Genomic DNA, 57,006 nt, shown 5'->3' with positions numbered 1-57,006 from the left:
ACGTCGATCGAACCGTCTTCGTTGGTCACCACGTCATCGGCGTCGGCTTCCATGGCGGCTTCCATCAGTGCGTCTTCGTCAACGCCGGCAGCGAAGGAGATCTGCCCCTTGCGCTCGAACAGATAGGCCACCGAACCGTCAGTCCCCAGGTTGCCACCGCATTTGCTGAATGCGTGACGAACAGCGGCTGCGGTGCGATTACGGTTGTCGGTCATGCATTCGACCATCACCGCCACGCCGCCCGGACCGTAACCTTCGTAGGTCAGTTCGACCACGTCGTCCGTGTCGGCAGCGCCGGTTCCGCGGGCGACGGCACGATCGATGATGTCGCGGCTCATGTTCGCACCCAGGGCCTTGTCCAGGGCCAGGCGCAGACGCGGATTGGAGCCTGGATCACCACCACCCTGACGGGCAGCTACGGTCAGCTCACGAATCCACTTGGTAAAGATCTTGCCCCTCTTGGCATCCTGACGTTCTTTGCGGTGCTTGATGTTCGCCCACTTGGAATGACCTGCCATAACTCGCTCCGAATTCTCTTTGAAACATTGCCCGCCGCGCTGCATTGCGCCGGCCGGCAAACAAAAATCTTGAACTGCTCTGCCTATAAAGGAAAGGGCGCATCCACAGATGCGCCCTTCAGGTCAGCCTTACTCGGCCTTAGGCGTTTCGCGCAGACGAATGTGCAGCTCGCGCAATGCCTTGGCATCCACCTGGCCCGGCGCCTGAGTCATGACATCCGCCGCGCTCTGGGTTTTCGGGAAGGCGATCACTTCACGGATCGACTGGGCGCCGGTCATCAGCATGACCAGACGGTCCAGACCGAAGGCCAGGCCACCGTGCGGTGGCGCGCCGTATTTCAGGGCGTCGAGCAGGAAGCCGAATTTCTCCTCCTGTTCCGCTTCGTTGATGCCCAACAGACGGAACACCGACTGCTGCATCTCTTTACGGTGGATACGGATCGAACCGCCACCCAGTTCGGTACCGTTCAAGACCATGTCGTAGGCACGGGACAGAGCGCCAGCCGGGTTGGCCTCCAGCTCTTGCGGGGTGCACTTCGGCGCGGTGAACGGGTGGTGCAAGGCGGTGAAGCTGCCGTCGTCGTTTTCTTCAAACATCGGGAAGTCGACGACCCACATTGGTGCCCACTTGCAGGTCAGCAGGTCCAGGTCGTGGCCAAGCTTGATCCGCAGCGCGCCCAAGGCTTCGCTGACGATCTTCGCCTTGTCGGCGCCGAAGAACACGATATCGCCGTCGACCGCGCCGACGCGATCGAGGATCACGTTGAGGTTGTCTTCAGGGATGTTCTTCACGATTGGCGACTGCAGGCCTTCAACGCCCTTGGCACGCTCGTTGACCTTGATGTACGCCAGGCCCTTGGCACCGTAGATGCCGACAAACTTGGTGTAGTCGTCGATCTGCTTGCGCGGCATGCTCGCCCCGCCAGGTACGCGCAAGGCGGCGATACGGCATTTCGGGTCGTTGGCCGGGCCGCTGAACACCTTGAAGTCGACTTCCTTGAGCTGATCGGCCACGTCCACCAGTTCCAGCGGGTTACGCAGGTCTGGCTTGTCGGAACCGTAGCGGCGCATGGCTTCTTCGAAGGTCATGTGCGGGAACTCGCCGAATTCCAGGCCCAGCACTTCCTTGAACAGGTTGCGGATCATTTGCTCGGTCAGGCCCATGATCTCTTTTTCATCGAGGAAGCTGGTCTCGATGTCGATCTGGGTGAATTCCGGCTGACGGTCGGCACGCAGGTCTTCGTCACGGAAGCACTTGGCGATCTGGTAGTAACGGTCGAAGCCGGCCACCATCAGCAGTTGCTTGAACAGCTGCGGCGATTGAGGCAAGGCGAAGAACGAACCGGCATGAGTACGGCTCGGCACCAGGTAGTCGCGTGCGCCTTCCGGGGTGGCACGGGTCAGGATCGGCGTCTCGACGTCGAGGAAGCCGTTCTCGTCCAGGAAGCGGCGGATGCTTGTGGTCATGCGCGAGCGCAGACGCAGCTTCTCGGCCATTTCCGGGCGACGCAGGTCGAGGAAGCGATAGCGCAGGCGGGTTTCTTCGCCGACGTCGGAGAACTCGTTCAGCGGGAACGGCGGGGTTTCCGACTCGTTCAGCACTTCCAGCTCGTAGCCCAGGACTTCGATCATGCCCGACGCCATGTTGGCGTTGGTCGCGCCGGCCGGACGCAGGCGAACCTTGCCGGTGATCTTCACGACGTACTCGCTGCGCACGCGATCGGCAGCGGCGAAGGTTTCAGCACGGTCAGGATCGAACACGACCTGGGCCAGACCATCACGATCACGGATATCGAGGAAAATCACCCCACCGTGGTCACGGCGACGGTGGACCCATCCGCAAAGGGTAATTTCCTGGCCGTCCAGGCTTTCGTTCAGTTGGCCGCAATAATGGCTGCGCATCATGGTCGTGGTTTCACTTCTCGTAATTCGAAATTCGGTGGAGATCCTACAGCAGCCCCGCCTTTTAAAAAGTCGTCGGGTGATGCAAGAGCACGCGTGTCGTTCAACTCAGGTTCCAGACCTTAGTCAGCTTTGTCGCCGCCGGCCAGGTTCTTCTTGGAACCGGTCTTGAAATCGGTTTCGTACCAACCCGTGCCGCTGAGGCGGAAGCCCGGCATGGACAGCAACTTTTTAAGCTCTGGCGCCTGACAGGCAGGGCAGTCGACCAGCGGTGCATCGCTGATCTTTTGAATGGCTTCCAACTGATGACCACAGGAAGCACATTGATAATCGTACATCGGCATGGAGGTTGTCTCGGCGATCAGATTGCTACCGCGAACGCAGGGTTTTGCGGCAAAGAGCGGGATTATATCCATTAAATGCGGCCTGTGCAGCCGTAAGACTGCACAGACCGACACTCTGCTGTTTTCGCCGCCCAGACTAGGCCGTGGCGATGCAACCCCCTTCCTTGAGACTGTGCACGACACAGACAACCCGCACCAATCCACTGAAGTTCCTCACCCCGCCGTGACGCAAGTGAACTTCGCGATCCACATGAGACAACAGGTTGTTGACCGAGCAACCATTGACCCGGGCCATCTCCCCCAAAATATCCCAATAAACCTGCTCGAGCCGCAAACAGGTGGCGAAGCCATTCAATCGCACGGAGCGGGACAAGGGCTGCGCCAGCCCCATATCGAACTCGCGAACAAACGGATCAACCTTTACATCCTTGTGCGAACCGTATCGCCCCTCTTCCTGCCTTTCATAAACCATAACGCTGACACTCCTTTGCCATCCTGGTTTCTTTAAGCGCAACTGTGTGTCGACTTATAAAAACGCAGTGCAAAGGTCTTTTCCAGCCGACTTTATGACCCTCGACGTAGGATAAGCCAACAACGTTTGGCAGACCCTGGAGAGCATCCTACTCCGGACATTTTCCCACGCAGCGAAGCGATACCCCCTTCAGAAGCACCTAATGGAATGGCGTAGGAAAGAAGAGCGCGTACAACACTTCAAGGCGCCTGACAAAACCCGCCGTTGTGCCGCAGCCCCGGAACTTCGGGCAACCCGTGGCAAATCCCCCCCAAAAAGTGCCGCCGGACGCGCTGATTTGAGTAGCCTGCGGCTTTGCTGTTAAATAGACAGCGTGTCGCCAGCGCCCATTTTTACCGGGCTCGGCGCATAGGCTGATACCGGGTACGTGTCCAACGCCTCTTTATTATCTTGAAGCGAACCGTGCGCCATCAGCTCTTCCTTGTGAGCTGTCTTAACGTGAGTTAATCAAAATGTTGAAAATCGTCCATCTGTTGATAGGCGCAGCGGCCTTGCTGCTGTCCTTCATCCCTAGCCTGCAATCCGAAGCCTTACCTTACCTGCAACAACCCGACGCGCTGTACCTGGCCTTTTTCGGCCTGCTCAACCTCACACTTGCGCCTGTCATCCCTTACTGGAACAAAGGCCCGCGTCACCAACTGCAAAACCTGGTCAGCGCCCTGCTGGTTCTGAGCGTGGTCCTGCAGACCCTGACGCTGATCGCACCGATGCCCGTCATCGCCGGTCAACCCGCTGTATTGTTCAGCCTGGTCGCAGCCCTGATCGCCGTTACCCTGCACCTGGGCATCAGCTTCTACAAGTCGTCACCAGCCGCCACCTCGCCAAGCTACGACATGAGCAACCGCGATACCGGCACCGTCAAGTGGTTCAACACATCCAAAGGCTTCGGCTTTATCTCCCGCGACTCCGGTGACGATATCTTCGTCCACTTCCGGGCCATTCGCGGCGAAGGCCACCGTGTCCTGGTCGAAGGCCAGCGCGTGGAGTTCTCCGTCATGAATCGTGACAAGGGCCTGCAAGCCGAAGATGTGATCGCCGCACTGCCGCGCCGCTGATTCAAGGCTAAAAAAAACCGCGCACAGCTGAGCTGTACGCGGTTTTTTCATGCCTGCGACGCTCTTAATAGTGCGGCGGCGGCGCCTCTTCTTCGAATGACTCGAACTGCCCGACCATTTCCTCCTGCCGTTTGAGCAGCGCAGCCATTTGCAGCTGCAGGCGCTCGACCACCCGCTGCTGCGCCACCAGCACATCGTTCAACGCCTGGATGGTGTCATCCTGAAACGCCAGACGGCTTTCAAGCTCGGTAACGCGCTCTTCCAGGCTCATGCTTCAGCCCTCCAGAAACGTAAATTCATCGGTCAAAATCAAGCGCAAACGTTCGCGAATCGCGGCGATCTGCTCCGAACTGTAGGGTTTCGCCGGATGCTTACCCCAAACCGGCGCTGGCCAGGCGGCATCTTCGCGCTTGCGCACAATCACATGCATGTGCAACTGACTCACGACATTGCCCAGCGCCGCCACATTCAACTTGTCCGCATCGAACGCGTCCTTGAGCACTTGCGACAGCACTGTCGTTTCCTGCCAAAGCTGTTGCTGCTCTGCGACATCCAACTGAAATATCTCGCTGATAGCCTCGCGACGAGGTACCAGGATGAACCAGGGATAGTTCGAATCGTTGGACAGCAGCAACCGGCAGAGCGGAAAGTCCCCGATCGGTAACGTGTCTTGTTGAAGTCGTGGATCTAAAGTGAACACTGCGCGTACTCCCGCCGGGCCATCATTTTCAGCTTAGCGCCCATCCAGAGGGACAGCGCACCAAGCGACCGGACGGCAGCATACCTGCGAACGGCGCAGGCTTCACGGCGAACCTTGCATCGAAGCCACGAGCGCCAGTGGAAAGCTGACAGCCGCCCCCGAATGGGACAATTTTCGCTGCCGCGCACCTTTACAGAACCGAACGACAGGCAACAAACGCCGAAATGACTGATCAACAAGGAAAAGTTCGCTACAGGCAAGCGGCCAACAGAGATGAATTCAGTACAGGGCTAAAATTTTTTGCACCAAAACCGCACAGTGGGTCTACGCTGAACGCTTCGACATCCGCCATTTACTCAGTGGTGGGGTGAACCGGTAACATTTTTGGTTGCCAGACTGTCGACCAGAAGGCCGAAACATGATGTCAGGCAAGGCGTCAAGCCCAAACTAAAAGCGCTTGAACCCCCCGGTTTTATGAGGTTTTTACAGCACCTGGCAGTCAATTATAAAATAATCGTGAAAAAACACGATTTTGTGCACGCTTGTTGCATTCATACCCAACATCGCCCGAGTCGCACCCGCTGGAAGCGGAGGCCCTCAGGCAAAAAAAACAGTGGCAAGGTAGCCCGATGGAGATTCAAACGTTTCACCAGGACTCTTTTTACCGACGACAAGGCGCAAAAAACAGCATTAAAGTTGTCCGCCCGGTTGCGTCGGAGCTGGAAATTTGCGACATCTACCACGCTGTTTGCGACAGGGTCGTAAAGAAGGCGAAAGGTTAGATGCGCAAGTATCGCCAACATTGTCGGCGTGATATAAGTTTGCGCCGACACAAAAAGAAAGAGCCGCCCAGATAATAAAACAGGTGGGACGGCAGTACTCTTCTAAAACCAAAGGAGCAAATCACGATGCGCGTGATGAAGTGGAGCATGATCGCACTGGCAGTTGCAGCAGCAGCCAGTACCCAATTGGCTACGGCCGCCCCTTTCGTAAGTGACCAGGCTGAAGCCAAAGGTTTTGTTGAAGACAGCACGCTGAACTTGCTGGTTCGCAACTACTACTTCAACCGTGATAACAAAGACGGTGGCCGTGACCAGAAAGACTGGACCCAGGGCATCTGGGCTAACTACAGCTCCGGTTACACCCAAGGCCTGATCGGTGTCGGCGTTGATGCGTACGGTTACCTGGCAATCAAGCTGGACGGTGGTGACGGCACTAGCGGTAGCGGCAACATGAGCCGTAGCGACACCGTTAACGCCAACGGTTCTCGCGATGTCAACGACAGCCAGGGTAAAGCCGGTGGCGCCGTTAAATTCCGCGTTTCCAAAACCGAGCTGAAAGTCGGCGACATGCAGCCAAGCACTTCCCCAGTGTTCGCTGTGGGCGGCTCCCGTATCCTGCCGCAAACTGCCAGCGGTATCCAACTGCAGAGCAGCGAGATCAAAGACCTTGACCTCGAGGCCGGTCACTTCTACTCGGGTAGCAGCCAGGACAAAAACGCCCGTGACGGCGACCTGTTTGCAAACTACGCCGGCGTTTCCGCCAACAAGATCGACTACTTCGGCGGCAAGTACGGTTTCACCGAAAACCTGAGCGCATCGCTGTACGGCGCCAAGCTGGAAGACATCTGGAACCAGTACTACGCCAACCTGAACTACACCATCCCGTTCACCGACTCCGAGTCGCTGAACCTGGACGGTAACATCTACAACACCAAAGACACTGGCGATGCCAAAGTCGGCGATATCAGCAACACCACGTTCTCCCTGGCGGCTGCTTTCTCGTTCCTGAAAGCACACACCATTACCCTGGGCTTCCAGAAGGTCAACGGTGACACTCCGTTCGACTACATCGGTATTGGCAAGAACAACCGCGGCGGTGACTCGATCTTCCTCGCCAACTCCATCCAGTACTCTGACTTCAACGCTCCGAACGAGAAGTCTGCCCAGGTTCGTTACGACCTGAAAATGGCCGAGTACGGCGTTCCAGGTCTGAGCTTCATGACCCGTTACGTTAAAGGTTGGGACATCGACGGCACCAACACTCCAGCCAACAGCGCTTACGCTGGTCTGTACGGTGCAGATGGCAAGCACAACGAAACCAACTTCGAAGCCAAGTACGTTGTTCAGACTGGCCCGGCAAAAGACCTGTCCTTCCGTATTCGTCAGGCATGGCACTTCGCTAACGCCGACCAAGGCGAAGGCGACGTGAAAGAGTTCCGTTTCATCGTCGACTACCCGCTGTCGGTTTTGTAATCGCATCCAGTTAGTTTGCGGTAACAAAACAAAAGGCCCATCTTCGGATGGGCCTTTTTGTTGGCTGTCGCTTGACTGCTTTAACGACCTGCCCCTTACAGAACATGCCTGACCAAAGAGTCAGACATTGTTCAAATGACCTGTCACTGCACCGCAGACTCCTGAACCACACGAATAACCCGCTGTGGAAATGGAATATCAATGCCGGCCTCTCTCAGGCGATCACGGGATAGTTCGTTGAACATGAACAACACATCCCAGTAATCGGCAGTCTTTACCCAGACACGAAGCGAAAGCGTGATCGAACTGTCACCCAGGGTAGAAACAACTGCCTGTGGTTCCGGATCTGTCAATACTCGCGGGTCCCTGGCCAATTCCAGTAAAACTTCACGGGCTTTCTGAAGGTCCGCTTCGTAATCAACGCCTACATCAAACACGACTTTACGAGTCGGCTGACGGTTTGTGTTAGTGATGATGCCATTCGACAGATTGCCGTTCGGCACGATGATGGTCTTGTTGTCACCAGTACGCAGTACGGTATGGAAAATCTGGATGCTGTCGACAGTACCGGCGATACCCTGAGCCTCGATCCAGTCGCCGATGCGAAACGGACGGAACAGCAAAATCAGCACGCCACCGGCGAAGTTCGCCAGGCTGCCCTGCAAGGCCAGGCCAATGGCCAGGCCTGCCGCACCAATCGCCGCCACAAACGAAGTGGTTTCCACACCGATCATCGAGGCCACGCTAACGACCAGCAGGATCTTGAGGATGATGTTCGCCAGACTGCTGATAAAGCCTTGCAGCGCCAGGTCGGCATTACGTAATGCAATCAGGCCGCCGAGCTTTTTCGTGACCTTGTTGATCAGCCACCAGCCGATGGCCAGGGTGATGACCGCCAGCAGTACACGGCTGCCGTATTCCATGATCATCGGGATCCAGCTTTGGGATACCTTGACCAGATTGTCTACCTCGGCATTTAAGTCCATCTACATTCTCCTGTTTTCCGGCTACCCGGCATGCGTAAAAAAGCGGCAGAAAGATCCAACCGCGACGGGCTCAATCGTTTCTGCCGTTGCTGGGGCCTCCGACGTCGCAAACGCCAGGAGGTTCCCGCTTTCAAGATCAGTCGCGGAAGTTGTTGAACTGCAGCGGCATGCCGAATTCCTTGGCCCGCAGCACTGCAATGGCTTCTTGCAGGTCATCACGCTTTTTGCCGGTGATGCGAACCTGCTCGCCCTGAATGGCCGCCTGGACCTTGAGCTTGGCGTCTTTGACATGAGCGACGATTTTCTTCGCCAGCTCCTTGTCGATGCCTTCCTTGAGGACGGCGTCCTGCTTCATCAGCTTGCCCGACGCGAACGCGTCCTTGACTTCAAGGCACTGCACGTCGATTTTGCGCTTGACCAGCGCCAGCTTGAGGATCTCAATCATCGCTTCAAGCTGGAAATCCGCTTCGGCGGTCAGGTTGACGGTCAGGTCTTTTTCCTTGAACTCGAAGCTGCCTTTGCCTTTCAGGTCATAACGACGATCGAGTTCCTTGACGGCGTTCTCGACCGCGTTGGTGACTTCGTGTTTGTCCAGTTCGGATACCACGTCGAACGACGGCATGTAATCTCTCCAAATATAAAGGCGCACCGATGGAGCACGCCTGGCTTGCGGTTAAAATCCGCGCTGATTATAACGGGTCTTTCCCATCATTCACTGTGAGCTGCCGATGCACGCCTTAAACAGAGCAAAAAGCTGATGTCCACCACCTGGCATGTATTGGGCGCTGGCAGCCTCGGCACATTATGGACGACACGTCTGGCACGGGCTGGCGTGCCGGTCAGGCTGATCCTGCGGGACATCGCGAGACTGCAGGCCTATGAGACTGCCGGTGGATTGACACTGGTGGAACACGGTGAGGCGCAACACTATGCCGTGCCCGCCGAGACAGCCGACAACCCGCAACCGATCCACCGCCTGCTGGTGGCGTGCAAAGCCTACGATACCGAAAGTGCGGTGGCTCGATTGGCGCCACGCCTGGCCCCAGGCGCCGAACTGATCCTGCTGCAAAATGGCCTGGGCAGTCAGGACGCGGTAGCCGCACAGGTTCCTCAGGCACGCTGCATCTATGCCTCGAGCACAGAAGGCGCCTTCCGCGATGGCGATTGGCGCGTGGTGTTTGCCGGGCATGGCTTCACCTGGCTGGGGGATGCGAGCCATCCGGTGGCGCCGATCTGGCTTGATGACCTGAGCGCGGCCGGCATTCCCCACGAGTGGAGCACGGAGATTCTGACCAGGCTGTGGCGCAAACTCGCCCTCAACTGTGCGATCAATCCGCTGACGGTGCTGCACGATTGCCGCAACGGCGGTTTGCAGCAACATCAATGTGAGGTCGCCACCCTGTGCGGCGAACTGGCGGAGTTGCTTGAGCGTTGTGGTCAGCCGGCAGCCGCCGAAAACCTGCAGCAGGAAGTCGAACGAGTGATTCACGCCACCGCCGCCAACTACTCCTCGATGCATCAGGACGTCACGAGCCAGCGCCGCACGGAAATCAGCTACCTGCTCGGTTACGCCTGCAAAGTGGCCGGGCGTCATCAACTGAACCTGCCTCACCTCAATCAACTTGAGGCAAGGTTGATCGCTCGCCTGCAAAGCCTTGGATTGCCCAGCGACTGAGCAGCGGCTACGCTGGCCACTTGTTCCTTGTCTGCGATGAATCCGATGCCATTGCGCCAGCGCCTTGAAAACCTGCCCGTCGGCCAGAAACTGCTGGCCGCCCTGCTGGTACTGATGGTCACCGTCCTGCTGGTTGCCAACCTGACCTTTATCAGTGCCGCCTACTACATCTCCCAGGAAAGCATGGCGCCCCAGGCTCTGCAGACCATCGGCCGCCTGATATCCAACCCGAGCCTGGCCTCCGAAGCGCTGGCGTCACCGCAAAGCGCCGAGCGCCTGCTCAATGAACTCAACAGCTATTCGCCGTTGCGCGCGGCGGCCCTGTATGACGGAAAGGGTGAGCGATTGGCGCAATTGCAGCATGGCGACAACCTGGAACTGCCGAAGCGTTTCCGGCATATCGAAGACTGGCAGGCCACCGAGTTTCGTACCAACCAGGTCATCCCCCTGGCCCGCACCGGTGCGGCACCAGGGCACCTGTTGTTGGTGGCCACGAGCGAACTGCCAGTGGCGTTCTACACCGGGACCCTGACGGCCAGCCTGGGGATTCTGATCTTCAGCGTGCTGCTGTGGCTGATCATTGCCCGCCAGATCAAGCGCTTGATTACCCGGCCGATCCACCAACTCGAGGAATTGTCCCGGCAGGTAACCCGTGAAGAAAACTATGCACTGCGTGCTTCGCGCGGAAACCACGATGAAATCGGCAGCCTCGCCGAGGCGTTCAATACCATGCTTTCGCGGATCGAGGCCAGGGAGCAGCAACTCAAGCGGGCCAGGGACGACTCCCAGGCAGCCTACGACCAGGCCCAGGGTCTGGCAGAGGAAACCCGCCATACCAACCGCAAACTGGAGCTCGAAGTCCAGGTGCGCAGCAAGATCGAGAAAAAGCTCACCGGTTTCCAGAACTACCTCAACAGCATCATCGACTCCATGCCGTCGGCGCTGATCGCACTCGACGAACAGCTCTACGTGACGCAATGGAACCAGGAGGCCAGTGCCCTGTCCGGCACGCGTCTCGATGAAGCCCTGAACCAGCCTATCTTCCTCGCCTTCGAACCGCTCAAGCCGTTCTTGCCGCAACTCAAGGAAACGGTCGAGCAGCATACGGTGGCCAAGATCGAACGTGTCACCTGGCTCAAGGACGATGAGCCCCGCCACTACGCCCTGACTTTCTACCCGCTGATGGGCGGTGCCGGGCGTGGCGTGGTAATCCGGATCGATGACATCACCCAGCGCCTGTCCCTGGAAGAGATGATGGTGCAGTCGGAGAAAATGCTTTCGGTGGGTGGTCTGGCCGCCGGCATGGCCCATGAGATCAACAACCCGCTGGGCGCGATCCTGCACAACGTGCAAAACATTCGCCGACGCCTGTCACCCGATTTGCCGAAGAACCTCGAAGTGGCTGAACAGGCCGGCATCGAACTGACGACGGTCAACCAGTACCTGCAAGTTCGCGAGGTGCCACAGTTGCTCGACGGCATCCAGCAGGCAGGTGCCCGGGCGGCGAAAATCGTCACCCACATGCTCAGCTTCAGTCGTCGCAGCACCCGCCAGATGGCCCCCTGCGACCTGCCCGCCCTGATCGACCAGGCGGTGGAGATCGCCGGTAACGATTTTGACCTGGCGATCGGCTTCGACTTCAAGGGCCAGGCCATCATTCGTCAGTTCGATCCCGCGTTGGGACCGGTCCCCGGCACCGCCAACGAACTGGAGCAAGTGCTGCTCAACCTGTTGAAAAACGCTGCGCAAGCCATCCACCAGCGCGAAGATGACAGCGAGCCTGGACGGATCATTCTGCGCACCAGGCTCAATCCGCCATGGGCGGAAATTCAGGTCGAGGACAACGGCATCGGCATGAGCGAAAGCGTGCGCAAACGGACCTTCGAACCATTCTTCACCACCAAGGAAATCGGCCAGGGCACCGGGCTTGGCCTGTCGGTGTCGTACTTCATCGTCACCAATAACCACAAAGGGCAGATGGAAGTGCAATCGACGCTTGGCCAAGGCACCTGCTTCACCTTGCGCCTGCCCCTGGCGAGCACGCCGCCTGTCTCGCAACAACTCAATCTGCTATCGAGGTAACCATGGGCTTTCGTTTGTCGAAGATTTACACCCGCACTGGCGACAAAGGCGAGACCGGGCTGGGCGATGGTCGTCGCGTGCCCAAGGATCACCCGCGGATCGAGGCCATTGGCGAAGTCGATACGCTGAACAGTCAGGTGGGCGTGTTGCTGGCCGGGTTGGCAGCGCAAACGGGTCAGTTTCCGGACCTGAACGAAGTGATCGAGGTATTGGCCCCCTGCCAGCATCGGTTATTTGATCTGGGTGGCGAACTGGCGATGCCGGTGTATCAGGCGTTGAATGCAGCGGAAATCGAACGACTGGAAGCGGCGATTGATCTGTGGAATGAAGAGCTGGGGCCGCTGGAAAACTTCATCTTGCCCGGCGGCTCGACGCTGATTGCCCAGGCCCATGTCTGCCGCAGCCTGGCGCGCAGCGCAGAACGGCGATGTCAGCAGCTCAACGCGATTGAACCGTTGGCCGGAGTTGGCCTGGCGTACATCAATCGGTTGTCGGATTTGTTGTTTGTGGTGGCGCGGCTGATTGCCAAGCGTCAGGGAGTGGCGGAGATACTTTGGCAGCCTGCGGCGAAGCCTGAGGTTTAATCGGCGCCTGTCAGGCCCTCATCGCGAGCGAGCTCGCTCCCACAGTGGACTTGTGGCGTTCACAAAACCTGTGGGAGCGAGCTTGCTCGCGATGGCGTCGGAAGCTACAGCACAGAATCAAGCCTCAGGCCAAAACGCCCGAATCCCCGCCACCCCCTGCGCACCCGCAGCCCAGGCTTTCTCGACCTCCGACGGACCTACACCACCAAGCAGGAACACCGGCTTGCTGAAGCCCTCGATCAGGCTCGATGCCTGCTCCCAACCCAACGGCTCGGCACCAGGGTGAGTCAGGGTCGGTTGAACCGGCGACAGGGTCACGAAATCCACTCCCATCTGTTCGGCCAGCGCCAACTCTTCAGCGTTATGGCAAGACGCCGCCAGCCAGCGCGATGCCGGTAGCGGTCGGCCAGCCGCTGCGTATTTGCGCAGTTGCGCCGCGGTAATGTGCCAACCGGCGGACGGGAAGTCGCCCAGCCATTCGAACGGCCCCTTGATCATCAATTGCGCCTTGCCGGCACACAACCCCACAGCATCCACTGCCAGGTCGCGGTATTTCGGGTCGTAGCCGTTCGGTGCACGCAACTGGATCAGCTTGACGCCGCCGGCAATGGCCTTCTGAATACCACGCAGCAACGCGGGGGTTTCCAGGTCTTCCGGGGTGATCAAGTACTGCTCGGGTAACCGTGCGGCCGCGACGATCGGCCGGTTGGCTTCAGGGAACTCATAATCCGACAGGTCGCGGGGTGTCACCCAGGCCAGCGGCTGTCCCTCGGCACCGTGGGGCTCGCCGCTAAACGCCGAGACTTCCCAGACATCCAGCAACACCTGCTTGTCCGGGTAATCGTGCCGGACCTTGATCAGCGGGCGCGCCGCGCCGACCACGATGCCCAGTTCCTCATGGAGTTCGCGGGCCAGTGCGGTTTCGACCGACTCGTCGGCCTCGACCTTGCCCCCGGGAAACTCCCACAGGCCACCCTGGTGCTGGGTATCGGCACGGCGGGCGATAAGGATCTTGCCGTTGTTATCACGGATAACGGCGGCGGCTACATGAACTCGTTTCACCGCTCGATTTCCTCCAGTCCGGCCTTCTGCCAGGCCTGGAACGCTGGCCATTGGTAGAGGGTTTCAACATAGGCTTCATCAGCCACGGACAGTTTCACCCGATAGGTGCGCAGGCGCACGGCGATGGGTGCAAAGAACGCGTCGGCCAACGTGATGCGGCCAAACAAGTACGGACCGCTCTCGGTCGCAGCGACACGACACTCGGCCCACAACGCTGACATGCGCTCGATGTCCGCCTGGACATCGGCCGGGACCGGCGACAGCGCTGCGTCATGGCCCAGGTCGAACGGCATGTTGCCGCGCATGGCGAAAAAGCCACTGTGCATCTGCGCGCACGCCGAACGCGCCTGGGCACGGGCGGCAGTGTCTTTGGGCCACAGGTTCGCGTCGGGGAACTGTTCTGCCAGGTATTCAGCAATCGCCAGGGAGTCGGCGATGGTTCCGTGTTCGGTTTTCAGCAGCGGGACCTTGCCGGTCGGAGAATGCTTGAGCAGACGCTCGCGGGTGTCCGGCTGGTTCAGTTTGATCAGTTCTTCGGTGTAGGAGGCGCCAGCCAGATCGAGGGCCAGAGCCCCGCGCAGGGACCAGGAGGAATGCAGTTTGTCGCCGATGATCAGGTGCAGGCTCATGTTCGGGACCTTTGGGATGAGGGAGACAGGCCAGTCTAGCTAGCGACTGACAGATCGCCATCGCGAGCAGGCTCGCTCCCACAGTGGTTCGAGGTGTACACAAATCCAATGTGGGAGCGAGCCTGCTCGCGATAGGGGCGACTCGATCTTACGTACGGTACTCGGCGTTGATCTTCACGTACTCGTGGGACAGGTCGGTAGTCCAGATGGTTTCGCTGCAATCGCCACGACCCAACTCGATACGGATGGTGATTTCTTCCTGCTGCATCACCGCCGCGCCCTGGGCTTCGGTGTAGGTCGCCGCGCGCGCGCCACGGCTGGCGATGCACACGTCGCCGAGGAACACGTCGATCTTGCTCACGTCCAGGTTCGGTACCCCGGCACGGCCGACGGCGGCAAGGATGCGGCCCCAGTTCGGGTCGGAAGCGAAGAGCGCGGTCTTGATCAGCGGCGAGTGAGCCACGGTGTAACCGACGTCCAGGCATTCCTGGTGGTTGCCGCCACCATTGACTTCAACAGTGACGAATTTGGTCGCGCCTTCACCGTCGCGAACGATGGCCTGGGCTACGTCCATGCACACTTCGAACACCGCTTGCTTGAGCTTGGCAAACAGTTCGCCTTCGGCGAGGGTGATTTCCGGCAGCGCAGCCTGACCGGTGGCGATCAGCATGCAGCAGTCGTTGGTCGAGGTATCACCGTCGATGGTGATGCGGTTGAACGACTTGTTGGCGCCATCGAGCATCAGGTTTTGCAGCACGTCGCGGGAGACTTTGGCGTCGGTGGCGATGTAGCCGAGCATGGTCGCCATGTTCGGGCGAATCATGCCGGCGCCTTTGCTGATGCCGGTAACGGTGATGGTCACACCGTCGTGCTGGAACTGACGACTGGCGCCCTTTGGCAGGGTGTCAGTGGTCATGATGCCCGTGGCGGCAGCTTCCCAGTTGTGGATCGACAGGTCATCGAGGGCCGCTTGCAGCGCGCCTTCGATTTTCTCGACCGGCAGCGGCTCGCCGATCACACCGGTGGAATACGGCAGCACCTGGCTGGCATCGACACCGGTCAACTCGGCCAGTTTCGCGCAAGTGCGCTCGGCGGCGGCCAGGCCCGGTTCGCCCGTGCCAGCGTTGGCATTGCCGGTGTTGGTCAACAGGTAACGCACAGCGCCTTGTACGCGTTGCTTGGCCAGGATCACCGGTGCGGCGCAAAAGGCGTTCAGGGTGAACACGCCGGCAACCGTGGAGCCCTCAACACAGCGCATGACCACAACATCCTTGCGCCCCGGGCGCTTGATGCCAGCCGAGGCGATACCGAGTTCAAAACCGGCAACCGGGTGCAACGTTGGCAAAGGACCAAGACCAACAGCCATGAATGCGCTCCTTTATAAATGATGTCAGCACCGTTTCAGCAGAACGGTGGTTCGAATGGTAAAACGCCGCGACGGCAGAAGCCGGTCGCGGCGCGGGTATTTCAGCGATTGAAACGGGTTTTACTGAATCTGCCCGTGGCAATGCTTGAACTTCTTGCCCGAACCGCAGTAGCACAACTCGTTGCGACCCAGCTTCTGCTCGTTGCGAACCGGTGCAGCAGCGAGAGCAACGTCAATCTCTTCGCCCAACGCTTCCGGTTGCTCCAGGCCTGGAGCCTCTTCATGCAGGAACTGCATGCGAGCGGCCAATGCCTCGGCTTCCTGACGCAGGCGCTGCTCCTCTTCGATCGGGTCTTCGCGACGAACCTGAACGTGGGACAGCACACGGATCGAATCGCGCTTGATCGAATCCAGCAATTCGGAGAACAGGGTGAAGGACTCGCGCTTGTATTCCTGCTTCGGGTTCTTCTGGGCATAGCCACGCAAGTGGATACCGTGGCGCAGGTGATCCATGGTCGACAGGTGGTCTTTCCACAGGTCGTCCAGTACGCGCAGAACGATTTGCTTCTCGAAGGTGCGCAGCGCTTCGGCGCCCGCCTGGTCTTCTTTCTCGTTGTACGCCGCGATCAGTTCCTGCATCAGTTTCTCGCGCAGGGTTTCTTCGTACAGGTGGTCGTCTTCGTCGAGCCACTGCTGGATCGGCAGCGCCACACCGAAATCGCTCTGCAATGCGGCTTCCAGACCGGCCACGTCCCACTGCTCAGGCAGCGATTGTGGAGGAATGTGCGCGCTGACGGTGGCCTCGAGCACGTCCTGACGGAAGTCAGCGATGGTCTCACCGATGTTGTCGGCGGCCAGCAACGTGTTACGCATGTGATAGATCACTTTACGCTGTTCGTTGTTGACGTCGTCGAACTCGAGCAGTTGCTTGCGAATGTCGAAGTTGCGGCCTTCAACCTTGCGCTGGGCCTTTTCGATAGCGTTGGTCACCATGCGGTGCTCGATCGCTTCGCCAGGCTGCATGCCCAGGGCCTTCATGAAGTTCTTCACCCGGTCAGAGGCGAAGATGCGCATCAGGCTGTCTTCCAGCGACAGGTAGAAACGGCTGGAACCGGCGTCGCCCTGACGACCGGCACGACCACGCAACTGGTTGTCGATACGGCGCGATTCATGGCGCTCGGAGGCGATCACCTGCAAACCGCCCGATTCGAGCACTTGCTGGTGACGTTTCTGCCAGTCGGCCTTGATCTGGGCAATCTGCTCAGGGGTCGGGTTTTCCAGGGAAGCCACTTCCACTTCCCAGTTACCACCCAACAGGATGTCGGTACCACGACCGGCCATGTTGGTGGCGATGGTCAGCGCGCCCGGACGACCGGCCTGGGCAATGATCTCGGCTTCCTTTTCGTGGAACTTGGCGTTCAGGACCTTGTGTTCGATGCCTTCCTTCACGAGCAGGCTGGACATGTGCTCGGAGGTTTCGATGGTGGCGGTACCGACCAGGACCGGACGGCCCGCGGCCATGCTTTCCTTGATGTCGGCCACGATTGCCGCGTATTTCTCGTCGGCGGTCAGGAACACCAGGTCGTTGTAGTCCTTACGGGCCAGCGGCTTGTTCGGTGGAATCACCATGACCTGCAGGCCATAGATCTGGTGGAACTCGAACGCTTCGGTGTCGGCCGTACCGGTCATGCCGGACAGTTTGTTGTACAGACGGAAGTAGTTCTGGAAAGTGGTCGACGCCAGCGTCTGGCTTTCGGCCTGGATGTTCAGGTTTTCCTTGGCTTCGATGGCCTGGTGCAGGCCTTCGGACAAGCGGCGGCCCGGCATGGTACGGCCGGTGTGCTCGTCGACCAGTACGACCTGACCGTCCTGCACGATGTATTCGACGTTGCGATGGAACAGCTTGTGCGCGCGCAGGCCGGCGTAAACGTGAGTCAGCAGGCTCAGGTTGTGGGCCGAGTACAGGCTCTCGCCTTCAGCCAGCAGGCCGATGCGGGTCAGCGTTTCTTCGACGTACTGGTGACCGGCTTCGTTGAGTTCGACCTGACGGGTCTTCTCGTCGACGGTGAAGTGACCGGCCTGGGTCACTTCGCCTTCGACTTCTTCAACGTGCAGCTTGAGCTGCGGGATCAGCTTGTTGACCTCGATGTACAGCTTGGAGCTGTCTTCGGCCTGACCGGAGATGATCAGCGGGGTACGGGCTTCGTCGATGAGGATGGAGTCGACTTCGTCGATCACGGCAAAATTGAGTTCGCGCTGGAATTTTTCTTCCATGCTGAACGCCATGTTGTCGCGCAGGTAATCGAAACCGAATTCGTTGTTGGTGCCGTAGGTGATGTCGGCGGCGTAGGCAGCGCGCTTCTCTTCCGGCGGCTGGAACGGCGTGACAACGCCGACCGTCAGGCCGAGGAATTCATACAGCGGGCGCATCCAGTTGGCGTCACGGCGGGCCAGGTAGTCGTTCACCGTCACAACGTGCACGCCGTTGCCGGACAGCGCGTTGAGGTAAACGCCCAGTGTTGCCACCAGGGTCTTGCCTTCACCGGTACGCATTTCCGCGATCATGCCTTCATGCAAGGTCATGCCGCCGATCAGCTGGACATCGAAGTGGCGCATGCCCATGACACGCTTGCCGGCTTCGCGGGCGACCGCAAAGGCTTCTGGCAGCAGTTTGTCGAGGGATTCCCCTTTGGCGATGCGGGCCTTGAACTCGCTTGTCTTGGCACGCAATTGATCGTCCGAAAGGGCCACCATTTGCTCTTCGAAGGCATTGACGAGTTGCACCGTCTTGAGCATGCGTTTGACTTCACGCTCGTTCTTGCTTCCAAAAAGTTTCTTTAACAAAGGCGCAAACATATCGGCAGGATCTTCCACACTAAAGGGATGGAGGGCGGCCCCGTGAGTCGCCCGTGCAGCCCTCATGGCCGCATGCGAACGAGCATTCTACCCGGAAACGATGGAGAGGAAAGTGGCGATATTCCACGATGCTGGCACAGCGCTTTGACGGGGCTCACTTAAAATAAGGGCGTTTTGCTCAACTTCAAGCCGTTCAAGGCAGAAGTTAGTTGTTGATTTAATGGGTAAAGCGCCCACAAAAGCAATGGGCGGGTGCACTCGGTGCTTTCTGCTACCATGGCGCCTCTGTTACTTCAGGTGTCTGATCATGGCATTTCGCCCACTTACGGCCAAAGTACCTGCCGTTCTACTACGCGAAGCCAAGCCGCTGAAGGCCATTCTCGGCCACGCTCAACGCCTGGGTCATCTGCAACGTTTGCTCGAAAGCCAATTGCAACCCGCCGCTCGCGAGCATTGCCACGTGGCTTCCTGGCGCGAAGGCAGTTTGTTGCTGATTGTCACCGACGGTCATTGGGCAACCCGCCTGCGTTACCAGCAAAAGCGTTTGCAACGGCAATTGCAGATGTTTGACGAGTTCGCCAATCTGACCCGGATCCTGTTCAAAGTTCAACCGCCGACCGTTCAGCAAGGTGCGGCCGGGCATACCATGGATTTGTCCAACGACGCGGCAGCGACCATCCAGGCCACGGCCGATGGGATCAGCGACCCGAATTTGCGGGCAGCGCTGGAGCGACTGGCGGCGCACGCCAAAACCAGGACCTGACAACGGACTAATGTGGGAGCGGGCTTGCTCGCGAATGGGTTTACCAGTCAACATTTTCGTTGAATGAAACACCGCATTCGCGAGCAAGCCCGCTCCCACATTTACTGTGCCCACTCAGGATGGATTCAACGGCGTTTACTGCCGCCCAGTAATGACCCCATCAACCCGCGCACCAGCTGTCGCCCAAGCTGGTTGGCCGCCTGACGCATTGCTGATTTCAACGCCTGGCCGGCCGCCGTGCCGAGAAATTCCCCGGCCTGCTCGGTGAAACTCGGTTCTTCAGCTGTTGGTTTGCCCGGTACCGCTTCAGGCTCAGGCGCCAGGCCCTTGCGTCCCATCAGCACCTCATAGGCCGAGTCACGGTCAATCGGCTTGTCATAACGCCCCTGCAATGGCGAACCGGCAATCAACGCTGTGCGTTCTGCACCGGTCAAAGGCCCGATCCGCGATTGCGGCGGTGCCACCAGCACCCGCCGGACCATTTCCGGCGTGCCTTTTTCCTGCAGGGTGCCGACCAGCGCCTCCCCGATCCCGAGCTCGGTCAGCACCGACAACGCATCAAACGCTGGGTTCGGCCGGAAACCCTCGGCCACCGCGCGCAGGGACTTCTGTTCCTTGGCGGTGAACGCACGCAGACCGTGCTGGATGCGCAAGCCCAACTGCGCCAGCACATCATCCGGCAGGTCTCCCGGCGACTGGGTGACGAAATACACCCCTACGCCTTTCGAACGAATCAGCCTCACGACTTGCTCCAGACGATCACGCAATGCCTGGGGCGTACCGTTAAACAACAAGTGAGCCTCGTCGAAGAACAGCGCCAGCAACGGCTTGTCGGCATCGCCACGCTCCGGCAACTGTTCGAACAGCTCTGCCAGCAGCCACAGCAGGAACGTCGCGTAGACTTTCGGCGCTTCATGCACCAGACGACTGGCATCCAGCAAATGAATGCGACCGCGCCCGTCCGCCGAAGGCTGGAGGATGTCTTCGAGTTGCAGAGCCGGCTCGCCGAACAAGGCTTCGGCGCCCTGTTGCTCCAGGGTCGCCAGACGTCGCAGCAATGCCTGGCTGGAGCCGGTGGTCATCAATGCCGCATCGTCGCCCAGCAACTGGGGGTTGTCCCGCAGGTGATTGAGCAATGCCTTCAGGTCCTTGAGATCAAGCAACAACAGGCCTTCGCGGTCCGCCACCTTGAACGCGGCGTACAGCGCCGACTGCTGACTGTCAGTCAGCTCCAGCAGACTGCCCAGCAGCAGCGGCCCCATTTCACTCAAGGTTGTGCGTAAAGGATGACCGGACTGACCGTGTATGTCCCACAACGTCACCGGATAAGCCTGAGGCTTGTGGTTGAGCCAGGGCATCCCGGCAATCCGCTCGGCGATCTTGCCCTGGGGATTGCCGGCGGCGCCGAGGCCGCACAGGTCACCCTTGATGTCCGCGGCGAACACCGCCACGCCGGCATCGCTGAAAGCTTCGGCCATTCGTTGCAAAGTGACGGTCTTGCCGGTGCCGGTCGCGCCCGCGATCAATCCGTGGCGGTTCGCCAGGCGCATGGCCTGGGCAGTCGGCTGCCCTTCTGGATCGGCGCCGATAACGAGTTGCAATGAGTCAGGCATTTGGTCACCCATGATTAATCTTTGGTCCTACACGGCCGATAGAGATAACGACAAAGCAGTCAGACACGATCTGGTCGGAAATTTCCCTAAGGAGAGTCGGAAAATTCACTTGCTTTCAACCTTGCCCGTCGTGCGTCCCTTTATAAAAGCACGCGCTGGACATTAAGACCTTAGCGGAACCCCAAGCCATGAACAAAAATCTGCGTTTCAGCCATAAAATCCTGCTTGCTGCCGCCCTCATTGTGATTGCCGCCTTCGCCTCCTTTACGCTGTACAACGACTACTTGCAGCGCAACGCCATCCGCCAAGACCTGGAAAATTATCTGCAGGAAATGGGCGCAGTGACCGCCAACAATATCCAGACCTGGTTGAACGGGCGCAGCCTGCTGATTGAAAACCTGTCACAAACTGTTGCGCTCAACCCCGATGCCGACAACGTTTCCAGCCTGCTTGTACAAAAAGCCGTGACCTCGACCTTCATGGGCGCCTACCTCGGCAGCAAGGATGGTTCTTTCATCATTCGCCCGGACAGCAAGATGCCCGATGGCTACGACCCGCGTGCACGTCCCTGGTACAAGAGCGCGCAAGGCAGCAGCGGTTCGGCATTGACCGAGCCTTATATTGATCTGGCCTCCGGCCAACTGGTGATTTCCATTGTCGACAGCGTTATCAAGGACGGCCAGAACATCGGCGTGGTCGGTGGCGACCTGAGTTTGCAGGTGATCGCCGACAGCCTTGGCAAGCTGGATTTCGACGGCATGGGTTATGCGTTCCTGGTCAGCTCCGACGGCAAGATCCTGGTACATCCCGACAAAGCGCTGGCGATGAAGACGCTCAAGGATGTCTACCCGCAAGACACGCCGGCCATCAGCAGCGCCATGAGCGAAATCCTGGTCGACGGCAAAACCCGCATCGTGACCTTCACCCCGATCAAAGGCTTGTCATCGGTCAACTGGTACATCGGTCTGTCGGTCGATAAGGAAAAAGCCTACTCGATGCTCAGCGAATTCCGCACCTCGGCTGTGGTTGCGACCATCATCGCCGTGGCCATCATCATCGCCCTGCTCGGCATGCTGATTCGCATCCTGACCCAGCCGTTGCACGTCATGACCCGCGCCATGGCCGACATCGCCGACGGCGAAGGCGACCTGACCAAGCGCCTGACCATCCAGAACAATGACGAATTCGGCACTCTGGGCACCGCGTTCAACCGTTTCGTCGAGCGCATTCACGGCTCGATCCGCGAAGTGTCTTCGGCCACCGGGCAAGTCAACGAAGTGGCATTGCGCGTAGTGGCCGCTTCCAATTCGTCGATGTTCAACTCCGACCAGCAAGCCTCGCGCACCAGCAGCGTCGCGGCCGCAATCAACCAGCTCGGCGCCGCCGCCCAGGAAATTGCCCGTAACGCCGCTCAGGCTTCGAGCCAGGCCAGCGATGCCCGCAGCCTGGCCGAAGACGGCCAGCAAGTGGTGGACCGCAGTATCGTGGCGATGAATCAATTGTCGAGCATGCTCAGTGCGTCGAGTTCCAACATCGAATCGCTGAACAGTAAAACGGTGAACATCGGGCAGATTCTCGAAGTGATCACCAGCATTTCCCAGCAAACCAACTTGCTGGCGCTCAACGCCGCCATTGAAGCCGCACGCGCCGGTGAAGCCGGTCGTGGATTTGCCGTGGTGGCGGACGAAGTGCGCAACCTGGCACATCGCACGCAGGAATCGGCGCAACAGGTGCAAACCATGATCGAGGAGCTGCAGGTTGGCGCCCGGGAATCGGTCAGCACCATGAGCGACAGTCAGCGCCACAGCCAGGACAGCGTGGAAATCGCCAACCTTGCGGGTGAGCGCCTGAACAGCGTGACGCTGCGTATCGGTGAAATCGACGGCATGAACCAGTCGGTGGCCACCGCGACCGAAGAACAGACCGCCGTAGTGGAGTCGATCAACGTCGACATCACCGAAATCAACACGCTGAACCAGGAAGGTGTGGAAAACCTGCAATCGACATTGCGCGCGTGCTCGGACCTTGAGCAGCAGGCGGCGCGGTTGAAGCAGTTGGTAGGTAGCTTCAGGATCTAAGGCAACCTCACCGGCCTCATCGCGAGCAAGCTCGCTCCCACAGTAGATCTATAGTGCGACAAAGATTCCTGTGGGAGCGAGCCTGCTCGCGATAGCGGCCTGCCAAACGATACATCCCCCCGCCGACATCCCTCCCGCACAACCCCAACCGAACATCTATCCTTCATATAGGTCAACCAAAGGAGTAACAGGACCGGAGGATCGTTCATCGTGCATATCGCGGACATCACCATGTTCTACGCCCCTGCCAGCGGAGGCGTGCGCACTTATCTGGATGCCAAGCACCGTCGCCTGGGCATCAAGCCAGGCATTCGCCACAGTTTGCTGATCCCCGGATCGTCCTTTGGAGAGCAGGATGGCATCTTCACAGTTCCCGCCCCTGCTCTGCCCTTCGGCAAGGGCTATCGCTTTCCTCTGCGTCTGGCGCCCTGGCGCAATGTCCTGCAAGACTTGCAACCCGACCTGATCGAAGTCGGCGACCCCTACCTCACCGCTTGGGCGGCGCTGGATGCGCGGCGCCAACTCGATGTGCCGATCATCGGTTTTTATCACTCGGACCTGCCCCTGCTGGTCAGCAACCGCATGGGCAACTGGGTGACCAACAACGTCGAGGCCTATGTCAGCAAGCTCTACGGCAACTTCGACCGGGTCCTGGCGCCCAGCCGGGTCATGGCCGACAAACTCACCGGGCTTGGGGTCAGGAATGTCTTCGTGCAGCCGCTCGGCGTTGACCTGCAAACCTTCAATCCCGATGCCAGAGACCCCGGGCTGCGGGCCGAACTGGGTCTGGACGAAAACACCCACCTCTTGATCTTTGCCGGGCGCGGTTCCAAGGAAAAAAACCTGCCGGTGCTGCTCGACTGCATGAAACGCCTGGGCCGACGCTATCACCTGCTGCTGGTTGGGTCGTCGATGCCCACGGCCGTGCCCTCCAACGTGACGGTGATCGACGAGTTCTGCCCGGCGGCGCAGGTGGCCCGCCTGATGGCCAGCGCCGACGCCTTGCTCCACGCTGGCGATCAGGAAACCTTCGGCCTAGTGATACTCGAAGCCATGGCCAGCGGTATTCCGGTGGTAGCCGTGGCGGCCGGGGCTTTCGAAGAAATCGTCACCGAGGACTGCGGCCTGCTCTGTGCGCCGAACAATCCCGCCGCGATGGCCACCGCTGTTCGAGAACTGTTCGGCTCGGGCAGCGTGGCGCTGGGCCAACAGGCGCGATTACATGTCGAACGACATTATGCCTGGGACACGGTGGTCACCAGTTTGCTGCGCCACTACCACGCCGTGCTCGGCAGCCAATGGCCGCTGACAGCCAATGGTTGAGCCCATGAACAGTCCCGCTTTACTGCTGGTACTGCACGACGTGGCGCCGCCCACCTGGGCCGATTACCAGCCGTTCGTCAAAGCCGTCGACGCTTTGGGTGGCGTACCGATCACCTGGCTGGTGGTGCCGGATTTGCACAAACACAACAACCTGGACGCCCATCCGCAGTTTTGCCGCCAGCTCAGTGCCAGGGTCGCCCGGGGCGACGAACTGGCACTGCATGGCTATTTCCATTACGACGACGGGCCGATGACCATCAATCCCAGCGACTGGTTCATGCGTCGGGTCTACACCCACGAAGGCGAGTTTTATCGTTTGTCGCAGGAAGACGCCCTCGCCCGCCTGCGTTCGGGCATCGAGATGTTCCACCGCCATGACTGGCCGCTGGAAGGGTTCGTCGCCCCGGCCTGGCTGATGAGCCAAGGCACTCGCCAGGCATTGCGCCAATTGCCGCTGAGTTACACCAGCGACTCGCAACATTTATACCGGCTACCGGATTTCACCGCGCTCGAGGCGCCGGGGCTGGTCTGGAGTGCGCGCAGTGCCTGGCGCCGGGGTGTGTCGAAGCTCGTCAGCGACCGGCGTGAACAGCGCTGGCAGCACGCTCCGGTGATTCGCCTGGGCCTGCACCCGGTGGACATGCGCCATGAGTTCTCGCGCCGATACTGGCTAAAAACTCTTGAGCGCCAGCTCGACAACGGACGGGTGCCAATGACCAAGGCCCACTGGCTGGCGATGCAAAACGGCCGACTGGGCCGTGCCGCATGAGTCGCGCACTGCTGTTGCTCGTCGGTCTGCTCGCGGCAGTGCTGATTCCATTACTGTTGGGTGGCAGTGAAATCTGGTCTCGGCTGACCGCCTTTCCGCTGCCGTGGTTGCTGATCATGTTCGGCATGATCCTGTTGTGCTGGGGGGTGAACACTCTGCGTTTGCGCCTATTGCTGGGGGATCAATGCGACAAGGTCGGCCGGCTCAGGAGCCTCGCCATGGTGATGGCCGCCGAATTCGCCTACTGCTCCACGCCCGGCGGCAGTGGCGGGCCTCTGACGATCATGGCTTTGCTGGCGCGTCATGGCGTGCGTCCGGCCAGGGGCAGTGCGGTGTTTGCCATGGATCAACTGAGCGACTTGCTGTTTTTCCTCTGTGCCCTGAGCGGGATTCTGATTTATGCCCTGTTCCAGCACCTCAGCCAGCGCATGGAATGGATGCTGATGGTCAGCGCCGTTTCGCTGTTCGGCGGCCTGGTCAGTTGCGTCATGGTGGCGCGCTATCACCGATTATTGATTCGCCTGAGTGGTCGTTGGCTCGCACGACTCAATGTCAAAGCGACCACTCGAATGCGCTGGGCGCGCAAACTCCTGCAGTTTCTGGCGGCGTTTACCGACACGTTGAAGTTGCCCGTGCAGACCTTGATCAAGGTATTCGCCCTGACCTGTGTGCATTGGGGCCTGCGCTACAGCGTGCTGTACCTGGCGTTGCGCGGGCTCGGCGCGGATTTGCAGTGGGCCTGGAGTTTTCTGATCCAGATGCTGGCACTGAGCGCCGGGCAATTCAGCCTGCTGCCGGGCGGAGCCGGGGCGGCTGAGCTGACGTCCGCTGCGCTGCTGGCGCCCATGGTCGGGAAGTCCACGGCAGCCGCGGCGATCCTGATTTGGCGGGCGGTAACCTATTACTTCTACTTACTGGTCGGTGGGCCGGTGTTTCTGCTGATGCTGGGTCGGCCGCTGCTGAAGAAGTTGATGAAACTCAGGCAGGCTTAGGTTTGTCCTCGGGCTCCTGCTGCAACTGTTCCCACAACTGCGCGGCGTCGGGAAACTCCGTACCGGTTTCAGGCCCCATGTCATCCGGGTCGTAGCGGCTCAGGCAACCCTCGCCCAGCGTGGCGGGAGCCTTGGAAGTGGCTTTGTCCAGTGGATCGGCCATGGTCATGTCCTCGGTGCAAAAACGGCGAAGGGCCTGAAGCGATTGAACGCCCAGGCCCTTCGAATTTCAACTGTGACGTACGTCTGTCAGAAGACGACGGTCTTGTTGCCGTGCACCAGCACGCGGTCTTCCAGGTGATAACGCAAGCCACGGGCCAACACCATTTTCTCGACATCGCGGCCGAAACGCACCATGTCTTCGATGCTGTCGCTGTGGTTGACGCGCACCACGTCCTGCTCGATGATCGGGCCGGCATCCAGCTCTTCGGTCACATAGTGGCAAGTCGCGCCAATCAGCTTCACGCCGCGCAGGGAGGCTTGGTGGTACGGCTTGGCACCGACGAACGACGGCAGGAAGCTGTGGTGAATGTTGATGACCTTGTGCGCATACTCGCTGCACAACTCAGGCGGCAGGATCTGCATGTAGCGGGCAAGTACCACCACTTCGGCATCGTGTTGCTTGACCAGGCGCGAAACCTCGGTGAAGGCTGGCTGCTTGTCCTGCGGATTGACCGGGACGTGGTAGTACGGAATACCGTGCCACTCCACCATGCTGCGCAAGTCATCATGGTTGGAAATCACACAGGAAATTTCACAGTCCAGTTCATCGCTGTGCCAGCGGTGCAGCAAGTCGGCCAGGCAGTGCGACTCGCGGCTGGCCATCAGGACCACGCGCTTCTTTTGCTCGGTATCGGTGATGCGCCAGTCCATCGAGAACTCTTCGGCGATCGGGGCAAAGGCTTCACGAAACGCTTCTATACCAAATGGCAGGGAGTCGGCACGGATTTCGTGACGCATGAAGAACCAGCCACTGAGATTGTCCGAGTGATGGCTCGCTTCAGTGATCCAGCCGTTGTGTGATGCCAGAAAGTTACTGACTTTGGCAACGATGCCAACACGGTCCGGGCAAGAAATCACCAGACGAAAAGTGCGCATGAGGGGGGAACTCCAGAACTTCGCAAAGGCCGCCATTCTAGCGATTGCGCAACAAAACTGCAGTATTGTTGACGTTTCGCCCTGCCGGAAGGTCAGTGCGGCAGGGCGGACACCAGCAGTGCCTGCTTGCACAGATGCTCTTGCGGTGCCGGCCAATTGTTAATTTATGTATATCTGACAGACCGGGACCACACTAATAATCGCACTACCAATGCGCGCCAGAACCCCGGCAATTAAATTGAATAAACTTGCCTTAAATGTTTACTTGATGAAACACCGTGACTATTATTGCCGCACTGTCACCTGCCATCCAGCGCACAACATAAGGTAGTCCACATGTCCTTGATCAACGAATATCGCGCCACCGAAGAAGCTATCAAAGAGCTGCAAGCCCGTTTGAAGAACCTGTCCCAAGACGACAAACTGCAAACCGAGCTGGAATTCGAAGGCAAACTGCGCACCCTGATGGGTGAATACTCCAAGTCCCTGCGTGACATCATCGCGCTGCTGGATCCAGAATCCAAAACCAAGGCACCACGCGGCGGTGCAGTGAAAACTACCGGCACCAAGCGTGCTCGCAAAGTTAAACAATACAAAAACCCGCACAACGGTGAAGTCATCGAAACCAAAGGTGGCAACCACAAGACTCTGAAAGAGTGGAAAGCCAAGTGGGGCGGTGACGTGGTGGAAGGCTGGGCTACCCTGCTGGGCTAAGCCTCAGAGCTTGTCGCAGATGGATCCGTGACAAAAAATAACGCCAGCAAATGCTGGCGTTATTTATGCTCGGCGTTTAAGCCCTGGCATGTTCGATTTCAAAGACTCAAACGCTGGCGCAGTCCCTGGACATAATCCTGCCACTCACCGAGCACCCCCTGCTGAAACGCAGTAGCACTAACGCTCAATTGGGCCGCGGCTTCTACAAAACTTTCAAGGGTATTTGGCGCACCCCATTCAGGGTCTGACAAACGTTTCTGACAGAATATTCGCCAGCGCTCTTGCTCTTCGGAATTCAACGTGTCGGGAAAGTTGCGTGCGCGATATCGAAACAGCAATTCAGGCAAACGTTCGTCATCGAAAGGCCACTGCTCTTGTGCCAATTGCATCGGGTCAACGGTCCTGACTTGTTCACACAATCGTCGATCCCGATCACCGATAAATCCATCGTATAACTGTTGCTCCGGATCCTGGCTCTGGGAAAAGTCTTCGCGGGCATAAATCGCCAGGATTTTATCCAGCCAAACTTTCCGGGCGTCATTGAGCTGCGACACCCTCTGCTGATACAGCGCCATATCCAGCCCCAGACGCTGCTGATCTTCCTGGCGAAGTACTGACAACGGTGCCACCACCGGGCACTTGTTGATGTGAATCAGCTTCAACGGCACCGGCAACTCGCCTTCGGCCAGTTCGTCGCGGCGGGTATACAAGCGCTGGCGCAAACTTTCGGCATCCAGGTCGAGCAGGCCCTGGGGATCCAGGTGCAGATCACAGACAATCAGGGCGTTCTTGTTGCTCGGGTGCCAGGCCAGCGGCAACACCACCCCCACATAGTTGCGAGCGGCCGAAAAACGTCCGGAAACATGCACCAGCGGTTGCAGCAGGCGTATCTGGTCCATGACTTTTTGCTTGCTGCGCAGTTGAAATAACCAGTCGTACAGCTTTGGCTGTTTTTCCCGTATCAGGCGCGCCAGGGCGATCGTCGCGCGAACGTCCGACAGTGCTTCGTGGGCATTGCCATGATCGATGCCATTGGCAGCGGTCAGGCGTTCGAGCTTGAGCGTGACCCGCTCCTCGTCATCGGTCGGCCAGACCAGGCCATCGGGACGCAAGGCATAGGCGGCGCGCACCACATCGATCAGGTCCCAGCGGCTATTGCCGCCCTGCCACTCCCGCGCATAGGGGTCGAAAAAGTTTCGGTACAGGCTGTAGCGGGTCATCTCGTCATCGAAACGCAAGGTGTTATACCCCGCACCACAGGTACCGGGCGCCGCGAGTTGGGCATGCACCCGGGTCATGAAATCGGCTTCGCTCAAGCCGTGCTCTTGCAGTTGCCCGGGGGTGATTCCCGTGATCGCGCAGGCGGCAGGATGCGGCAGGATGTCGTCACTGGGCTGGCAGTAAAGATTGACCGGCTCGTCGATTTCATTGAGATCGAAGTCGGTGCGCAGGCCGGCCATTTGCAACGGACGGTCACTACGGGGATTGATGCCAGTGGTTTCGTAGTCGTACCAGAAAATGGAGGTCACGGGCGATTCCTGAACTGAAGATCGGCAAAGTCTAGGCGTTCACCGCCCGCCCCGGCCAGTAGTCTTGTCATTCAAGCACCTTGCGCGACTCACCATGCAATGCATAGTTATGTCGTTTCCCCCGGCCCCCGCCCCTCGAATAGGCTGCTAGCATCGAATGGATACACAATCCCGAATAAGGCCACATCATCAGGTTGCCCATGCTCGAGACCACAGCACAGCCACGGAATGCGCCGCTGTCACCGCCGCTGGATACGCGGTATCAGGTTGAAACGCCGGAGGGCGTCGACCTGCCACTGCGCCCGGCCGGGTTGATGGTCCGTGCGCTGGCATTCTCCATTGATCTTGGTTTGCGCGGCCTGGTCCTGGGCGTGCTGTTCATTGTGCTGGCGATGCTCGGCAAACTCGGAGCCGGGCTCGGCTCGATCCTGCTGTTCGTGGTGAGCTGGTGGTACATGGTGCTGTTCGAGGTGCTGAATCACGGTCGCTCGCCGGGCAAGCAATGGATGGGCCTGCAGGTGGTGCACGACGATGGCACCCCGGTCGGCTGGTCGGCGTCGCTGTTGCGCAACCTGCTGCGCGTTGTCGACCTGCTGCCGTTCGGTTACTTCCTCGGGGCCATCAGTTGCCTGCAACATCCCCACTTCAAGCGCCTCGGCGATATCGCCGCCGGGACCCTGGTGATCTACCGCGAACGACCGCACACCCGCCCCCAGCTCCCCGAAGCCCGGCCCCGCCGCCCGGCCTTTGTCCTGACACTCACCGAGCAACGGGCCATCCTCGGGTTTGCCGAGCGCCAGGGTGAACTCTCCGAAGCGCGGGTCAATGAACTGGCTTCGATTCTCGCCCACCCCTTGCAAGTCGAACCCCCGCAGGCAGTGACCGAGCTCAACGGCATCGCCCGCGGGTTGTTGGGGCCGACATGAAGCAAAGCCTTTTTGAAAGCCGGCACAAGGCCGAATGGGATCATTTCGCCCATCTGCTCGAGCAGTTGGAGCGGGACGGCAAGGCTACCGACGCCGGCAGTTTCCCGAAGGACTACCGACGCCTCTGCCAACACCTGGCACTGGCACGGGAGCGTGGCTACAGCAGTTTTCTGATCGACTCCTTGCAGCAACAGGTGCTGCGCGGACACCAACAGCTTTACCGTCATCGCAGCCATTTGGGGGCCAATGTGCTGGCGTTCATCCTGGCCGACTTTCCGCGACTGGTGCGCGAACAGTGGCGTTTTGTCCTCGCCGCCAGCCTGATGTTTTTTGGCAGCCTGGCCGGTTTCGCGCTGCTGGTGTACCTGTACCCGGCGCTGGTCTACAACCTGATCCCCGCCGAGCAGGTCAGCGAAATGCAAAGCATGTACGACCCCGTTGCCGGTCACCTCGGGCGCACAGCGGAACGAGCCGCCAGTGAGGACTGGGCGATGTTCGGCTACTACATCATGCACAACATCGGCATTGCCTTTCAGACCTTCGCCAGTGGTTTGCTGTTCGGTCTGGGCAGCGTGTTTTTCCTGATTTTCAACGGCCTGATGATCGGTGCGGTGGCCGGGCACCTGACCTACGTCGGCTACGGGCAAACCTTTTGGTCATTCGTGATCGGCCATGGCGCTTTCGAACTCAGCGCCATCGCCCTGGCCGGTGCCGCCGGTCTGAAGCTGGGCTGGGCCTTGGTCGCCCCGGGGCGCCTGCCACGGGCCGAGGCCTTGCGATTGGCTGCGCGCAAGAGCGTGCTGCTGATCTGCGGGGTCATGCTGTTTCTGTTGATCGCGGCGTTTATCGAAGCCTATTGGTCGTCAATGACCGGCCCTTCGCACCAGACCAAATATCTGGTCGGCGCGGCGCTCTGGCTGTTGGTGGTGGTTTATCTCGTGTTTGCCGGACGTCAGCGCCATGCGCCTGAGTGACGCCACGGTGGTGATTCGCCCCCGCTCGACCTGGGAAGCCATGGACCTGGGGGTGCTGCTGAGCCAACGCCACCGACGCCTGTTGATGACCAGTTGGGCCTTGGTCACCTTGCCGGTTTTCGCGCTGCTCAGTTGGGGGCTCTGGGATTCGCCCGATCTCGCCGTGTTCATTTTCTGGTGGCTGAAGCCGGCGTTCGAACGCCTTCCCCTATACATCCTGTCCAAAGCCATGTTCGGTGAAACGCCCACGCTCAAACAGGCCCTGCGCCAATGGCCACGTCTGCTCAAGCCGCAATTGCTGGCCAGCCTGACCTGGCGACGCCTGAGTTTGCCCCGCAGTTTCGTGATGCCGGTGGTGCAACTCGAAGGACTGGGCGGGCAGCAACGGCAACAACGCCTACAGGTGCTGTTGCAGCGAGACGCCGGCTCCGCACGCTGGTTGACGATCATCGGCGCGCACCTGGAAGGCGCATTGTGGGTCGGCTTGATGGTGTTGTTCTACCTGCTGCTGCCACAACAGGTCGCGCTCGACTGGAGCTGGCAGTCGCTGATCTCGGCGGCCACCCAGGACTGGCGTTGGCTGGAACACCTGACTAATGCCTTTTATGCACTGGTGCTGGTGGCCTGGGAACCGATCTATGTCGCCTGCGGTTTCAGTCTGTACCTGAACCGGCGCACCGTGCTGGAGGCCTGGGATATCGAACTGGTGTTTCGCCGGATGCGCCAACGCCTGGTCAGTGCAGGCGCTGTCCTGTTGATGGCCGTGATTATGCTGATGCCAACCACCCACAACGCATGGGCCACAGAACCGGCCCTCTCACCCGACAGCCCGCGCCTGCTGGGCCAGCCCCTGACCAGTCAGGCCTCCAGGGACAGCATCAAGGCGATCCTCGAACAGGCGCCCTTCAAGAACCGGGAATCGGTCACGCGCTACCGCTTTGGCGAAGAGCAACCGAATGCTGAAGCTTTGGACGACGGCAAGACACCACAATGGTTGAAGGCGCTGTTGAAGCTGCTCGAGGGGCAACGCTTCGGGGCATTGGCGACACTGATCGAAATCGTACTGTGGGGCATCGTCATTGGCGCCGTCGGCCTGTTGATCTGGCGCTATCGCGACTGGCTGCAGGCGTTCGTCAGCCGACGACCGCCCCTCAATGTCAAAGCCACGCGACCGTTACCGCAGCAGGCGTTCGGCCTGGACCTCAAGCCCGAATCCCTGCCCGCCGACATCGCCGCCCACGCCGAAAGCCTCTGGCAAGCCCACCCACGCGAAGCGCTTGGCTTGCTCTATCGCGCTCTGCTCAGCCGCCTGCTGCACGACTTCAATATCGTGCTCAAGGCCGCCGACACCGAAGGTCAGGTGCTTCGGCGTGTCGAGCTACTGCAGCAGCCGGCCTTGCTGGCCTACAGCCAAAACCTTACCGGGCACTGGCAAAACATGGCCTACGGGCATCGCCTGCCGCCCGCTCAAGTGCAACAGGAACTGTGTAACGGCTGGCGTGTTCTGTTCGGTCCGGAGGCTGTCCGTTGAGTCGGCGCCGGGGTTCGATAGCCGGTGCGTTGATGGCCGTGTTGCTGGCTGCGTTGAGTGTTTATCTGTACCTCAAGGCGACGCCCTACCAGACCGAAATCGATCACGGCCCCTCCCCCGAAGCCAATGCCAACCCTTATCTGGCGGCCGAGTTGTTCCTGCGCAAGCAAGGCCTGAAGGTCGGCCACGCCAATGGCCTCGATATCCTGCCCAGCCTCGACCCGCATCAACACAGCCTGCTGTTGCTCGGGGAACGCTACAACATGACCCCACGGCAGATCGACCAGGTGATGAACTGGACCCGGGCCGGCGGGCGGCTTCTGTTCGTCGCCGAGTCGCTGTGGGATGAAAAACTCGGCCATAGCAATGACCTGCTGCTCGACCGGGTGCAACTGCACCAGTCCTTGAGCAAAGACCTCAAGGACCCACAGCCGGATGTCGGTGACGATCCGTACCCGCAACTGACCAAGCTCTATCTGGAAGACGAAGACGCCCCGGCCTATGTCGGTTTCGATACCGCGTTCCATCTCGAAGACCCGAAAAACCTCGCCCTGGCCTGGGCCAACAGCGCCAGGGCCACGCACATGATGCAACTCAACCACGGGCTCGGTTCGATCATCGTGGTCACCGATGCCGACCTGTGGAAAACCCCGGCCATCGACCGGTACGACAACGCCTGGCTGCTCTGGTACCTGACCGCCGACACCCGCGTGACGCTGATCTTCAACACCGATCACGACAGCCTGCTGACGTTGCTGCTGCGTTACTTCCCCCAGGCGCTGGTCGCGTTGTTCGCCTTGATCGGCCTGGGTTTCTGGCACTTTGGCGTGCGCCAGGGACCGCTGCTGGAAGCGGCTCCGAAAGCACGCCGGCAATTGCAGGAGCACCTGCGCGCCAGTGCCGACTTCCTGTTGCGCCGCAACGGTCAGGCCGGCCTGCTGCAAGCCTTGCAGCAAGACATCCTGCGGCGTGTACGGCGTCGTCACCCCGGTTTTGAACAGCTCGGCGTTGCCGAACAATGGCTGGTGCTCGCGCGCCTGACCGGCCAACCCACACGCGCCATCAGCCAGGCCATGAGCCCGCGGCCGAAACAACGGCTTTCCAGCGTTGAATTCAGCCGCCAGGTCGCCCACCTGCAAACCTTGAGGAACGCCTTATGATCTGGCACCTGACAAGTGTTGGATTCCCATTGGATTAGAAGACAGCCCCTTACGAGCTGTTCGAGGCTACCTCCGGCAGTTGCGGGTGCGAGCCACATTTGAGTCGACCTCTCATCGTCCGCATTGGGTTGAATCCATAGTCGAAAGCGGACGTTCCCAGGCACCTACGAAGTTATGGCGATTTAGTCTTGGTCCGTGGGAAATCAGTACTCGCCATTAATCTTTCGTGAACATACTCCTCAAATTGTTCGGCTGGCAGTGGCGGGGAAAACAGGAATCCCTGGTAGGTCTGGCAGCCATGCTTGACCAGAAAGATGCGCTGAGCTTCTGTCTCCACACCTTCTGCAATCACCGAAAGCCCCAATATCTGGCTCAGGCTCACAATCGCGCAGGCGATGGCGGCGTCGTTGGGATCAACCAGCACATCTCTGATGAAGGACTGATCGATCTTGAGTTGATCCAGCGGAAGGCTCTTCAGGTATGACAGTGACGAGTAGCCGGTTCCGAAATCATCCAGCGAAAGGCCTATGCCGATCTCTTTCAACTCGATCATTTTGGCGACAGTACCTTCCATATCCTCTATCAGCAGGCCTTCGGTCAGTTCCAGTTTCAATTTCTTCGGATCGGCCCCCGTGTATCTCAGTACTTGCAGTACCTCCTCGACGAAGTCCGGATGGTGAAACTGGCGGGCGCTGACATTCACAGCCATACCCAGTCGGGCGGTTTCCGAACGCTTTGCCCAGGCAACCAGCTGAGTGCAGGCTGCCTGCAGCGCCCAACGGCCTAATGGCAGAATCAACCCTGTTTCCTCTGCCAATGGAATGAACTCGCCTGGAAACACGACTCCGCGCTCAGGATTCCGCCATCTCATCAGTGCCTCTGCGCCAATGATACGGCCCTCACTATTCACCTGCGGCTGGTAATGAAGAAGGAATTCGTTGTCCTGCAAGCCTTGGCGCAAGTCTACTTCCAGTCTGGCGCGTGCCGTGGCAACCGCCTGCATTTCCGGATCGAAGAAGCGCATGGTATTGCGGCCCGCCGCCTTGGCGCGATACATCGCCAGGTCAGCGCGCTTCAGAATATCGTCCGCTGTGCTCAGTTGCCCCTGGAACAGCGCAATGCCGAGGCTGGGGGTGCTGTGGTGCTCATATCCATCCAACTGGTAGGAAATGTTCAGAGAGTTGAGAATCTTTTCGCCAATAGCCTTGGCCTGGATAGCTGCTTCTGGAGGATTCTCATTAAGGCCATCCAGCAGGACGACGAATTCGTCTCCGCCCAGGCGAGCCACGGTGTCGCTCTCGCGTATGCAGCCGCAAAGGCGCAGAGCAACTTGCTGCAGCAACATGTCGCCTCTGTCATGCCCCAGCGTGTCGTTCAGTGCCTTGAAGTTATCCAGGTCAATGAGAATTATCCCGTTCGTATGCAGGCTACGGGCGCTGCCCGCCAGCAGATGCTGTAACCGGTCCAACATGAGCCGCCTGTTGGCCAGCCCGGTCAACTGATCGTAGAAGGCCAAACGCTGGACCTCTTGCTCAGCGGTCTTACGGTGGGTGATGTCAGTATTGATCGACAGAACGGATTGCGGCTGGCCATCATCGTCTCGCACCAGGGTTCGATGACTTTCGAGCGTGATGGTGCAGCCATCCCGGCGTCGAAGTGTAACTTCGTCCGCCCAGTCACCCGTTTCTATCAGGCTGTCAGTGGCCGCATTGAAAGCGGCGCTACCCTGGTAGATCAACTCCTGTGCCGATTTGCCGAGTGCCTCTTCCTTTGACAGACCGTAGAGACGCTCGGCACTTTTGTTCCAGTACAGGATGCGGTTATCCATCCCGTGAACGACAATGGCGTCCTGGGCCTTGTCCAGCAGCGATGCTTGCTGGCGGGCCTGCTTCTCGCTTTCGCGCAGCACTGCCAGATAACCTTCCCTTTCGGCTGCTTGCGACTCCATTTCGCGCCTGATCTTGCCCCCGTAGATAACAGCCGCACTGACCATCAGTAGCACGAACACCATGATCGCGTATTCGACCCGGCGCAGTTCTTCGACCGACTCAAGCTCCTCCTCCAGGAGCTTGCTTTGAATCAGGCCAACGCGATCCCGCACGGTACTGAGTGAGGCGAGCAACAGGGCAAACTTCCTGTCCATCGTTGCCATGCGTTTGCCGGCATTGTCCGACTGCCCCTCCCTGAAGTAGGAAAAGATCAGCAAGGCCTCGTTCACCATTTCGACCATCGCGGCATCAACTGCACCCACCTCATCCTTCAATGCAAGGGTAAAGGCCTGTATATCTGCACTGTGTTCAGCCTCATTGGCGATCCGTACTTCCAACTGTTTTTTGGCCATTGCCAAATGCTCGTTGAAGGCGCGCAAGGCTTCATTCATGTTCCGCGATTCGGCTTCAACATTATGTGTATCGAACACATTATTGCCCGGCGCATTGACTGTGGAAGCCAGGCTGCCCAGCGTTGAATAGCTCGACAGCTGTTGGACCCACGACTGGTTTGCCTTGATGGAGCGGTGATAGGTATCGACGATCAGGTGATTCAATAGCACGCTCAGCACAACAACCAGCACGTCGAATCCCGCAAGAAAAAAGTACATGCGGTGCCATTTGGTCGAGCGCGGCTTATTTGAACTGGTGGGTATGGCTTGCTTTGCGGCGGTTTTATTCCTGAAAAAATCCATTTCACAATCTCCAAACATAATCCTTCTAAATTGACCAATAGAAGCGGTATTCGGAAACCAATTGACCTTTTGTGCCGCCACCTGAACCTGAGAACACACCGCACGTAGCATTAGCCAAATTTTTTCTCTGTTCTGGATTCACGCTGGTTTTCGTGAGCGAAGCTCCCGGGTGTCGTTGCGCATTTGCGCCCCTGAACTGGATGCTTCATGCAGAATAGTCGGGTTACACAGGGCACGTTGCGGGTCATTTCCGCGCAGCCTGCCGGACTGCCTGATCAGCTTCGACAGCAGACCAAGCATAGCCACTAATTTGCCATTATTCTGTTCGCCGACTGCTCCAGGTCGGTAGCAGCCCTTGACGGTCGGCAGCTTTCGGCTGTGGATTCAACCGGTCGATGCAACACAGCTAAATTCTGTGTAGGCAGAAGGAGTGTTGCAGGCTTGCTCTGCTGTGAAATTGTCACTGGCTGAACCCGTCCCTGCTATCTACGACATGCGCCGTTGCCGCCTGATACCGGTGCGGCAGATACGTTTCAAGCAGCTCCAGCCATGCTTTTCGCTCGCATCACCCTTGGTTCCGGGATGGCCGAATGACTGCCGCGACACGGCAAGGCTTTACTGCACCTTATCGTGCAGACCTGACAGCAGCGTTTGATTCACTCTTCGAACCAAATTCTCCCAAGCAAGGCAGGTAATGTCGGCAGTTGACCGTCATAGACTAACCTCCACCTCTGACGAACGCTCAAATGAAGGGTTGCCATGGGTTTGCAATGAGGCAGATTGGCAGTCACTCACTCGTTCCACGCGTAAAAAAATACGTGAAAAAAGTTAGATTAGATAAGTGACTGACTTATGGAAGATAAAACAAATGTAACTGTTAACAAGGCTCCGGAAGTCGTGAGTCAACCGATCGGGCCCGACGCACCGAGCCATGCCGCTCAACAGCGTCAGCGTGCCGGCCATCTGGCCCAGGCCGTACGCAAAGAACTGCAAAAAGCGGTGATTGGCCAGGACAGCGTGATCGACGACGTCCTGACGGCACTGATCGCCGGCGGCCACGTGCTGCTCGAAGGCGTGCCGGGTTTGGGCAAGACCCTGTTGGTGCGCGCCCTCGCCCGCTGCTTCGGCGGCGAGTTCGCACGCATCCAGTTCACCCCGGACCTGATGCCCAGCGATGTCACCGGGCATGCCGTATATGACTTGCAGACCGAGCAATTCAAACTGCGCAAAGGGCCATTGTTCACCAACCTGCTACTGGCCGACGAGATCAACCGTGCCCCTGCGAAAACCCAGGCCGCGCTGCTCGAGGCCATGCAGGAACGGCAAGTCACCCTCGAAGGCCAGGCATTGCCGATTGCGCAACCGTTCATGGTGCTCGCCACGCAAAACCCGATCGAACAGGAAGGCACTTACCCCCTGCCGGAGGCTGAACTGGACCGCTTCATGCTCAAGGTGCGCATGGATTACCCCGACGCCGAGCAGGAGCTGGACATGGTGCGTCAGGTCAGCCGCTCGACCCGGGCCGACATGCTTGATGTCCAACCGATGCGCACGTTATTGCAGGCCAGGGATGTACTGGCCCTGCAACGCATCGCCAGCGACCTGGCACTGGACGACCAGGTGCTCGATTACGCCGTGCGCCTGGCCCGTTCCACCCGCAACTGGCCTGGTTTGATCCTCGGCGCCGGCCCACGCGCATCCATCGCGCTGGTGCGATGTGCCCGGGCCCGGGCGCTGCTGCGCGGCGGTGAGTTCGTGATTCCGGATGACATCAAAGGCTGCGCCCTGGCCGTGCTGCGCCATCGTGTGCGCATCGCGCCGGAGCTGGATATCGAGGGTCTGGATGTCGATCAGGTGCTCCAGCAGTTGCTCGACCAAGTGCCGGCGCCGCGCCTGTGAAACCCTCGCGCCTGGTGCTCGTCTGGCTGTTGATCCTGCTGGCCTGCACCATTGTGTCGGGCACTTTGGTGGCATTGGAGGTCTCGGTTCCGACGAATCTCATGGCGATCAACTGGGGGTTGCTGCTGGCGCTGCTGGCCCTGGCACTGCTGGATGCGGTGTGCGTGAAGCGCCTGCCGTCGCCCCGGCTGAAACGCCAGATACCCGGCAGCCTGGCGCTGGGTCGATGGAGCGAGGTGCAACTGACGGTCGAACACGACTTTGCGCAACCGCTGAAGGTACAAGTCTTCGACCATGTGCCACCGGGCCTGAGCTTCGAAAACCTGCCGCTGACGGTCGAGCTGCAACCCGGCCAGCACAGCCTGGCCGGTTATCGCCTGCGCCCGCTCAAGCGCGGCCACTTCAGCTTCGAACACTGCGAAATCAACCTGCCAAGCCCCTTGGGCCTCTGGTCGGAAAGACGCTTGCTCGACCTGCCCGACGCCACCCGCGTCTACCCCGACTTCGCCCGTCTCTATGAAGGGCAATTACTGGCGGTGGACAACTGGCTCAGCCAGCTTGGCGTCCGCCAGAAACAACGGCGGGGCCTGGGACTGGAATTCCATCAATTGCGCGAATTTCGCGAGGGCGACAGCCTGCGCCAGATCGACTGGAAAGCCACCGCACGCCAGCGCACGCCGATTGCCCGGGAATATCAGGACGAACGCGATCAGCAAATCATTTTCATGCTCGACTGCGGCCGGCACATGCGCAGCCAGGATGATGAGCTGTCGCACTTCGATCACGCCCTCAACGCCTGTTTGTTGCTCAGCTACGTCGCTCTACGTCAGGGCGACGCCGTGGGCCTGAGTACTTTTGCCAGCGAACAGCCGCGCTACCTCGCGCCGGTAAAAGGCACCAGCCATCTCAACACCCTGCTCAACACCGTCTATGACTTGAACAGCAGCCAGCGCAGCGCCGACTATCAAGCCGCGGCCACGCAACTGCTGGCACGGCAAAAACGCCGGGCACTGGTGGTGCTGGTGACCAACCTGCGCGAAGAGGACGACGATGAATTGCTGCCGGCCGTCCACCGTCTGAGCCAGCAGCATCAGGTGCTGGTCGCGAGCCTGCGCGAAGACGTGCTCGACTCCCTGCGTCAGTCACCGGTGCAGACTTTGCCCGAAGCGCTGGCCTATTGCGGGACCGTGGACTACCTGAATGCACGTGCCGAACTCCATGAGCGCTTGAACGCTCATGGCGTATTGGTGATGGATGCGCGGCCTGGTGAGTTGGGAGCAGAGTTGGTGACTCGGTACCTGGGCTGGAAGAGAACCGGACTCTGAGCCTGGGCAATCACTCACAGCCAGGTTCCCATTGATCTCACGCCGAAGCCGGCAGCGGCAGAAAACTGAAATACTGCTTCAACGCCTCTACCAGTTGCCCATACTCCGGCGGTGCCCGTTGCAGGCTGAACCCGGCGTCGAAATGTTGGGGGGTCGCGTCTTCGTGGCACCACAGGCAACAGGCCTGCAGGTCGATGATTCGCAGACCACCTTCGCTGGCGGGAATTTTCAGGCGCAGGCTGAAGTCCGCGCCGATCATCATCGGCAGCTGGCTGATCAACATCAGCCCGTCTTCGGAGACATTGCCCAGGTAGCCGATGGGTTTGCCGGTGATGCCGTTGAACACTTTCAGGAAGTACGGCAGTTGATGCCGCTCGATTCGGCGGTCAGTGAACATGTGCAATTTCGCTATGCAAGGCTCTTAAGCAGAGCCGCACTACTGCTTCGGAACGGGTATGCATGAGTCTTTGCCCGCTCTCCCCGCTTCCGGTGCGCCAGTCCTTGTAGCGCAGAGTCTTGCTTGTACCGGTCACAGGTGTTGCCCCGGTTCATCAGAGACAACGCTCTAAAACCGGTTCCCTGGACTATAGCTCACCACCGCCGGGGAGCCAGCGATCAGAGGGTTGCGGCCGTCAGAACTGCGTGGATTTTGCCGCGGCGGCACTGCGCAACGGGTAGTGACCCAGGCTTTGCAGGGTTTCCAGACGAGCTCGGGCGCGGTAGGCGTATTCGCTCTGTGGGTACGAGGCGATGATGAACTGATACGTCTGCGCCGCATCGACAAACATCTTCTGCCGTTCCAGGCAAAGGCCGCGCATCATCGATGCTTCCGGCCACACATAAGGTCGCGCCCGGCTTTCGCGCTCGACCTTGGACAGTTCAAGCATGACTTGCTCGCAATTGCCCCGGTCATAGGCTTTGTAGGCATTGTTCAAATGATGGTTCATCGACCAACGGGTGCAGCCCGTGACGCTGAGGGCGCTGATGGCAAGGGCGGCAATGAGTACGCAACGCATGGGAAAATCTCCTGTCATGAACGCTGTATCGACCCATGGTCGGAAATCTTCAGGCTGCCGGATGCAAAGTTGCGCGGTTCTATAAAGAAGGCAATAACCAGGTTCTTCGAAAAAACCAAGCTCTTCACGAAAAGTAGTGCATACGAACAATGACTACACCTTCGGAGCATAGTAGCCTCACTCAGCGCTTGAACTCAGGAGTCTTTGCATGTCCGTCCGTCGTACCAAAATCGTCGCCACCCTTGGCCCGGCCAGTAACTCGCCGGAAGTTCTCGAACAGCTGATTCTGGCTGGCCTGGACGTCGCCCGCCTGAACTTCTCCCACGGCACCCCCGACGAGCACAAGGCTCGCGCGAAGCTGGTGCGTGACCTCGCTGCCAAGCACGGCCGCTTCGTCGCCCTGCTGGGTGACCTGCAAGGCCCGAAAATCCGTATCGCCAAATTCGCCAACAAGAAGATCGAGCTGAAGATCGGTGATCAATTCACCTTCTCCACCAGCCATCCTCTGACCGAAGGCAACCAGCAAGTGGTCGGCATCGACTACCCGGACCTGGTCAAGGACTGCGGTGTGGGCGACGAGCTGCTGCTCGACGACGGTCGCGTGGTGATGCGCGTCGATACCGCCACCGCCACCGAACTGAACTGCACCGTGACCATCGGCGGCCCGCTGTCCGACCACAAAGGCATCAACCGTCGCGGTGGCGGCCTGACCGCTCCGGCCCTGACTGAAAAAGACAAGGCCGACATCAAGCTCGCCGCGGAAATGGAAGTCGACTACCTCGCGGTATCCTTCCCGCGTGACGCCGCCGACATGGAGTACGCCCGTCAACTGCGCGACGAGGCCGGCGGCACTGCCTGGCTGGTGGCGAAGATCGAACGCGCCGAAGCCGTGGCCGACGACGAAACCCTCGACGGCCTGATCAAGGCGTCCGACGCGGTGATGGTTGCCCGTGGTGACCTGGGTGTGGAAATCGGCGACGCCGAGTTGGTGGGCATCCAGAAGAAAATCATTCTGCACGCACGCCGCCACAACAAGGCGGTGATCGTGGCGACCCAGATGATGGAGTCGATGATCCAGAACCCGATGCCGACCCGCGCCGAAGTGTCCGACGTAGCCAACGCCGTGCTCGACTACACCGATGCCGTGATGCTCTCGGCCGAAAGCGCCGCTGGCCTGTACCCGCTGGAAGCCGTTCAGGCCATGGCGCGTATCTGCGTCGGTGCCGAAAAGCACCCGACCAGCAAGACCTCCAGCCACCGCATCGGCAAGGAATTCCAGCGCTGCGACGAAAGCATCGCGCTGGCGACCATGTACACCGCCAACCACTTCCCGGGCGTGAAGGCGATCATCGCCTTGACCGAAAGTGGCTACACCCCGCTGATCATGTCGCGCATCCGCTCCTCGGTGCCGATCTACGCGTTCACCCCGCACCGCGAAGCCCAGGCTCGCGCGGCAATGTTCCGTGGCGTGTACACCATCCCGTTCGACCCGGCTTCGCTGGCGCCGAACGAAGTCAGCCAAAAGGCTATCGACGAGCTGGTCAAGCGCGGCGTGGTACAGAAAGGCGACTGGGTCATCCTGACCAAAGGCGACAGCTACCACACTACCGGTGGCACCAACGGCATGAAGATCCTGCACGTTGGCGACCCGATGGTCTGAGTGACCGCATGCTGAAAAACGAAAGCCCCGCCATGTGAATGGCGGGGCTTTTTGCATTCTGATCCGATAGTTGTGTTGTTCAGGCTGGCCTCATCGCGAGCAAGCTCGCTCCCACAGTAGAATTGTGTACACCAAACCATTGTGGGAGCGAGCTTGCTCGCGATGGGGCCGGCCCAGTCAGCGAAAGATTCAATGCCGCTTGATGAACCCCGTCAACGCCGCCAACGCCTCCGGCGACCGCAGCCGCTGGGTAAACAACGCACCCTCCTCTTCAATCACCTTGCGCAACAGCTCCCGGTCCGGCGCTTTCATCAATTGCTTGCTGATACGCACTGCTTCCGGCGGCAGCGACTCGAATCGCAACGCCATCTCCCGCGCCCTGGCCAAGGTTTCTTCGCCACTGCCCAAGGCTTCGGACGCAATACCCCACGCGGCAGCCTGCTCCCCATTGAAACCTTCACCGAGCAGCAACAACTCCGCCGCCTTGGCCTGCCCGAGCAGACGCGGCAGGATCAGGCTGGAACCGAACTCCGGGCAAAGACCAAGGTTGACGAACGGCATGCGCAGGCGGGCGTCGCGGCTGACGTACACCAGGTCGCAATGCAGCAACATGGTCGTACCAATGCCCACCGCCGCTCCGGCCACGGCGGCGATCACCGGTTTGCGGCATTCGAGCAAGTTGAGCATGAAATGGAACACCGGACTGTCGAGGCTGTTCGGCGGTTGCTGGATGAAATCGGCGATGTCGTTGCCGGCGGTGAAGCATTCGGCAGAGCCGGTGATCAACACGGCGTTGATATTGGGGTCGCTGTCGGCCTGTTTCAGCGCCTCGGCCAAGTGGCTGTACATGGCGCGGGTCAGGGCGTTTTTCTTGTCCGGGCGATTCAGGCGCAGGGTCAACAGGCCGCGTTCGCGTTCAACTTGGATGGCATCGGTCATGGCAGGTCTCGCGTCTGAAAAGTCAGCGCTCAACCACGGGGCAGGAACACATCGGCCAGCAGTTGATTGCGCGGCAATCCCGCCAGGTACAGGCGCCGGGCAAAGGCGTCGACACTGTCGGGGCCTCCGCAGAGTAAGGCCAGGGTTTGCCGGGAAACAAGCCGCAGTTGCGCCAAAGCCGCTGGCAACTCGGCCGGGGTCCACAGTTCGACACTCAGGTTCGGACGGCTGGTTGCCATGGCGTGCAGGGGTTTGGCCAGGTAGTGCTCATCGGTATCATGGGCCAGGTGGATGACGCGGATGGTGCCTTGATGATCCTGGCGCAATGCTTCGCGCAAGACACCAAACAATGGCCCCAATCCGGTGCCGGCCGCCATCAACCACAACGGCCGGGCGTGCCAGTCAGGGTCATAATGCAAGGCACCGCCGCGCAGTTCACCGAGACGGATCGGATCGCCGATGCGCATTTGCCTGGCGGCATCGCTGAATTCCCCGGGCGTGCGGCAATCGAGATGAAACTCCAGAAAACGGTCTTCCTGCGGCAGGCTGGCGAGGGAATACGGCCGCGCCACGCTGCCCGCCCACAACACCAGGTGCTGCCCGGCGCTATAACGCAACGGTCGCTGGGGGATTACCCGCAAGCGCAGCACCGTGGTAGTCAGCCAATCGACCGCCGCGACTTCGGCCGGATGACCATCGGTTTGCGGGTCGAAGGCGTGCACCTGCAAGTCCTCGACCACCTGGCACTGGCACGCCAGCCGCCAGCCTTGTTCACGCTGCTGCGCACTCAAGGCATCGGGGCGGCTGTCGTTCGGCAGGCCCCGCACACACTGCACCAGGCACGCATGACAACTGCCGGCGCGGCAACTGTAAGGCACTGGCACACCGTTCTGATTCAGTGCATCGAGCAGATTGCTGCCCGCCGCCACCGACCAATGGCGCTCGCCGACCCGCAGCTCAGGCATCGACGTTCTCCCACGCTGCCGCGCATCGGTTGCGGCCGTCACGCTTGGCGCGATAGAGCGCCTGATCGGCCTGCTGCAACGCATCATCGAGGTCGTCACCCAATTCCAGCAGGGTCATGCCGGCGGACAGGCTGAGGTTGCGTACATTCAGACCAATCAGCTCGACATCGGTGAACGCGATGCGCAGCCGTTCGCAGCACGAAGTCAGACTGTCGGCATCGCAATCGGGCAGCAGCACCACGAACTCTTCGCCACCGTAGCGAGCCAGTACGTCACCGTCACGCAGGCACGCGCTGGCAACGCCGGCAAAGGCTTGCAGCACCTGATCGCCGGCAGCATGACCGTGCAGGTCGTTGATGCGTTTGAAATGGTCGAGGTCGATCAGTGCCAGGCCATGCACGACACCGGCGTCCATGGCGTTCAGCTCGCGTGACGCCAGGCGCAGGAAATGCCGACGATTGAACAGGCCCGTGAGCTCGTCGGTGGCCACCAGGTCTTCGAGCTGGCGCATCATCCCGCGCAACGTGTCCTGGTGCGCCTGCAAGGCAAAACGCCGCTGGCGCATGCGTTGTCGCGAGGCCTGGACATAGCGGGCATACAGCACCAGCCACACCAGCACGATGAACAGCACACAGACCTGCAACACCGCCATGGCCGGGTCAGGCAGCTGGAAGTGGTAGCCCTCCCACAGCGTGATCGCACTGAAACTCAAAAACACCAGCAGCGCGCATCGTACTAAAGACCGGCGAGACAGATGGAACAGGCCGAACAGCAGGATCAGCACGTAAAACACCAGAAACGCGCCCCGGGCTTCGTCCAGATGGGCAATCAGCCAGGTTTGCCAACCCAGCCCCAGCAACACTTGTGCCTCGGTCAGGCTGGGGTCGGTGAAGCGCAGGTTGCAGCCGCTGTAGAACACCGCGAACAGGATGGCCTGACTGATCACTACCAGTGCGCTGCCGATGGCGACACTGGAAAGCGGCGCGTTGTAGTGACCGGTAAAAAACGCCAGCCACAGCAACAGCAATGCCAGGGCATAGGTGCCGGCCGCGAGGGCGAAACGTTTGAGCAACAGGCGCTGGATGGCGTTTTGGGTCAATCGTTGATTCACCAAATGAAAGGAGACTGACAGAGCGTCCTACTCTACAGACCGAATGTCACTTTAGTGGCGTGGCCGATAAATGACCATTCAATTTTCGGGATCGACGGTCGAGCCTTGCGCGACCCTGTGGCGAGGGGGCTTGTCGGACCGCCGCATCGCCCCGTTGGACTGCAGAGCAGTCCCGGTAACAGACAGGTCGTTGTGTCAGGCGGATTGTTTTCACCGGTATTGCGGCTGCTTCGCAACCGAACAGGGGCAAGCCCCCTCGCCACAAAAGCCACGCACTCCTCTTGCAGCTTCACACTTGCCGCTTGCAGCTGCTTCTATGCGACCAACGATTGACTGCCGGCGCGTGTGCCTGTCCGCGAGGCGCGGTATACTGCCGCGCCTTTTTAGCGTCGCGCCAGCTTGCCCGGCGTGCCTTGAAAGGTGCTTGCAACCGACCGATGCACCCAAGCTGCAAGCACCTTATTGAATGTTCCCGTCTTTTAGAGGAGCGCGACTCATGACCGTGATCAAGCAAGACGACCTGATTCAGAGCGTTGCCGACGCCCTGCAGTTCATTTCCTACTACCACCCCGTGGATTTCATCCAGGCGATGCACGAGGCCTACCTGCGCGAAGAATCGCCAGCGGCCCGCGACTCGATGGCACAGATCCTGATCAACTCGCGCATGTGCGCCACCGGCCACCGCCCGATCTGCCAGGACACCGGTATCGTCACCGTGTTCGTGCGTGTCGGCATGGACGTGCGCTGGGATGGCGCCACCATGGGCCTGGACGACATGATCAACGAAGGCGTACGTCGCGCCTACAACCTGCCGGAAAACGTCCTGCGTGCTTCGATCCTCGCCGACCCGGCGGGCGCTCGCAAGAACACCAAGGACAACACCCCGGCGGTCATCCACTACTCCATCGTTCCGGGTAACACCGTGGAAGTGGACGTGGCAGCCAAGGGCGGCGGCTCCGAGAACAAGTCGAAGATGGCCATGCTCAACCCGTCCGACTCGATCGTCGACTGGGTGCTCAAGACAGTTCCGGAAATGGGCGCCGGCTGGTGCCCACCGGGCATGCTCGGCATCGGCATCGGCGGCACCGCCGAGAAAGCTGCCGTCATGGCCAAGGAAGTGTTGATGGAATCCATCGACATTCACGAGCTGAAGGCCCGCGGCCCACAGAACCGCATTGAAGAAATGCGCCTGGAGCTGTTCGAGAAGGTCAACCAACTGGGCATCGGCGCCCAGGGCCTGGGTGGCCTGACCACCGTGCTCGACGTGAAGATCATGGACTACCCGACTCACGCCGCTTCGCTGCCGGTGTGCATGATCCCGAACTGCGCCGCCACCCGTCACGCACACTTCGTGCTCGACGGTTCCGGCCCTGCTTCGCTGGAAGCGCCACCGCTGGACGCCTACCCGGAAATCGTTTGGGAAGCCGGCCCGTCGGCCCGTCGTGTCAACCTCGACACCCTGACCCCGGAAGAAGTGCAGAGCTGGAAGCCGGGCGAAACCGTCCTGCTCAACGGCAAGATGCTCACCGGCCGCGACGCTGCGCACAAGCGCATGGTCGAGATGCTGAACAAGGGAGAAACCCTGCCGGTGGACCTCAAGGGTCGCTTCATCTACTACGTCGGCCCGGTCGATCCGGTCGGTGACGAAGTGGTTGGCCCGGCCGGTCCTACCACCGCCACGCGGATGGACAAGTTCACCCGTCAGATCCTCGACCAAACCGGCCTGCTGGGCATGATCGGCAAATCCGAGCGCGGCCCGACCGCAATCGACGCGATCAAGGACCACAAGGCCGTCTACCTGATGGCAGTCGGCGGCGCGGCTTACCTTGTAGCGCAAGCGATCAAGAAATCCCGCGTGGTGGCTTTCGCCGAACTGGGCATGGAAGCGATCTACGAGTTCGACGTGAAAGACATGCCTGTGACTGTTGCCGTCGACAGCAAAGGTGAGTCGGTACACATCACCGGTCCTGCCATCTGGCAGAAAAAGATCAGTGAAAGCCTGGCGGTAGAAGTGCAGTAAGCGCTTGGACTGCTCCAGAAAAGGCGACAGGGTTATCCCTGTCGCCTTTTTTATTGCCAAGCCATACCCCTGCAGGAGCGAGCCCGCTCGCGAAGGACGCATGGACGACACGGGCTGTCTGGTGCCCCGCGTTATCGTTGACTTCCATCGCGAGCAGGCTCGCTCCTACAAGGGCCAAGTCGCTCATGTTATCGTGCGACCCCTCCGTATTCCTTGTGTAAGCCCTGCATGTTTGAGTCATCTCGATCCCTGCGCCTGGCGCTCTATACCGTATTGATCATTGCCGGTGCTGCCATCGCGGCCACCCTGGCTATGCGCCACACCGTGCGCCAGTCAATGGTCGAAGACGCGGCTCGCGCCAATCAGCAACTGGCGCTGTATGCCACGTCCCTGCATACCCTGATCGAACGTTACCGCGCCCTGCCCGCGGTGCTGGCGCTGGACCCGGAGCTGCGCTCGGCGCTCAAGGGCAAGGTCAGTTCCGAACAGCAGGACGCATTGAACCGCAAACTGGAAAAAATCAACGGTGCCGCCCAATCATCGACCCTGGAACTGCTCGATCACACCGGCCTCGCCGTAGCGGCGAGCAACTGGCGTTTGCCCAGCAGTTATGTCGGCCACAACTACGGTTTCCGTCCCTATTTCAACCAGACCCGCACCCAGGGCACCGGGCGCTTTTACGCCGTGGGGGTGACCAGCGGAATTCCCGGCTACTTCCTCTCCAGCGCGGTCAGCGATGACGATGGCCAGTTCCTCGGCGCCATGGTGGTGAAACTGGAGTTCCCCGAACTGGAACGCGAGTGGCGCCAAGGCAGCGACACACTGCTGGTCAGCGACGCACGTGGAATAATCTTCATCGCCAACCAGCCGGGCTGGCGCTATCGCCTGCTCAAGCCGCTGAGCGACAGCGATCATGCCGAACTCAAGACCACCCGCCAGTACGACAAGCAGCCGCTGACGCCGCTTGAGTTTCAATCGTTGCGGCGCTTCGACGATAACAGCGACCTGGCTCGGGTCGACGGCCCCGACGGCAAGGCGGATTACCTGTGGGAATCCCTGCCGCTGAATACCGAGGGCTGGACCCTGCACCTGCTGCGGCGCCCACAAGTCGCCTTCGAAGACAGCCGCAATGCTGCCCTCGCCGCGGCCGGGCTATGGCTGACCCTGGTGTTCCTGCTGCTGTTTCTCAACCAGCGCTGGCGCTTGGCCAAACTGCGTCAGCGCAGTCGCGAAGAACTCGAACAGCTTGTAGAAGAGCGTACCCGCGACCTGCGCACCGCCCAGGAAGGTCTGGTGCAGTCGGCCAAACTCGCGGCGCTGGGGCAGATGTCCGCCGCCCTGGCCCATGAGATCAACCAGCCGCTCACCGCCCAGCGCATGCAGCTGGCGACCTTGCGCCTGCTGCTCGACAACGGCCGCGTCGACGACGCCTACAAGGCGCTCAAGCCGGTGGATGAAATGCTCACCCGCATGGCGGCCCTCACCGGCCACCTGAAAACCTTCGCCCGCAAGAGCCCCAGCGGTTTGCGCGAACGCCTGGACCTGGCGGCGGTGGTGGATCAGTCGCTGCAACTGCTCGACACCCGGCTGCGCGACGAACAGGTCAGCACCGTGCTGCATCTGACCCGCCCGGCCTGGGTGCGTGGCGATGCGATTCGCCTGGAACAGGTGCTGATCAATCTGCTGCGCAATGCCCTCGATGCAATGCAGGACAAGCCCTGCAAACGCCTGGAAATCCGCCTCGAAGCCGACGAACAACTATGGCGCCTGAGTGTGATCGACAACGGCGGCGGTATCGCCGAAGAGAACCTGTCCAAGGTCTTCGATCCGTTCTTCACCACCAAACCGGTGGGCGATGGCCTGGGGATCGGTTTGGCCGTATCGTTTGCCATCGTTCACGAATCCGGCGGGCGCTTGAGTGCCGACAATCATGACAAAGGTGCCGTGTTCACCGTGACCTTGCCCATCGACCTGGAGGTGCATGAACCATGCTGAACTCAGTGATCGTGGTCGACGACGAAAGCAGCATCCGCAGTGCCGTCGAGCAATGGTTGAGCCTGTCGGGTTTCGAGGTGCAGTTGTTCAGTCGCGCCGATGACTGCCTGGCGCAATTGCCCAGGCATTTTGCCGGGGTGATTCTCAGCGATGTGCGCATGCCCGGCATGACCGGCCTCGAACTGCTGGCCGAGGTGCAGCGCCGGGATGCCGATTTGCCGGTGATCCTGCTGACCGGTCACGGCGATGTACCGATGGCCGTCGAAGCCATGCGCGACGGCGCCTACGACTTCCTCGAAAAACCCTTCAGCCCGGAAACCCTGCTCGGCAGCCTGCGCCGCGCCCTCGACAAACGCCGGCTGGTGCTGGAAAACCGCGCGCTGCACGAACAGGCGGACAACCGCGCCAAACTGGATGCCACGCTGCTCGGCGTGTCCCGGGGTCTGCAGACCCTGCGTCGGCAAGTTTTGGACCTGGCAGCACTGCCGGTCAACGTGCTGATTCGCGGCGAAACCGGTAGCGGCAAGGAACTGGTCGCGCGTTGCCTGCACGACTTCGGGCCGCGGGCCGACAAGCCCTTTGTCGCACTCAACTGCGCGGCCATCCCCGAGCAATTGTTCGAGGCCGAGCTGTTCGGTCACGAAAGCGGCGCGTTCACCGGGGCGTCCGGCAAGCGCATCGGCAAGCTCGAATACGCCGACGGCGGCACACTGTTTCTCGATGAAATCGAAAGCATGCCGTTGGCCCAGCAGGTGAAACTGCTGCGGGTGTTGCAGGAGCAAAAGCTTGAACGGCTGGGCTCGAACCAGAGTATCCGCGTGGATTTGCGCATCATTGCCGCGACCAAGCCGGACCTGCTCGACGAAGCGCGGGCCGGACGCTTTCGCGAAGACCTGGCCTATCGCTTGAACGTTGCTGAGCTACGCCTGCCGCCCTTGCGCGAACGCCGTGAAGACATACCCCTGTTGTTCGAATCCTTTGCCCAAAACGCCGCCGAACGCCTGGGACGCAAATTTCCACCGTTGAGCGGCGCCCAGTTGAGTCATCTGCTGAGCCACGACTGGCCAGGCAACGTGCGCGAATTGGCGAATGTCGCCGAGCGTCAGGTATTGGGGCTCGGTGAACCGGAGCCCTTGGGCATCGAGCCCGGCCAGTCACTGGCGGCTCAGCAGGAAGCGTTCGAAGCGCAATGCCTGCGTGCGGCATTGACCCGGCACAAGGGCGATGTGAAAGCGGTGCTCGAAGAACTGCAACTGCCGCGCCGGACCTTCAATGAAAAGATGCAGCGGCATGGGTTGAGCCGGGAGATGTTTTTGCCCGAGGCCTGATTTTTGTGGTGTCTGCCCTGGCCCCATCGCGAGCAAGCTCGCTCCCACAGTGGATCTGTGTACGCCAAACATTGTGGGAGCGAGCTTGCTCGCGATGAGGCCTGTACAGGCAAAGCAACCAACCAAACCGTAAGCAATTTTCCGCCCATCACCTGCTACGAATAAGCGGATTTCCGCTCACTGAAACACTCTACCCCCTCTAAACCGGCCCTCTCCCCGTTGGCACAGCTCCTGCTATAGCCCTGGCAGGCTGCGTTTCATCGCGCTCCACAAAAACAATTAAATGAAGGATCCTTCAATGGATAACTCCAACTCCCTGCCGCTTGGGTCGGCTGCCGCGCCGGTCAAAGAAAGAACCACTTCCAGCCGCATCAAGTCGATCTTCAGCGGCTCCGTTGGCAACATGGTCGAGTGGTACGACTGGTACGTCTACGCCGCCTTCTCCCTGTACTTCGCCAAGACCTTCTTCCCCAAAGGCGACACCACCGCCCAACTGCTCAACACCGCCGCGATCTTCGCCGTGGGCTTCCTGATGCGTCCGATCGGTGGCTGGCTGATGGGTCTGTATGCCGACAAGGTCGGGCGCAAAAAGGCCCTGATGGCCTCGGTGTACCTGATGTGCTTTGGCTCGCTGCTGATTGCCCTGAGCCCGAGTTATGAAGTCATCGGCATCGGTGCGCCGATCCTGCTGGTGTTCGCGCGCTTGCTGCAAGGCCTGTCGGTGGGTGGCGAATACGGCACCTCCGCCACTTACCTCAGCGAGATGGCGACCAAGGAGCGTCGCGGCTTCTACTCCAGCTTCCAGTACGTGACCCTGATCTCCGGTCAGCTCATCGCTTTGGCGGTGCTGATTGTCCTGCAGAACTTCCTGACCACCGAGGAGCTCTACGCCTGGGGCTGGCGCATCCCGTTCGCCATCGGCGCGCTGTGTGCCGTGGTTGCGCTGTACCTGCGTCGTGGCATGGAAGAAACCGAGTCTTTCACCAAGAAAGAAAAAGCCAAGGAAAGCGCGATGCGCACCTTGATGCGTCACCCCAAGGAACTGATGACCGTGGTCGGCCTGACCATGGGCGGTACGCTGGCGTTCTACACCTACACCACCTACATGCAGAAATACCTGGTGAATACCGTCGGTATGAGCATTTCCGACTCCACCACCATTTCCGCTGCCACGTTGTTCCTGTTCATGTGCCTGCAACCGATCATCGGTGGGCTGTCGGATAAAATCGGTCGTCGGCCGATCCTGATTGCCTTCGGCATCCTGGGCACGCTGTTCACCGTACCGATCCTGACCACCCTGCACACCATTACGACCTGGTGGGGCGCGTTCTTCCTGATCATGGCGGCGCTGATCATCGTCAGCGGCTACACCTCGATCAACGCCGTGGTGAAAGCCGAACTGTTCCCGACCGAAATCCGCGCCCTGGGCGTGGGCCTGCCGTACGCACTGACCGTATCGATCTTCGGCGGCACCGCCGAATACATCGCGCTGTGGTTCAAGAGCATCGGCATGGAGACGGGTTACTACTGGTATGTCACCGCGTGTATTGCCGTGTCGTTGCTGGTGTACATCACCATGAAAGACACCCGCAAGCATTCGCGGATCGTCACTGACTGACAGATAGATCGAAGCTGGCTGTACCGGCCTCTTCGCGAGCAAGCCCGCTCCCACATTCGACCGCGTTCCTTCTGGAACAACCCGGTTAAATGTGGGAGCGGGCTTGCTCGCGAATGGAGCCGACTCGGTATCAAGCCAGCATAGTCATGACAGCCAAACCCAGGCTCGGCGATGCCACACTGAAAAATGGACAAGGGCTTCATGAAAAATCCGTCACCCAGGTAAAAGAGCCGATTAATCACGCGTTAATGCTCGCCGCCCAACCTTTAACGGCCTGATCGATTCATTGCGATGCGCTCACTCAGTCCTTGAAAGCGAAAAAGCCTGACGGCCTTAACATCCAATTAATCGATAAGTAGAAGGATTTAATTGCGAAAATTAATCGATATATCTGGCGTCTTGGCTTTTTTCCACTAAACGCCAACGAGACGGGAGTCACTACCATGAAGACCAAACTGATCCTTGCCCTGGCCCTTTCCGTACTGGCCGCCAACACGTTCGCCGCCGATGGCTACGACAAAACCGGCTCGGCCTCTTACGGCTCCGGCGCCAGCGCCGCCATCGAACGCAGCCACTCGGGCACCTATGCTTCTGACGGCTTCGATAAAACCGGTAGCGCTGAAGCTATCGGCTGATCCGGCTTCAAAACCTGTAGGAGCGAGCTTGCTCGCGATGGACTCAAGCCCGCCGCGTTCAGCCAGGGAACACGCGTAATCGTTAACGACCATCGCGAGCAAGCTCGCTCCTAAAGGGGGTGAGGTCGGGCTGGAAATCTGCGGCGCGTGCTTGCACCATGAGCGCCTCCAGCCCGCTCCGGAAATTCTCTCCAATGCCTGACGACATCCACTTCTACGAACCCGCCAACGGCCACGGCCTGCCCCACGATCCGTTCAACGCTATCGTCGGCCCGCGCCCCATTGGCTGGATCTCTTCACAGGATGCCGAGGGCCACCTGAACCTGGCGCCCTACAGTTTCTTCAATGCCTTCAACTACATTCCGCCGATCATTGGGTTTTCCAGCGTCGGGCGCAAAGACAGCCTGAACAACATCGAACAGACCGGCGAGTTCGCCTGGAACCTGGCCACGCGGCCGCTGGCCGAGCAGATGAACCAGAGCTGCGCCATGGTCGGGCCTGAGGTCAACGAATTCGAATTGGCCGGGCTGACGACCGCTGCCTCGAAGGTCATTCAGGTGCCACGGGTGGCAGAGAGCCCGGTGTCCTTCGAGTGCAAGGTCACGCAGATCATTCAGTTGCAACGGGCGGACGGCAACGTGGTGCCGAGCTGGCTGATCCTCGGCGAAGTGGTCGCCGTGCATATCGCCAAATGGCTGTTGAAGGACGGGGTATACGACACCGCCGCGGCAGAACCGATTCTGCGCGGCGGCGGGCCGGCGGATTACTTCCAGCTGGGGCCTGAGGCGTTGTTCAAGATGTACCGCCCGGGGGCGGTGAAGTGATCACCAGAGCAGGTCGGCGTCTTCTTTGACGTCCTTGAGGTGGGTCAGCTCTTTGGCCGCTGCCAGGTCGGCGTCATGGGCGGTCTTGAAGATCTGCCCTTCCAGCACTTTGTGAAAACGCGGGGCGCCGGAACCACCCAGCGCTTTGACGGCGATAGCGGCGTGGTAACCACCCTCGCCCGGTACTACAGCGGAAACAGCTTCAAAGTGTTCAAAGGCTTTACGTGCCATGTCGCGAATCCTGGCTGGTTGAGAATGCCGTCATTAAACCCTCAACCGGCCAGTTTGTGTACCGCCACTGCTGACTGCCCCAGGGCCTGCGCCGCCGAGACATCCTTGAAGGTGTGGAAATCCAGACTGTTGACCACCAGCTCCTGCACCAGCTCGGCAAAAATCTCCATCGCCGGCGTGCTGAAGTACGCGGTCATGGCCTGTTGATTGCTCCAGAAACCGGACACCAGCCACAGCTCCGGATCGCATTGCGAATGCTGCAAGGCAAAGCACAGGCAGCCTGGCGCTGCGCGGGACGGTTCGATCAGGGCGCTGAGGCGCACACCGAGTTCCTCCGAGCGCCCGGCGCGCGCTCGAATGAAGGCCATATGACTGACGGGGATCTGCGTGGACATGTTCAACCCTCCCGGGGAGTCGCGTGGCAGCCGGGGGACGGGCTGCGACAGGATCAAAGGTTAAGGGCCGCGACGCCTGTCTCGTTAGTCGATTCCTGCCGGCGCGTTGCACAATCCTGCGAAACTTCATCGCCAGCCTGTAACAAGCTGTAAAACCCTGTCACGGTTCTGCCATACGAGTTTCAAGCAAGTTCTTGCGGCACAAGGCTCTATTGGCTACACCGCCGGTCGCCCCCAGGCAGAATCAGGCAAGCATCCGGCAGGATGTGTCTACCGCTGTCGCTTGCACAAACTTATGCTCTGCACCACTCCCTTCATGCCTTGCCGAGGATGCCTCGCATGTCGTCGCTCGATCACTTTCAAGCCCCGCTGGACACCGACATGGAAAAGCAGCGCGCGGAACTGGCGGCCATCATCCGCCGCAACACCGCCGAAGATGGCAGTTATGCCACGGCCATCGGCTCGCTGTTCATGTCCCGCCACAGTCAGTCCCACGAGTTCGCCCCGGTGCTCGCGCAACCGGCGCTGTGCATCATGGCCCAGGGGCGCAAGGAAGTTCAGCTGGCCAACGAATACTTCAACTACGACCCGCTGAACTACCTGGTGGTCTCGGTCTCGATGCCGCTCAGTGGACGAGTGGTGGATGTCTCGCCTGAGGAACCGATCCTGGCCTTGCGCCTGGACATCGACCCGACGGAAATCACCGCACTGATCGCTGACGCCGGCCCCCTCGGCGTGCCCACCCGGCCGACCGGGCGCGGGCTCTATGTCGAAAAACTCGACACCGCGATGCTCGACGCCGTGCTGCGCCTGGCACGATTACTGGACACGCCAAAAGACATCGCCATGCTCGCGCCGCTGATTCGCCGGGAGATCCTCTATCGCCTGTTGCGCAGTAAACAGGGGCATCGGCTGTACGAAATCGCCATCGCCAACAGTCAGAGCCATCGCATCAGCCAGGCGATCAAATGGCTCAACGGCAATTTCGAACAGCCGTTGCGCATTGATGAATTGGCCAAGGAAGTGAACCTGAGCGTGTCGACGCTGCATCACCGCTTCAAGGCGATGACGGCGATGAGTCCGTTGCAGTATCAGAAGCAGTTGCGCCTGCAGGAAGCACGGCGGCTGATGCTCGCCGAAGGGCTGGAGGCTTCGGCGGCGGGGTATCGGGTCGGGTATGAGAGTCCGTCGCAGTTCAGCCGGGAGTACAGCCGGTTGTTCGGGGCGCCGCCATTGCGGGATCTGGCGCGATTGCGGTTGTCAGTCTGATCCAGAATTTGTGTTTGTTGTGCCGACCCCATCGCGAGCAAGCTCGCTCCCACAGGGTCCGGTGTACACCGATCCAGTGTGGGAGCGAGCTTGCTCGCGATGAGGCCAGCGAGGCCAATATCAAATCCGGATCAGGCGCCCAGTACCCGGCATGCCTCCACCGGCAAGGTCACCGACACTGGATGACCAACGCTCAGGCCAAAGCCCTGACATGGCGTGCTCAGCGCGGTAAACGACACCCCGGAACACTCCACCGTGGTCTCGATGGTCGCGCCGATATCGCGCACGAACGTCACCTTGCCCAGCAAGCGGTTGCCCGCGGTCGCCTGGGGTGCGGACAGTTGCAGGTCTTCCGGGCGAATCAGCATCTTCACCTTTTCACCGACCACGATGCTGCTGCAGATCGGTACTTGCAGCGCATCGCCGCCCGGCAAACTGACCTTGCCGTTACCCAGCACCGTGGCCGGGAAGATGTTGCCCGAGCCGATGAAGTCCGCGACGAACTCGTTGGCCGGGTGACGATAGATCTCGATCGGCGTGCCCACCTGCTGCACCTTGTGCTCACCCAATACGACCACGATATCGGCCATGGTCATGGCCTCGCGCTGGTCGTGGGTCACCATGATGGTGGTGATGTTCAGGCGTTGTTGCAGTTGGCGGATTTCCACCTGCATCGACTCGCGCAGCTTGGCATCCAGCGCTGACAGAGGTTCGTCGAGCAGGAGGATTTTCGGGTGATTGGCAATCGCCCGGGCAATCGCCACGCGCTGGCGTTGGCCGCCGGACAGCTTGGCCACCGGACGATTGATCATCGCTTGCAGCTGGATCAGTTCCAGCAATTCCACCACCCGCGCCTGCTGGTCAGCCTTGCTGACGCCACGCAGTTTCAGCGGATAGGCGATGTTCTCCCCCACCGTCATGTGCGGGAACAGCGCGAGCGACTGGAACACCATGCCGAAATTACGCAGATGCGCCGGGGTGTGGCCGATGTCCTCACCGTCCAGGCGAATCTCGCCACCGCTCAGGGTTTCCAGCCCGGCAATCATGCGCAGCAAGGTGGTTTTGCCACAGCCCGAA

The 57,006-nt window shown here is 59.9% G+C and carries 50 protein-coding genes and 1 pseudogene (2 of these 51 only partly in view); 26 read left to right on the top strand and 25 right to left on the bottom strand.

Features of this window, described 5'->3' with window-relative positions:
* From AC1RP7_RS10355 to AC1RP7_RS10340, 4 genes are all read right to left on the bottom strand, one after another.
* A protein-coding gene (locus AC1RP7_RS10355; protein ID WP_007995641.1) for a YebC/PmpR family DNA-binding transcriptional regulator crosses the window boundary here: on the bottom strand, positions 1-518 show its 5' portion. The gene continues 229 nt to the left of window position 1, outside the view; only the first 518 of its 747 coding nucleotides appear in the window; it begins with the start codon at positions 516-518; its stop codon lies beyond the left edge, outside the window.
* 129 nt (positions 519-647) lie between these two features.
* Complete coding sequence (gene aspS / locus AC1RP7_RS10350) at positions 648-2,423, bottom strand: aspartate--tRNA ligase (RefSeq protein ID WP_007995642.1); 1,776 nt, start codon at positions 2,421-2,423, stop codon at positions 648-650.
* A gap of 119 nt (positions 2,424-2,542) precedes the next feature.
* Positions 2,543-2,764 (bottom strand): FmdB family zinc ribbon protein, encoded by a 222-nt coding sequence (locus tag AC1RP7_RS10345; RefSeq protein WP_032829812.1) that lies wholly within the window; start codon positions 2,762-2,764, stop codon positions 2,543-2,545.
* Positions 2,765-2,900: 136 nt separating this feature from the next.
* Positions 2,901-3,236 (bottom strand): ribbon-helix-helix domain-containing protein, encoded by a 336-nt coding sequence (locus tag AC1RP7_RS10340; protein WP_090457447.1) that lies wholly within the window; start codon positions 3,234-3,236, stop codon positions 2,901-2,903.
* Positions 3,237-3,748: 512 nt separating this feature from the next.
* Here AC1RP7_RS10340 and AC1RP7_RS10335 point away from each other — a divergent pair.
* Complete coding sequence (locus tag AC1RP7_RS10335) at positions 3,749-4,351, top strand: cold-shock protein (protein ID WP_057713515.1); 603 nt, start codon at positions 3,749-3,751, stop codon at positions 4,349-4,351.
* 64 nt (positions 4,352-4,415) lie between these two features.
* On the opposite strand, the gene AC1RP7_RS10330 is transcribed toward AC1RP7_RS10335, so the two are convergent.
* Both AC1RP7_RS10330 and AC1RP7_RS10325 read right to left on the bottom strand, forming a co-directional pair.
* Positions 4,416-4,622 carry a SlyX family protein gene (locus AC1RP7_RS10330; protein ID WP_008052459.1) on the bottom strand — a complete coding sequence of 69 codons (207 nt, stop codon included), beginning with the start codon at positions 4,620-4,622 and terminating at the stop codon, positions 4,416-4,418.
* 3 nt (positions 4,623-4,625) lie between these two features.
* A complete protein-coding gene (locus AC1RP7_RS10325) occupies positions 4,626-5,051 on the bottom strand; it encodes an HIT domain-containing protein (protein WP_150813356.1) in 426 nt (141 codons plus the stop codon).
* A 908-nt stretch (positions 5,052-5,959) separates the two neighbouring features.
* Between AC1RP7_RS10325 and AC1RP7_RS10320 the strand changes: the two genes are divergently transcribed.
* Positions 5,960-7,306, top strand: a complete 1,347-nt coding sequence (locus tag AC1RP7_RS10320; RefSeq protein WP_057713513.1) for an OprD family porin — start codon at positions 5,960-5,962, stop codon at positions 7,304-7,306.
* Positions 7,307-7,449: 143 nt separating this feature from the next.
* Here the strand turns inward: AC1RP7_RS10320 and AC1RP7_RS10315 are convergent, their stop codons facing one another.
* Both AC1RP7_RS10315 and AC1RP7_RS10310 read right to left on the bottom strand, forming a co-directional pair.
* The gene (locus tag AC1RP7_RS10315) at positions 7,450-8,292 is read right to left on the bottom strand and encodes a mechanosensitive ion channel family protein (protein WP_057713512.1); all 843 of its coding nucleotides are present in this window, start codon (positions 8,290-8,292) and stop codon (positions 7,450-7,452) included.
* Positions 8,293-8,428: 136 nt separating this feature from the next.
* A complete protein-coding gene (locus tag AC1RP7_RS10310) occupies positions 8,429-8,914 on the bottom strand; it encodes a YajQ family cyclic di-GMP-binding protein (RefSeq protein WP_007990750.1) in 486 nt (161 codons plus the stop codon).
* Between the two features lie 135 nt (positions 8,915-9,049).
* Between AC1RP7_RS10310 and AC1RP7_RS10305 the strand changes: the two genes are divergently transcribed.
* The 3 genes from AC1RP7_RS10305 to AC1RP7_RS10295 are packed head-to-tail and all read left to right on the top strand — an operon-like array spanning position 9,050 to position 12,633.
* Positions 9,050-9,967 carry a putative 2-dehydropantoate 2-reductase gene (locus AC1RP7_RS10305; RefSeq protein WP_493181202.1) on the top strand — a complete coding sequence of 306 codons (918 nt, stop codon included), beginning with the start codon at positions 9,050-9,052 and terminating at the stop codon, positions 9,965-9,967.
* 45 nt (positions 9,968-10,012) lie between these two features.
* On the top strand, positions 10,013-12,049 hold the full coding sequence (locus AC1RP7_RS10300; protein ID WP_218494504.1) for a sensor histidine kinase: 2,037 nt from the start codon (positions 10,013-10,015) through the stop codon (positions 12,047-12,049).
* A 2-nt stretch (positions 12,050-12,051) separates the two neighbouring features.
* Complete coding sequence (locus tag AC1RP7_RS10295; protein ID WP_057713510.1) at positions 12,052-12,633, top strand: cob(I)yrinic acid a,c-diamide adenosyltransferase; 582 nt, start codon at positions 12,052-12,054, stop codon at positions 12,631-12,633.
* A gap of 117 nt (positions 12,634-12,750) precedes the next feature.
* On the opposite strand, the gene AC1RP7_RS10290 is transcribed toward AC1RP7_RS10295, so the two are convergent.
* The 4 genes from AC1RP7_RS10290 to secA all read right to left on the bottom strand — a co-directional run bounded on the left by AC1RP7_RS10290 (position 12,751) and on the right by secA (position 18,546).
* Positions 12,751-13,695 carry a Nudix family hydrolase gene (locus tag AC1RP7_RS10290; RefSeq protein WP_492624068.1) on the bottom strand — a complete coding sequence of 315 codons (945 nt, stop codon included), beginning with the start codon at positions 13,693-13,695 and terminating at the stop codon, positions 12,751-12,753.
* Positions 13,692-14,324: a glutathione S-transferase family protein gene (locus AC1RP7_RS10285; RefSeq protein ID WP_493181204.1), complete on the bottom strand. Its 633-nt coding sequence runs from the start codon at positions 14,322-14,324 to the stop codon at positions 13,692-13,694. The genes AC1RP7_RS10290 and AC1RP7_RS10285 overlap by 4 nt, the downstream gene beginning before the upstream one ends.
* A 148-nt stretch (positions 14,325-14,472) precedes the next feature.
* Positions 14,473-15,690 carry a bifunctional glutamate N-acetyltransferase/amino-acid acetyltransferase ArgJ gene (argJ, locus tag AC1RP7_RS10280; RefSeq protein ID WP_493181206.1) on the bottom strand — a complete coding sequence of 406 codons (1,218 nt, stop codon included), beginning with the start codon at positions 15,688-15,690 and terminating at the stop codon, positions 14,473-14,475.
* A 120-nt stretch (positions 15,691-15,810) separates the two neighbouring features.
* Positions 15,811-18,546, bottom strand: coding sequence for a preprotein translocase subunit SecA (gene secA / locus AC1RP7_RS10275; protein ID WP_057713507.1), 2,736 nt, complete (start codon positions 18,544-18,546; stop codon positions 15,811-15,813).
* Positions 18,547-18,853: 307 nt separating this feature from the next.
* Here secA and AC1RP7_RS10270 point away from each other — a divergent pair, with 307 nt between their 5' ends.
* The gene (locus AC1RP7_RS10270; RefSeq protein WP_090457454.1) at positions 18,854-19,309 is read left to right on the top strand and encodes a DUF721 domain-containing protein; all 456 of its coding nucleotides are present in this window, start codon (positions 18,854-18,856) and stop codon (positions 19,307-19,309) included.
* Positions 19,310-19,434: 125 nt separating this feature from the next.
* On the opposite strand, the gene AC1RP7_RS10265 is transcribed toward AC1RP7_RS10270, so the two are convergent.
* The gene (locus AC1RP7_RS10265) at positions 19,435-20,922 is read right to left on the bottom strand and encodes a helicase HerA-like domain-containing protein (RefSeq protein ID WP_493181208.1); all 1,488 of its coding nucleotides are present in this window, start codon (positions 20,920-20,922) and stop codon (positions 19,435-19,437) included.
* 188 nt (positions 20,923-21,110) lie between these two features.
* Between AC1RP7_RS10265 and AC1RP7_RS10260 the strand changes: the two are divergent.
* The 5 genes and pseudogenes from AC1RP7_RS10260 to gpgF all read left to right on the top strand — a co-directional run.
* A pseudogene (locus AC1RP7_RS10260) lies at positions 21,111-22,142 on the top strand (HAMP domain-containing protein); the annotation flags it as partial.
* Positions 22,143-22,235: 93 nt separating this feature from the next.
* Positions 22,236-23,000, top strand: coding sequence for a methyl-accepting chemotaxis protein (locus tag AC1RP7_RS10255; RefSeq protein WP_412072454.1), 765 nt, complete (start codon positions 22,236-22,238; stop codon positions 22,998-23,000).
* A 210-nt stretch (positions 23,001-23,210) separates the two neighbouring features.
* A complete protein-coding gene (gene gpgS, locus AC1RP7_RS10250) occupies positions 23,211-24,323 on the top strand; it encodes an N-acetylglucosaminyl phosphatidylglycerol synthase (protein WP_057713504.1) in 1,113 nt (370 codons plus the stop codon).
* On the top strand, positions 24,316-25,092 hold the full coding sequence (gene gpgD, locus AC1RP7_RS10245; RefSeq protein ID WP_349735220.1) for an N-acetylglucosaminyl phosphatidylglycerol deacetylase: 777 nt from the start codon (positions 24,316-24,318) through the stop codon (positions 25,090-25,092). Before gpgS ends, gpgD begins: the two co-directional genes overlap by 8 nt.
* Positions 25,089-26,084, top strand: a complete 996-nt coding sequence (gene gpgF, locus AC1RP7_RS10240; RefSeq protein ID WP_493181209.1) for a glucosaminyl phosphatidylglycerol flippase — start codon at positions 25,089-25,091, stop codon at positions 26,082-26,084. The genes gpgD and gpgF overlap by 4 nt, the downstream gene beginning before the upstream one ends.
* On the opposite strand, the gene AC1RP7_RS10235 is transcribed toward gpgF, so the two are convergent.
* Together AC1RP7_RS10235 and purU are read right to left on the bottom strand one after the other, a co-directional pair.
* Positions 26,071-26,247 (bottom strand): hypothetical protein, encoded by a 177-nt coding sequence (locus AC1RP7_RS10235; protein ID WP_173677941.1) that lies wholly within the window; start codon positions 26,245-26,247, stop codon positions 26,071-26,073. The genes gpgF and AC1RP7_RS10235 overlap by 14 nt on opposite strands.
* Positions 26,248-26,333: 86 nt before the next feature.
* A complete protein-coding gene (gene purU, locus AC1RP7_RS10230; protein ID WP_057713501.1) occupies positions 26,334-27,182 on the bottom strand; it encodes a formyltetrahydrofolate deformylase in 849 nt (282 codons plus the stop codon).
* A 336-nt stretch (positions 27,183-27,518) separates the two neighbouring features.
* Here purU and mvaT point away from each other — a divergent pair, with 336 nt between their 5' ends.
* On the top strand, positions 27,519-27,896 hold the full coding sequence (gene mvaT, locus AC1RP7_RS10225) for a histone-like nucleoid-structuring protein MvaT (RefSeq protein WP_007933316.1): 378 nt from the start codon (positions 27,519-27,521) through the stop codon (positions 27,894-27,896).
* Positions 27,897-27,994: 98 nt separating this feature from the next.
* Here mvaT and sbcB read toward each other — a convergent pair whose 3' ends face one another.
* The gene (gene sbcB / locus AC1RP7_RS10220; RefSeq protein ID WP_493181211.1) at positions 27,995-29,425 is read right to left on the bottom strand and encodes an exodeoxyribonuclease I; all 1,431 of its coding nucleotides are present in this window, start codon (positions 29,423-29,425) and stop codon (positions 27,995-27,997) included.
* A gap of 200 nt (positions 29,426-29,625) precedes the next feature.
* On the opposite strand from sbcB, the gene AC1RP7_RS10215 reads away from it, so the two are divergent.
* Genes AC1RP7_RS10215 through AC1RP7_RS10200 form a run of 4 tightly spaced genes read left to right on the top strand, consistent with a single transcriptional unit; the run spans position 29,626 to position 34,016 of the window.
* Positions 29,626-30,351, top strand: a complete 726-nt coding sequence (locus AC1RP7_RS10215; protein ID WP_090457461.1) for an RDD family protein — start codon at positions 29,626-29,628, stop codon at positions 30,349-30,351.
* Positions 30,348-31,325: a stage II sporulation protein M gene (locus AC1RP7_RS10210; protein ID WP_493181212.1), complete on the top strand. Its 978-nt coding sequence runs from the start codon at positions 30,348-30,350 to the stop codon at positions 31,323-31,325. The genes AC1RP7_RS10215 and AC1RP7_RS10210 overlap by 4 nt, the downstream gene beginning before the upstream one ends.
* Positions 31,312-32,856, top strand: coding sequence for a DUF4129 domain-containing protein (locus tag AC1RP7_RS10205; RefSeq protein ID WP_493181213.1), 1,545 nt, complete (start codon positions 31,312-31,314; stop codon positions 32,854-32,856). Before AC1RP7_RS10210 ends, AC1RP7_RS10205 begins: the two co-directional genes overlap by 14 nt.
* Before the next feature lie 32 nt (positions 32,857-32,888).
* Complete coding sequence (locus AC1RP7_RS10200; protein WP_493181325.1) at positions 32,889-34,016, top strand: DUF4350 domain-containing protein; 1,128 nt, start codon at positions 32,889-32,891, stop codon at positions 34,014-34,016.
* Positions 34,017-34,188: 172 nt separating this feature from the next.
* Here the strand turns inward: AC1RP7_RS10200 and AC1RP7_RS10195 are convergent, their stop codons facing one another.
* Positions 34,189-36,699 carry a putative bifunctional diguanylate cyclase/phosphodiesterase gene (locus AC1RP7_RS10195; RefSeq protein ID WP_489339144.1) on the bottom strand — a complete coding sequence of 837 codons (2,511 nt, stop codon included), beginning with the start codon at positions 36,697-36,699 and terminating at the stop codon, positions 34,189-34,191.
* A gap of 897 nt (positions 36,700-37,596) precedes the next feature.
* Here AC1RP7_RS10195 and AC1RP7_RS10190 point away from each other — a divergent pair.
* Both AC1RP7_RS10190 and AC1RP7_RS10185 read left to right on the top strand, forming a co-directional pair.
* Positions 37,597-38,598, top strand: coding sequence for an AAA family ATPase (locus AC1RP7_RS10190; protein WP_493181214.1), 1,002 nt, complete (start codon positions 37,597-37,599; stop codon positions 38,596-38,598).
* The gene (locus AC1RP7_RS10185; protein ID WP_493181215.1) at positions 38,595-39,923 is read left to right on the top strand and encodes a DUF58 domain-containing protein; all 1,329 of its coding nucleotides are present in this window, start codon (positions 38,595-38,597) and stop codon (positions 39,921-39,923) included. The genes AC1RP7_RS10190 and AC1RP7_RS10185 overlap by 4 nt, the downstream gene beginning before the upstream one ends.
* Positions 39,924-39,960: 37 nt before the next feature.
* Here the strand turns inward: AC1RP7_RS10185 and AC1RP7_RS10180 are convergent, their stop codons facing one another.
* Positions 39,961-40,320: a PilZ domain-containing protein gene (locus tag AC1RP7_RS10180; RefSeq protein ID WP_057713492.1), complete on the bottom strand. Its 360-nt coding sequence runs from the start codon at positions 40,318-40,320 to the stop codon at positions 39,961-39,963.
* Positions 40,321-40,555: 235 nt separating this feature from the next.
* Complete coding sequence (locus AC1RP7_RS10175; protein ID WP_090457471.1) at positions 40,556-40,939, bottom strand: tetratricopeptide repeat protein; 384 nt, start codon at positions 40,937-40,939, stop codon at positions 40,556-40,558.
* A 208-nt stretch (positions 40,940-41,147) separates the two neighbouring features.
* On the opposite strand from AC1RP7_RS10175, the gene pyk reads away from it, so the two are divergent.
* Entirely contained in the window at positions 41,148-42,599 is a 1,452-nt protein-coding gene (gene pyk / locus AC1RP7_RS10170) for a pyruvate kinase (RefSeq protein WP_007978464.1), read from the top strand.
* 189 nt (positions 42,600-42,788) lie between these two features.
* Here the strand turns inward: pyk and AC1RP7_RS10165 are convergent, their stop codons facing one another.
* Genes AC1RP7_RS10165 through AC1RP7_RS10155 form a run of 3 tightly spaced genes read right to left on the bottom strand, consistent with a single transcriptional unit; the run spans position 42,789 to position 45,602 of the window.
* Complete coding sequence (locus tag AC1RP7_RS10165; protein WP_489339147.1) at positions 42,789-43,538, bottom strand: enoyl-CoA hydratase-related protein; 750 nt, start codon at positions 43,536-43,538, stop codon at positions 42,789-42,791.
* Positions 43,539-43,567: 29 nt separating this feature from the next.
* On the bottom strand, positions 43,568-44,503 hold the full coding sequence (locus AC1RP7_RS10160) for an iron-sulfur-binding ferredoxin reductase (protein ID WP_493181216.1): 936 nt from the start codon (positions 44,501-44,503) through the stop codon (positions 43,568-43,570).
* Positions 44,496-45,602: a GGDEF domain-containing protein gene (locus tag AC1RP7_RS10155; RefSeq protein WP_154909448.1), complete on the bottom strand. Its 1,107-nt coding sequence runs from the start codon at positions 45,600-45,602 to the stop codon at positions 44,496-44,498. The genes AC1RP7_RS10160 and AC1RP7_RS10155 overlap by 8 nt, the downstream gene beginning before the upstream one ends.
* A gap of 508 nt (positions 45,603-46,110) precedes the next feature.
* Here AC1RP7_RS10155 and AC1RP7_RS10150 point away from each other — a divergent pair.
* The 6 genes from AC1RP7_RS10150 to AC1RP7_RS10125 all read left to right on the top strand — a co-directional run bounded on the left by AC1RP7_RS10150 (position 46,111) and on the right by AC1RP7_RS10125 (position 54,034).
* Positions 46,111-47,634: a fumarate hydratase gene (locus AC1RP7_RS10150; protein WP_090457475.1), complete on the top strand. Its 1,524-nt coding sequence runs from the start codon at positions 46,111-46,113 to the stop codon at positions 47,632-47,634.
* Positions 47,635-47,862: 228 nt separating this feature from the next.
* Positions 47,863-49,629, top strand: coding sequence for a sensor histidine kinase (locus AC1RP7_RS10145; protein ID WP_090457477.1), 1,767 nt, complete (start codon positions 47,863-47,865; stop codon positions 49,627-49,629).
* Complete coding sequence (locus tag AC1RP7_RS10140) at positions 49,623-50,957, top strand: sigma-54-dependent transcriptional regulator (protein WP_493181218.1); 1,335 nt, start codon at positions 49,623-49,625, stop codon at positions 50,955-50,957. The genes AC1RP7_RS10145 and AC1RP7_RS10140 overlap by 7 nt, the downstream gene beginning before the upstream one ends.
* 298 nt (positions 50,958-51,255) lie before the next feature.
* Positions 51,256-52,575, top strand: a complete 1,320-nt coding sequence (locus AC1RP7_RS10135) for an MFS transporter (RefSeq protein ID WP_090457479.1) — start codon at positions 51,256-51,258, stop codon at positions 52,573-52,575.
* Positions 52,576-53,018: 443 nt separating this feature from the next.
* On the top strand, positions 53,019-53,210 hold the full coding sequence (locus AC1RP7_RS10130; protein ID WP_223503938.1) for a hypothetical protein: 192 nt from the start codon (positions 53,019-53,021) through the stop codon (positions 53,208-53,210).
* Between the two features lie 194 nt (positions 53,211-53,404).
* Positions 53,405-54,034 carry a flavin reductase family protein gene (locus AC1RP7_RS10125; RefSeq protein ID WP_090457482.1) on the top strand — a complete coding sequence of 210 codons (630 nt, stop codon included), beginning with the start codon at positions 53,405-53,407 and terminating at the stop codon, positions 54,032-54,034.
* Here the strand turns inward: AC1RP7_RS10125 and AC1RP7_RS10120 are convergent, their stop codons facing one another.
* Positions 54,035-54,265, bottom strand: a complete 231-nt coding sequence (locus AC1RP7_RS10120) for a hypothetical protein (RefSeq protein ID WP_150813329.1) — start codon at positions 54,263-54,265, stop codon at positions 54,035-54,037.
* Positions 54,266-54,306: 41 nt separating this feature from the next.
* Complete coding sequence (locus AC1RP7_RS10115) at positions 54,307-54,660, bottom strand: putative quinol monooxygenase (protein WP_493181221.1); 354 nt, start codon at positions 54,658-54,660, stop codon at positions 54,307-54,309.
* Positions 54,661-54,999: 339 nt separating this feature from the next.
* On the opposite strand from AC1RP7_RS10115, the gene AC1RP7_RS10110 reads away from it, so the two are divergent.
* The gene (locus tag AC1RP7_RS10110) at positions 55,000-55,929 is read left to right on the top strand and encodes an AraC family transcriptional regulator (RefSeq protein WP_090457485.1); all 930 of its coding nucleotides are present in this window, start codon (positions 55,000-55,002) and stop codon (positions 55,927-55,929) included.
* A gap of 131 nt (positions 55,930-56,060) precedes the next feature.
* On the opposite strand, the gene AC1RP7_RS10105 is transcribed toward AC1RP7_RS10110, so the two are convergent.
* A protein-coding gene (locus AC1RP7_RS10105) for an ABC transporter ATP-binding protein (protein ID WP_057713479.1) crosses the window boundary here: on the bottom strand, positions 56,061-57,006 show its 3' portion. Its footprint extends 110 nt past the window's final position; the window shows 946 of its 1,056 coding nt (coding positions 111-1,056); the start codon falls outside the window, past its right edge; it ends in the stop codon at positions 56,061-56,063.

The organism is Pseudomonas sp. GW822-FHT01E03 (genome assembly GCF_058802985.1).
This window is presented reverse-complemented; position numbering and strand designations above follow the sequence as displayed.

Bases quoted from the DNA above. Each gene is read 5' to 3' on its own strand.
- AC1RP7_RS10195 (WP_489339144.1), bottom strand. From the start codon at position 36,699: ATGGATTTTTTCAGGAATAAAACCGCCGCAAAGCAAGCCATACCCACC.
- AC1RP7_RS10140 (WP_493181218.1), top strand. From the start codon at position 49,623: ATGCTGAACTCAGTGATCGTGGTCGACGACGAAAGCAGCATCCGCAGT.
- AC1RP7_RS10130 (WP_223503938.1), top strand. From the start codon at position 53,019: ATGAAGACCAAACTGATCCTTGCCCTGGCCCTTTCCGTACTGGCCGCC.
- AC1RP7_RS10235 (WP_173677941.1), bottom strand. From the start codon at position 26,247: ATGGCCGATCCACTGGACAAAGCCACTTCCAAGGCTCCCGCCACGCTG.
- AC1RP7_RS10200 (WP_493181325.1), top strand. From the start codon at position 32,889: ATGGCCGTGTTGCTGGCTGCGTTGAGTGTTTATCTGTACCTCAAGGCG.
- AC1RP7_RS10300 (WP_218494504.1), top strand. From the start codon at position 10,013: ATGCCATTGCGCCAGCGCCTTGAAAACCTGCCCGTCGGCCAGAAACTG.
- AC1RP7_RS10255 (WP_412072454.1), top strand. From the start codon at position 22,236: ATGTTCAACTCCGACCAGCAAGCCTCGCGCACCAGCAGCGTCGCGGCC.
- AC1RP7_RS10150 (WP_090457475.1), top strand. From the start codon at position 46,111: ATGACCGTGATCAAGCAAGACGACCTGATTCAGAGCGTTGCCGACGCC.
- AC1RP7_RS10315 (WP_057713512.1), bottom strand. From the start codon at position 8,292: ATGGACTTAAATGCCGAGGTAGACAATCTGGTCAAGGTATCCCAAAGC.
- AC1RP7_RS10175 (WP_090457471.1), bottom strand. From the start codon at position 40,939: ATGCGTTGCGTACTCATTGCCGCCCTTGCCATCAGCGCCCTCAGCGTC.
- secA (WP_057713507.1), bottom strand. From the start codon at position 18,546: ATGTTTGCGCCTTTGTTAAAGAAACTTTTTGGAAGCAAGAACGAGCGT.
- AC1RP7_RS10120 (WP_150813329.1), bottom strand. From the start codon at position 54,265: ATGGCACGTAAAGCCTTTGAACACTTTGAAGCTGTTTCCGCTGTAGTA.
- AC1RP7_RS10215 (WP_090457461.1), top strand. From the start codon at position 29,626: ATGCTCGAGACCACAGCACAGCCACGGAATGCGCCGCTGTCACCGCCG.
- AC1RP7_RS10270 (WP_090457454.1), top strand. From the start codon at position 18,854: ATGGCATTTCGCCCACTTACGGCCAAAGTACCTGCCGTTCTACTACGC.
- AC1RP7_RS10320 (WP_057713513.1), top strand. From the start codon at position 5,960: ATGCGCGTGATGAAGTGGAGCATGATCGCACTGGCAGTTGCAGCAGCA.
- AC1RP7_RS10145 (WP_090457477.1), top strand. From the start codon at position 47,863: ATGTTTGAGTCATCTCGATCCCTGCGCCTGGCGCTCTATACCGTATTG.
- AC1RP7_RS10345 (WP_032829812.1), bottom strand. From the start codon at position 2,764: ATGCCGATGTACGATTATCAATGTGCTTCCTGTGGTCATCAGTTGGAA.
- mvaT (WP_007933316.1), top strand. From the start codon at position 27,519: ATGTCCTTGATCAACGAATATCGCGCCACCGAAGAAGCTATCAAAGAG.
- AC1RP7_RS10340 (WP_090457447.1), bottom strand. From the start codon at position 3,236: ATGGTTTATGAAAGGCAGGAAGAGGGGCGATACGGTTCGCACAAGGAT.
- pyk (WP_007978464.1), top strand. From the start codon at position 41,148: ATGTCCGTCCGTCGTACCAAAATCGTCGCCACCCTTGGCCCGGCCAGT.
- gpgF (WP_493181209.1), top strand. From the start codon at position 25,089: ATGAGTCGCGCACTGCTGTTGCTCGTCGGTCTGCTCGCGGCAGTGCTG.
- AC1RP7_RS10115 (WP_493181221.1), bottom strand. From the start codon at position 54,660: ATGTCCACGCAGATCCCCGTCAGTCATATGGCCTTCATTCGAGCGCGC.
- AC1RP7_RS10135 (WP_090457479.1), top strand. From the start codon at position 51,256: ATGGATAACTCCAACTCCCTGCCGCTTGGGTCGGCTGCCGCGCCGGTC.
- AC1RP7_RS10295 (WP_057713510.1), top strand. From the start codon at position 12,052: ATGGGCTTTCGTTTGTCGAAGATTTACACCCGCACTGGCGACAAAGGC.
- AC1RP7_RS10330 (WP_008052459.1), bottom strand. From the start codon at position 4,622: ATGAGCCTGGAAGAGCGCGTTACCGAGCTTGAAAGCCGTCTGGCGTTT.
- AC1RP7_RS10265 (WP_493181208.1), bottom strand. From the start codon at position 20,922: ATGCCTGACTCATTGCAACTCGTTATCGGCGCCGATCCAGAAGGGCAG.
- AC1RP7_RS10165 (WP_489339147.1), bottom strand. From the start codon at position 43,538: ATGACCGATGCCATCCAAGTTGAACGCGAACGCGGCCTGTTGACCCTG.
- AC1RP7_RS10210 (WP_493181212.1), top strand. From the start codon at position 30,348: ATGAAGCAAAGCCTTTTTGAAAGCCGGCACAAGGCCGAATGGGATCAT.
- AC1RP7_RS10205 (WP_493181213.1), top strand. From the start codon at position 31,312: ATGCGCCTGAGTGACGCCACGGTGGTGATTCGCCCCCGCTCGACCTGG.
- aspS (WP_007995642.1), bottom strand. From the start codon at position 2,423: ATGATGCGCAGCCATTATTGCGGCCAACTGAACGAAAGCCTGGACGGC.
- AC1RP7_RS10160 (WP_493181216.1), bottom strand. From the start codon at position 44,503: ATGCCTGAGCTGCGGGTCGGCGAGCGCCATTGGTCGGTGGCGGCGGGC.
- argJ (WP_493181206.1), bottom strand. From the start codon at position 15,690: ATGGCTGTTGGTCTTGGTCCTTTGCCAACGTTGCACCCGGTTGCCGGT.
- AC1RP7_RS10285 (WP_493181204.1), bottom strand. From the start codon at position 14,324: ATGAGCCTGCACCTGATCATCGGCGACAAACTGCATTCCTCCTGGTCC.
- AC1RP7_RS10305 (WP_493181202.1), top strand. From the start codon at position 9,050: ATGTCCACCACCTGGCATGTATTGGGCGCTGGCAGCCTCGGCACATTA.
- AC1RP7_RS10125 (WP_090457482.1), top strand. From the start codon at position 53,405: ATGCCTGACGACATCCACTTCTACGAACCCGCCAACGGCCACGGCCTG.
- AC1RP7_RS10180 (WP_057713492.1), bottom strand. From the start codon at position 40,320: ATGTTCACTGACCGCCGAATCGAGCGGCATCAACTGCCGTACTTCCTG.
- AC1RP7_RS10110 (WP_090457485.1), top strand. From the start codon at position 55,000: ATGTCGTCGCTCGATCACTTTCAAGCCCCGCTGGACACCGACATGGAA.
- purU (WP_057713501.1), bottom strand. From the start codon at position 27,182: ATGCGCACTTTTCGTCTGGTGATTTCTTGCCCGGACCGTGTTGGCATC.
- gpgD (WP_349735220.1), top strand. From the start codon at position 24,316: ATGGTTGAGCCCATGAACAGTCCCGCTTTACTGCTGGTACTGCACGAC.
- AC1RP7_RS10310 (WP_007990750.1), bottom strand. From the start codon at position 8,914: ATGCCGTCGTTCGACGTGGTATCCGAACTGGACAAACACGAAGTCACC.
- AC1RP7_RS10335 (WP_057713515.1), top strand. From the start codon at position 3,749: ATGTTGAAAATCGTCCATCTGTTGATAGGCGCAGCGGCCTTGCTGCTG.